Origin of the sequence: Stenotrophomonas riyadhensis, assembly GCF_040256885.1 — a bacterium.
In the GTDB taxonomy this organism is placed as follows: Bacteria; Pseudomonadota; Gammaproteobacteria; order Xanthomonadales; family Xanthomonadaceae; genus Stenotrophomonas; species Stenotrophomonas riyadhensis.
Map to the genome: position 1 here is coordinate 618394 of NZ_CP155568.1, position 55269 is coordinate 673662.

The following is a 55269-nucleotide window of genomic DNA, read 5'->3' on the forward strand; positions in this document are numbered from 1 at the left end:
CGGCACCATGGCCCATGAGTACCTGCAGGCGTTCCAGGCACTGGGCCCGCGCCTGCGTGATTCGCAGGTGGCGGCACTGGAGTCGTGGGCGCGCGAGTATCGCGGCGATCTGGGCATCGCGCTGTCCGACGTGGTCGGCCTGGATGCGTTCCTGCGCGACTTCGACATGTACTTCTGCAAGCTGTTCGACGGCGTGCGCCATGATTCCGGCGATCCGTTCGACTGGGGTGACCGCATGCTTGCGCACTTCCAGCAGCGCCGCGTCGATCCGCGCAGCAAGGTGCTGGTGTTCAGCGACGGGCTCGACATCGCCAAGGTGATGCGCCTGTACGACTACTTCAGGGGGCGCTGCCAGGTCGCGTTCGGCGTCGGCACCCACCTGACCAATGATCTGGGCCCGACGCCGCTCAACATCGTCATCAAGATGGTCCGCTGCAACGGCCAGCCGGTGGCCAAGCTCAGCGATTCGCCGGGCAAGAGCATGTGCGACGATCCCGGCTATCTGGCCTATCTGCGCCAGGTGTTCGAGTTGCCGCAGCCGGAGTAATACCGGCCGGCAGGGCTTACAGGTAGTCGACCACGACCAGGTAAGCACCCTGCAGCGGCTGCTGCTTCGAAGCCTGCACGCTGTAGCGCTCGGAGAAGGCGATATCGCCGGCGCGCATCGCGCTGGCCGACACCGACAGCTTCTGGCCCTGACGCTTGCCATCGCGCAGCGTCGCGGCCTGGCCATCGGCCAGTGCCGTCACGGCCACCGTCGAGCCCTTGGCCGACGGCGGGCAGGCCGCCAGGCTCAGCTCACCCTGGGACAGGTTCGTCGTGCAGCCCGGCTCGGCGATACGGCCGCTGAAACGGATGCTGCCGCTGCTGGCCTGGGCCAGTGCACTGACGGACATCAGGGCCACACACAGCAGAATGGAATTCCTCATGACACGTTCTCTGGTTCGGTGTGTCCTAGTTAGCGACAGGTTCGATCCGTCTTTAATAGGACAAATCCGAATCTGCTAGGGCCATCACCAAGAAAGAGTGATGCGCATCAAATAAGGCGATTTCCACCTGAAAAAGGCCTGTTTTCGCGCATGCCGAACGCGCCGCTCAACCCGTCATCCAGGGCCGTTCGCGACCTGATCGCGTCGCCGTCAAATCCTCCATGCCCGTCGGGATCCCATTCTGCCTACCACGTCACATTTAATGCGTCAATGAATTGGCGTTCAGAAAAATAATGAGACTTTCATCACAGTTGCGCCTATACTTGCGTCACGGATTCAGGGGAAGGTATGTCCGAGTCCGGCCACAGGTGAGACGCAAGGATGGGTCTTGATAGCCCGGCAGTGCTCCTTGCTTCCTCCTCTACTTCTCATCTCTTCAGTAGGGTTAGGTAAAAGCGAATGCACAAGATCAATCTCATTGCCGCTCTGATGCTGGCCGCCGCTCCGCTGGCCGCCAACGCCGCCGACGGCACCATCACCTTCAATGGCAAGGTCACCGACAAGACCTGCACCATCTCGACCCCGGGCGGCAAGGACTTCGCCGTCAACCTGCCGACCGTGTCCAAGAACACTCTGGCCACCGCCGGTGCCGTTGCGGGCCGTACCCCGTTCGCCATCAACCTGACCAAGTGCAGCGCCGGCAACGTCGCGACCTACTTCGAGCCGGGTTCGACCGTCGACTTCAACAGCGGCCGCCTGGTCAACCAGTCCTCGGCCAACGCTGCCACCAACGTGCAGCTGCAGCTGCTGGGTTCGAACAACCAGTTCCTGCCGATCAAGGCTGCCGGCGCTGGCCTGGCCCAGACCAACTCGCAGTGGGTCACCGTCGGCACCGACGGCTCGGCCGATCTGAACTACTACGCTGAGTACTACGCCACTGCCGCCGCCACCCCGGGCGACGTCACCAGCAGCGTCAAGTACACGATCATCTACAACTGATCGTAGCCGTACCCGCACTGGCCGGCGTACGCGCCGGCCAGTGCTCCGCGGCCTCTGGCCACACCCCTCGAGCGTAGTACTTCCGATGAAAGCAATCTTTCCCCGGGCGCTGCTGCTGGCAGCGTTCACGCTGCCCTTCTGCCAGAACGCTCTGGCCGGCGTGGTGGTCAACGGCACGCGAGTGATCTATCCGGCGCAGGCGCGCGAAGTCACCGTGCAGGTCGACAACGTGGGCGAATCGCCGGCGCTGGTGCAGGCCTGGATCGACAGCGGCGACGCCAACCAGACCGCTGATACCAGCGATGCCCCGTTCGTACTGACGCCGCCCATCGCGCGCGTCGAGCCGGGCCGCAGCCAGGCGTTGCGCCTGATCTTCTCCGGCGCGCAGCTGCCGACCGACCGCGAGTCGGTGTTCTGGCTGAACGTGCTGGACGTGCCGCCGTCGCCCGACAACGCCGACAGCGGTGACCAGAATTACCTGCAGGTCGCGTTCCGTTCGCGGCTGAAGCTTTTCTACCGGCCGCAGGGCCTGAAGGGCGTCGCCAACGACGCGCCGGCAGCGCTGCGCTGGACCCGCACTGGCGACCGCCTGCGGGTGGAAAACCCGAGCCCCTTCCACGTCACGCTGGCTGAAGTGCATGCCGTGACCGGCAGCAGCGAGAAGACCGTCGAAGACAAGGGCGCGATGGTCGCGCCGAAGCAGAGCCTGGAGTTCACCGCACCGGCGGGCTCCGACCAGGTGCGCTTCATCACCATCAACGATTACGGCGGTCGGGTGGAACACAAGGTCCGCCTCGGCAGCACCGGGGGCTGAACGCGCCGCGCGGGACTTGGGCCTGCGCATCCCGCCACCGCCGCCGTGCGGCGAATTGAAGGAATGTCAGTGTGATCGGAAACAGATTGACATTGTCGATCCATCAGGCGATCTGCCTGCTGGTTGCTGGCGTGGCCTGCCCAGGATGGGCGCTGGCTGCCCCGGCCAATCTCGGCGAACAGGCGCTGATGGCGCAGAGCGGTGCGGCCAATGCGCGTGCACCCGAGTCGGCCCAGTTCAACTCCAGCTTCCTGTCCGGCCAGGCCAAGCAGGTCGATCTGGCGTCCTTCACCAATGGCAACCCGATGGTGGCCGGCACCTACCGCGTCGACGTCTACGTCAACGGTGGCTGGCAGGGCCGCCGCGACCTGCAGTTCAAGGCCGATGAGCAGGGCCGTGTCGACGCCTGCCTGCCGTTGCCGATGCTGGAAGAAATGGGCGTGGACAGCGAGGCCGTGCTGCTGCAGCAGGATCCGTCCGTGCCGACCGACAAGACCAGCTGCGTGCCGGTGCAGCGGCGCATGGCCAATGCCTACGGCATCTATGACAGCGGCAACCTGCGTTACGACCTCAGCATCCCGCAGGTGTTCCTGCGTCGTGAAGCGCGTGGCTACGTCAATCCTTCGCTGTGGGACCGCGGCATCAATGCCGGCTTCGTCGGCTACAGCTTCAACGCCATCGACAGCGACAGCCGCGTCGAGGGTGGCCAGCGCAACCGCAGTGCCTACCTCGGCCTCAACGCCGGCCTGAACCTGGGGGGCTGGCAGTTCCGCCACGATTCCAACCTGACCTGGTCCGAAGGCAACGGCCGCCACTGGCAGAGCATCGCCACTTACGCACAGCGCGGCATCCCGCAGGTGCGCGGCATGCTCACCATCGGTGAGGCCTACACCACCGGCGAACTGTTCGATTCGATCGGTTACCGCGGCGCCAGCCTGGCCAGCGATGACCGCATGCTGCCCGATTCGCTGCGCGGCTACGCGCCGGTCGTGCGCGGCATTGCCGAAACCAACGCACGCGTTGAAGTGCGCCAGAACCAGCAGCTGATCTATTCCTCCACCGTGTCGCCGGGCAGCTTCGTCATCGACGACCTGTACCCGACCGGCTACGGCGGCGACCTGGAAGTGAGCGTGATCGAGGCCGATGGCCGCCGCCGCGAATTCAAGGTGCCGTTCGGTTCGGTGCCGCAGATGCTGCGCGAAGGCGTGTCGCGCTACGCGCTGACCGCCGGCCAGGTGCGCAACAAGCTGCTGGCCGATGAGCCGTGGCTGGTGCAGGGCACCTACCAGCGCGGTATCGGCAACCAGCTGACCCTGTACGGCGGCACGGCGCTGAGCGATGGCTACCTGTCGCTGCTGTACGGTGTCGGCCTGTCCACGCCGGTCGGCGCCTTCGCCGCCGACGTCACTCATGCACGCACCTCGTTCGACCACTATGGCGACCACACCGGTGCCAGCGTGCGCTTGAGCTACAGCAACATGATCGGCGAGACCGGGACCAACCTGACGCTGGCCGCCTACCGTTATTCGACCGAGGGCTTCTACAGCCTGCAGGACGCGCTGTATGGCCGTGATTCGGACAAGCGCGGCATCGATCCGACCACCCGTGGCCGTCAGCGCAGCCAGTTCCAGGTAACGCTGAACCAGCCGCTGGGCCGTCGCGGCGGCGCGCTGTACGTGACCGGCTCGGTGCGTGACTTCTACGACCGTTCCGGCACCTCCAAGCAGTACCAGGTCGGCTACAACAATGCCTGGCGTTCGGTGAACTACGGCTTCTCGGCGCTGCGCACCGAAGAGGGCGTGCTTGGCCGCTCCGACACCCAGTACCTGCTGTCGATGAGCGTGCCGCTGGGCCGTGGCACCCACCCGGTGTCGTTCAGCGCCGATCTCGGCGTGCGCGACCGCGGTGGCTACGACAACAGCCGCGTCGGCATCACCGGTTCGACCGGCGTCGACAACAACTTCAGCTACGGCGTGGCCCTGTCCGATTCCCGCGAAGGTGGCACCACCGCGGTCGGCAATGCCGAGTACCGCAGCCGCTACTCCGCGTTGAACGCCACCTACAGCCACTCGCGTGATTTCCGCCAGGCCTCGGTCGGCGCCAACGGCAGCGTGGTCGTGCATCCGGGCGGCTTTACCTTCACCCCGCAGCGTGGCGACACCATGGTGCTGGTCGAAGCACCGGGTGCGCGCGATGCGATCGTCAGCAACGCCCCGGGCCTGCGCGTCGATGGCCGTGGCTACGCCGTGGTGCCGTACGTGTCGCCGTACCGCCTCAACACCGTCACCCTCGACCCGCAGGGCATGGCCCACGACGTCGAACTGGAAAGCACCAGCCAGTCGGTCGCGCCGTTCGCCGGTGCGATCAGCTACCTGCGCTTCGATACCCGCAAGGGCAACGCGCTGCTGATCCAGGTCCGCAACCCCGATGGCCGCACCATGCCGTTCGGTGCACAGGTCAAGGACGAGCAGGGCCAGCCGGTGGGCATGGTCAGCCAGGGTGGCCGCCTGTACGTGCGCAGTGACAAGAACCAGGGCAGCCTGCTGGTGGAGTGGGGCGCCGGCGCCGACCAGCGCTGCACCGTCGATTACCAGGTACCGGCAGGCGCCGATGCGTCCAAGACCGGCTTCATCCCGCTGGAGGCAGCATGCCGATGATTTCTTCCCGTGGCCGCAAGGCACTCGCCGGCCTCGCATTGTTGGGCGGTGTGTTGCTGGCACAGCAGGCCAGTGCGGCCTGCCGCATCCAGATCAACGGTTTCGTTGCGCAGGACGTCACCATGGACATGGGACAGATCGTGATCCTGCCCAGCACGCCGGTCGGTGGCGTGATCAAGGAAATCAGCGAATCGATCAACCAGCGTGACCGGGTTGCCAGCTGTGACTACTGGTCCGGAGGCCGTTCGATCGGTGAGTACGTCAACGCTGCGCAGAAGCGCCCGGTGCCGGGCTTCTCGGATACGTATGAAACCGATGTTCCTGGCGTGGGCATCAAACTGTTCCGTGATTCGGGTTCGATCCAGGTCTATTACCCGCATCAGCTCACTTTCGGCGGCAATTCGACGGTTACGTTGATCGGCGGTCGCTTCCGCATCCAGCTGATCAAGACTGCCGCTCAGACCGGTTCCGGCGTGATCGCGCCGAATGGCCGCTTCACCACGTATTACTTCGACGGCGATGGCCCCGGACGTCCCGTGTTGACCTCGACCTTCAAGGGCTCGGGCACCACCGTGGTCAGCCCGACCTGCGAAGTGCAGGCTGGCAGCCGCAACATTGCCGTCGATTTCGGCAGCGTGGCCAACACCACCTTCACCGGTGTCGGCTCCAAGGCCGTTGATCGTGACTTCGAGATCCGCCTGAACTGCCAGGGCAGCAATGTCGCGGCCTACCAGAGCAAGATCGGCATCCGCCTCGATGCCGACCAGGACAGCTCGAACATGCCGGGCGTGCTGAAGCTGAGCGCGGCCAGCAACAGCGCCACCCGCATCGGCATCCAGATGGTCCAGCGCGATGGCAGCACCGAGCGCGAAGTGCGCTTCGGCCAGACCATCAACGTCGGCACCACCGCGCCGGGTACCAGCGTGATGGCACTGCCGCTGCGTGCACGCTATGTGCAGACCCAGGCCGGCACCGTCGGCGCCGGTGTCGCGAACGGCCAGGCCACGTTCACCATCCAGTACGAGTAAGGCGGCCGCAGGCCGCGCCACTGCTGCGTTCCACCGCAACGTCGTCCGTTCCACGGGCGGCGTTGACTGCGTCTTGATCCTGCAACGATGAAGATCGATGCCACGACGCGCATACAGTCGACTTAATGTGATGTATGTCGCGAATTTGGAGTTTCCTCATGAGATGACCGTCTCCTGCCTGCGGGTATTGGACGAGATCATCGAAAGGATCCAGACGTGGCTACAGCTGCCTGCCCCTCGTCGCACCGGCCTTCCGGAGCGCTGCCATGAAGGTCCTGTCGGTGTTCGGCACGCGGCCGGAAGCGATCAAGATGGGGCCGCTGGTACGGGCCCTGGCGGGGGCTGCGGACATCGAATCGGTGGTCTGCATCACCGGCCAGCACCGGGCGATGCTGGACCAGGTGATGTCGCTGTTCGAGATCACTGCCGACCATGACCTGGATGTCATGGTGCCCAACCAGACCCTCAATGGGCTGTGCGCGAAGCTGTTCGAGCGGCTTGACGCGCTCTACACGCAGGTGCGCCCGGACCGGGTGCTGGTGCATGGCGATACCACCACGGCGATGACTGCGGCGCTGGCCGCGTTCCATCACCGCATCCCGATCGGCCACGTCGAGGCCGGCCTGCGCACCGGCGACATCAACCGGCCCTGGCCGGAGGAAATGAACCGGCGGGTGATCGATGTGGTCGGCCACCAGCTGTATGCGCCCACCCCCAGCTCGCGCGCCAACCTGGCCCGGGAGCATCTGGGCGGGCAGATCCTGGTCACCGGCAACACCGTCATCGATGCCCTGCAGCAGACCGTAGAGCGCCTGGATGCCGATCCGGCACTGCGAGCCCATGCCGATCAGCCCTTCCACATGCTTGACCCCGGCCGTCGGCTGCTGCTGGTCACCGGCCATCGCCGCGAGAGTTTCGGCCAGGGCTTCGAGGACATCTGCCGCGCGCTGGCCGAACTGGCGCGGCGGCCGGACCTGCAGGTGCTGTACCCGGTGCACCTCAACCCGAACGTGCAGGGCCCGGTCAACGCCCACCTCGGCCACCTCGACAACGTGCACCTGGTGCCACCGCAGGATTACCTGCGCTTCGTGCGCCTGATGCAGCGTGCGGACGTCATCCTCACCGACTCCGGGGGCGTGCAGGAAGAAGCGCCCGCGCTGGCCAGACCCGTTCTGGTGATGCGCGACGTCACCGAGCGCCCGGAGGCGGTCGAGGCCGGTGTGGTGACGCTGGTCGGTACCACGCCCTCGCGCATCGTCGAGGGGGTCAATGCGGCACTGGCCCAGCCACCGCAGCCGACCCGCTTCGAGCCTGATGCCAGTCCCTACGGGGACGGCCGCGCCAGCGCCCGCATCGTCGCTGCCCTGCGCGGCACGCCGCTTCCCGAATTCTCGCCCGGTCTCCGCAGCGGCGGTGCCGCCCACCCCCATCCGCATGAAGTGACGCCATGACCCAGACCGGCCGCTCTCCCCTGTTTGTTTCCGCCGCCGCGTTCGTCCTGTCGGGCGTGGTCGGCACTGCCCATGCCGCCGACAACGTCGCCGGCCAGTTCGCCGAATGGAGCGGCGACAGCACGGTGAACCGGCAGATGACCCTGCGCGAACTTGGTTTCCGCCAACCGCTGGTGCTGAGCGGGCAGGAGAGCCAGCGCGAGGTCTACCTGCCGGTGCCGGCCGGCGTCGCCACCCGCGATGCGCAACTGCAGCTGGACGGGCGTTATGTGCGCGGTCACGCCGGGCGCACCTCGGGCCTGTGGTCGGTCGATGGCGATCCGATCGCCGCGCGCTCGATCACCGACGCGCAGGGCGACGCCAGCCAGCTGCTGGCCATCGATGGCGAACCCCGCCAGAACGGTTTCGTGCGGGTCGGCGTCGGCTGGTGGTCGATCGTCTCCGACTACCAATGTGCCGACCAGAGCGCGCCGGCCAACGTGCTGCGGCTGTCGCCGGACTCGCGCTTCAGCTACCGCTTCGATGGGCGTGCCGTGGATACCGTGGCCAAGGCCTGGGGCGCGCTGCCACCGCAGGTGCGGCTGCTGGTGGATGGCAAGGCGCTGCAGGCGCCGGCCTACGACGCCGCCTGGCGCATCGGTACCGCGTTGCAGGCCGGCGGCAAGCAGGTGCAGGTGGTGGCGCTGCCCAAGGTCGGTGACAGCGTCGACCTGACCGGCATCAGCATCCCGGCCAGCCTGCAGGGCATGCCGGCCTATGCCACGCTGGCTGCCGGCGAGCGTACGCATGCGATCAAGGACCTGGCCGAAGTGGGGGCGCTGCTGTCGTTGCGTGACAGTGGGCCCTTGGCCGCTGACGTGATGATCGGCAGCGAAGCGTTGCGGACCGGCGTACGCGCGGCACTGGACGCGCTTGCCGCGCAGGTTGCTGCTATGGGTGCCGATGCGGGCACTGCTTTCGCCGCATGGCGCGGTACCGATATGGGGGGCCTGGAAAAGCCCGCGGCCAACGCCTCGGTCAGCGTGGTCGCTGTTGCCGGCCGCCCGACGCTGGTGGTCGACCCGGCGGCGGCGGGCAAGGTCGCCGGACTGTTCGCCGAACAGTGGCGCAGTTACGCGCTGGGCCGCAGCCTGCAGGTCAGCCAAGCGGGAACGCCGAAGCTCGACGGTGACCAGGTGCTGTTGAGCCGGCTCGGCAACATCGCCGGTACGATGGATGTCGTCACCCGTGCCGACCGCAGCGCGAGTTTCGACCTCGGCGCGCTGTCGGCCGATGGGCGCCTGCCCGAGGAAGTGGTGATCGATGTCTCGGCGGCACCCAACGCGGCCGGACAGGGTGCGGTGGCGACGATCTACTTCAACGATTACCTGCTGGGTGGCAAGGTGTTGGCGGCCAACGGCCAGCCGCAACGGCTGGTGGCCAAGGTGCCGGCCTACGCCCTGTCGGCGCGCAACGAGATCCGCGTCAGCTTCCTGCGCCAGCCGGCACGCCCCTATTGCCACGATCCGGCCACCGGCTACCCGGTCTCGATCCTGCCCAGCAGCCACCTGACCCTGGCCAAGCGTTCGCTGGGCAGTGACTTCGTCGGTGCCAGCAGCCAGCTGTCGCGCGGCAACCAGGTGTTCGTGCCCGGCACCTGGCTGCAGGACGCGCCGACCTCACTGGGCAAGGTCATCGCCGTGGCCAGTGCAGTGAGCGCGTCGCCGGAGGCATCGGAACTGAAGGTGGTCGATGCCGGTGCCGCGGTCAGCCCGGGCGCGCCGTGGCTGGCGTTCGGTGTGGCGCCATCGGGTGTCGATGCGGCCGGTCTGAAGGATGGGCACTTGCTGATCGGCGGGAAGCCGCAGCCGCTGCTGGATGTCAGCGGGCTGGATCGTGCTGCCGTGGTGCAGGTGGGGTCGTCCGGCGGCCAGCTGGGCGTGCTCTACAGCGACCTCGGTGCGCAGGCACCGTCGTTCGGCGCGCCGTTCCGGCTGCTGCGCGGCGATCTCGCCGTGCTCGACGGCAGTGATGCCGTGCGCGAATTCGATCGCCAGGATCCCTATGGCACGCGTATCGCGCAGGACGGCAATCCGCAATCGAAGTGGGAACGGCACATGGTCTGGTTGCTGCTGCTGGTCGGCGTGATCGTGTTCGCGCTGCTGGCCGCCCGCGTCACCCAGGTGCGCCGTCGCAAGTCCGCCAACGCAGGGCACTGATCCGCCGTGGACGGTCTGTTCTGGAACATCCAGCTGGCCAACTACTACGCCGTCCTGGAAACCACGGCGGCGGCGGTGGCCGTGCTGATCCTGATCTCCAGCCTCGATGACCTGTTCATCGATGTCTGGTACTGGGTGCGCGAGAGCTGGCGCGCACTCACGATCAAGCGCCGCGATGCCTACCGGCCGCTGACCCAGGACGACCTGCTGCAGCGGCCGGAACAGCCGCTGGCGATCATGGTGCCGGCGTGGATGGAGTACGACGTCATCGCGCAGATGGTGGAGAACATGATCAACGTGCTCGACTACCGTGAGTACGTGGTGTTCGTCGGCACCTATCCCAACGACCAGCAGACCATCGACGAAGTGGAGCGCATGCGCCGCCGCTACAAGCGCCTGCGCCGCGTGGAAGTGCCGCATGATGGGCCTACCAGCAAGGCCGACTGCCTGAACTGGCTGATCCTGGCCATCTTCGATTACGAGAAGCGCCACGACATCGAGTTCGCCGGGGTGATCCTGCACGACAGCGAAGACGTGCTGCACCCGATGGAACTGCGCTTCTACAACTACCTGCTGCCGCGCAAGGACATGATCCAGCTGCCGGTCACCTCGCTGGACCGCGAGTGGTACGAGCTGGTGGCCGGCGTCTACATGGACGAGTTCGCCGAATGGCACGCCAAGGATCTGGTGGTGCGTGAAAGTGTTTCCGGCATGGTGCCGTCGGCGGGCGTCGGTACCTGCTTCTCGCGGCGCGCGCTGCTGGCGCTGAGCGCGCAGACCGACAACCAGCCCTTCAACACCGACAGCCTCACCGAGGATTACGACGTTGGTGCGCGGCTTGCGGCGATGGGCATGCAGTCGATCTTCGCGCGCTTCCCGGTGCAGTTCCGCGTGCGTCGCCCGTCATGGTTCGGCTGGGGCCCGGTACGCGAGCGCACCCAGCAGATGGCGCTGTGCGTGCGCGAGTACTTCCCCGACAACTTCCGCGCGTCGTACCGGCAGAAGGCGCGCTGGGTGCTGGGCATCGGCCTGCAGAGCTGGGAGTCGCTGGGCTGGCGTGGCTCGCTGGCCACCAAGTACCTGCTGGCGCGTGACCGCAAGGGCATCATCACCTCGTTCGTCAGCATCATCGCCTACCTCATCTTCCTGCAGCTGCTGCTGTTCTGGCTGCTGAAGATGACCGGGCTGTGGACGATGCAGTTCCCCAGCGTGTTCCAGGCCGGTACCTGGCAGATGAACGTGGCGCTGCTGACCACGGCGGCGCTGGCGACCCGGGTCGTGCAGCGCTTCTACTTCGTCAACCGGCTGTATGGCTGGGAGCATGCGCTGATGTCGATCCCGCGCATGGTGGTTGGCAACATGATCAATTTCATGGCCACCGCACGCGCATGGAAGGTGTTCCTGGCCTACCTGCTGTTCGGCAAGCGCATGGTCTGGGACAAGACCATGCACGACTTCCCGGATGCCGCGCAGCTGGTGCAGACCCGCAAGCAGCTCGGTGAGCTGTTGACCACCTGGCAGGCAGTGGAACCCGAACGCCTGCAGCAGGCGTTGGACCAGCAGCATGCCGGCCGGCAGCAGCCACTGGGCCGCATCCTGCTCACCCAGGGCTGGCTGGATGATGAAACCCTGGCCGAGGCCATCGCATTCCAGGGCGACCTGCCACGCGCGGTGATCGATGTCGATTACCTGCGCGCCTGCCAGTTCCCGGTCAGTGCCGATGCCTGCGTGCAATGGCGCATGCTGCCGTTGCCGCCGCGCGAGCAAGGCACCCTGCGGCTGGCGGTGGCCAGCCCATTGCCCGAAGAGGCGTTGGCACTGCTGAAGCAGGAAACCCGCAGCGAGCACATCGAACAGAACATTGCCCGCGAAAGCGAGATCAACGCGGGTCTGCGTCTGATCGGTGGCGACCGGCAGTGGCACCTGGACAACGTGCCCTTGCTGGGTGACCTGCTGGTGGAGATGCGCCTGATCGACCACGCGCGGTTCGAGATCGCACTGGACGACTACATGCCGCAGCGCGACGGCCGCATCGGCGATTACCTGGTGAAGCAGGGCATCACCACCGAAGAGGCTGTGGCCCAGGCCATGCAGGAGCAGCGCCGGCGTGCGGCCGCGCTGCAGTCACCGCCTCCCGGAGCCTTGCCGGCATGAAGACCACGCTGCTGTCCACCGTCATTGCCGTCGCGTTGGCCACGGCCAGCGTATCGGTACAGGCCCAGGCCGATGCGCAGCTGCCATTGTCTGGAGCTGCCTACCGTATCGCCGAACAAGCGTTTGCCGCGTATGAGCGTGGTGACTACCGCGCAGCCTACCAGCAGTCCAGCGAAGCGATCCGGCTGCGCCCGGACGTGGTGCGGCTGCGCCTGCTGCAGATCTATGCGCTGCAGAAGCTCGGTCGTGGCGCAGAAGCGCAGCAGCAGGCGCGTCGTGCACTGGATGCGGGGTTGACGGATCCGGCGTTGCCGGCGCTGGCGGCTGCCACCGCTGCACGTGGCGCGGCGACTGGCGGCAAAGGTGCGCGCACGACATCCCCGTCGCGTCCGGTCGGCAGTGCCGCAGACCGCAGCAGGCAGCAGGCCTACGCGCTGGCCACCGAGGCATACGCGGCCTATGACGCCGGGCGGATGGGAGAGGCGGCCGGCAAGGCCGAACAGGCCTTCCGGCAGCAGCCGACGCAGGGTGCCTGGGCGTTGCTGTGGGTGGCGGCGCTGGAGGCACAACAGCAGCCCGAACAGGCCGACGCCGCCATCAGCACAGCGCTGCGGTTGGGCGCACCGAATGTCGAGGCGCTACGCGCGCGGCGCGTGGCACTGGACCGCCAACGCGCCCTGCGGCAGGCCCAGCAGGCCTATCAATCGCTGTCCGCAGGTGAGGATGCCGCCGCCATTGAGCAGGCGCACGCCGCTGTGGACCTGGCCCCCGACGTGGCTTCATACCGGCTGCTATTGATCACCGCACAGCTGCAGGGCGATCAGCTGGCCGACGCTGAGCACAGTGCTGATCAGGCATTGCAGGTGGATGCCAACGACCTCAATGCACGGGTCATGCGCGGTTACCTGCACCAGCGCCAGGGCAATACCGCGCTCGCCAATGAGGACTTCGACACCGCACTCGCCGCGCCGGGGTCAACAACGCAGCAACGCAACGTGCGCCTGCTGGCGGTGGATGCGGCGCTGGCCAGTGCCGACCGCACGCGCGCCGCGGCGCTGCTGGCACCCTTGCAGTCGGCATTGCCGACGGATGCGGGCGATGCACGCGCGCAGCAGCTGCTGCAGCAGGGCATCGAGCAACGCGCCTGGGCGATCCGCTCCAGTCGCGCGCTTCCCCGCATCAGCGCCCAGACCTACCCGGCACCGTTCCAGCACTGCCAGTCTGGCGACACAGGCAATGTCTGCGAGCTGATGCCGGCCGACCTGCAGGGGGATGGCGGTGCCGCACAGCGCGCCTACGCTGCCTATGCGCGGCGGGACTACGCTGACGCCATCGATGAGGCACGGCAGGCGGTGCAGCACGCACCGGACGACGCGAACCTGCAAGGCCTGCTGACCACCACGCTGGCAGCGGGCAACCGTGCCCAGCAGGACGAAGCGCGGCGGCGGCTGGATACGGCGCTGGCACAGCACCCTGATGACGCAGGAGCACTGATGCAGCGCGGCTACCTCAACCAGAAGGCCAGGGATCCGGCACAGGCACTGGCCGACTTCCGTGCCGCCGAGGCCACCGGCAAGGCGCCGAAGAGCGTGGTGCTGGACCAGGCGTACGCGAGTGCGGCCAACGGCGATCATCCACAGGCGGTGACGCTGCTGCGTAGCGCCATTGATCGCGCCGATGCCGGTGAGCTGGCACTGGACGAGCACCAGCGCTACAACGTGCGCAATGCCATCGCCAATTACTCGCGCGAGTGGGGCGTGATCGCTTCGGCGGGTTTCCGTGGCGCGCGCCAGGCCGCAACCAATGTCGGCGGTGCGGCGATCAGCACGCCGGGCGATTCGGTGTTCAGCACGCTGGAGGCGTTCTGGCGGCCACCAGCGTTCAATGACCAGCATGGCACGCTGGAGCTCTACGCACGCCTGCTCAATACGCTGTACGACGAAGGCGGCACCTATGAATCGATCCGTGCGGTGGATCCGTGCACCGGCGAATCAACGCCGGATGCGCGTGCACGCGCCGAGCGCCTCAGTCATTCGCGCTCCACCACCGGCTGGCCGTCCACCATCGCCTCGTTCGGCCTGCGCTACGCATTTGGCCAGACCGGTCTGAGCGCCGGCATCGAGCGCCGCCAGTTCCTGGGCAGCGCAACCCGCCAGGGTGAGGTCTACCCCGCATCGGCGGCCGTGCAGTGCCGCCTGCAGCTGGGACTGAACCGGCCACTGGAAGCCAGCACGCTGGCGCGCTACCGCTTGGCCAGCGGTTCCGGCGGCTGGATGTCCTACCTGACCTACGGCTATTACCACGGCACCGATCTGCGCACCGATGTGAACCAGTGGTGGATGGTCAGTGGCTACGCGCAGGGGGGATATACCTGGGACGACAACGGTGCCACCTTCACCCTCGACGCGCTCGATGCCAACGGTACGCCGGTGCGGCGGATCGGCGATGCCAACGGGCGCCTGCATCGCGAACAGTGGTTCGCTGCCGGTGAACTGCGTGCCGGGCGAAGCTTCCGCTTCGGTGCAGGGCAGACCCACTGGGTGGTCACGCCGTATGTGGTGGTGGGAGCGGACTGGCTCGACCAGCGCTCGCGCGTGCGCGACATCCGCTATCCGCTGTTCCCGGCGCAGTCGTTCGCGCTCAACGATACGCAGCGCAGCTGGTCACTTGGCGCAGGACCGGGCGTGGGCGTGCGCTACTGGTTCCGCGAGGACCACTACAACACGCCGCGCTCCTACCTGGACCTGACCGTGCAGTACCGCTTCGCGATCGGCGGCGGTGATACGCAGCGCGCCAAGGGCCTGTTCGCCACCGCCATCCTCTACTACTGAGGCAGGCCCCAACGTCGTCGCAGCGCTGCGGCCTGCGGTGTGTCCTGGGTCAGCCATGGCTCCAATGCATAGACCAGCACGTGCTGTGCGCCGCTGTCGCGTGCCCATGCCAACTGCCGCTGGATGCGTGCGGCATCGGCCGTTTCGCCCTTGAATCCGCTGCCGTCGGCGGGGCCGCCGGGCAGTTCGCGGAACAACTCAACGATCGCATCGAAGCCGATGCTGTGCGCGTGGAAATGATCGAGCAGCGGTTGCAGCTGCTGCACGTTGCCAGCGCCGGCCACCCCCACGCCGTCCTGCACCATCGGTCGCACGGCCGCGTGCGCGAGTAGCGCCTGCCACAGCGTGACCAGGTTGCCATCGGTCTGCAGGCGGCTGAAGTAGCAGGACATCGCGCAGTCGCCGCCGCGTGCGCTGGCGGCCTGCACCAGCCCCTGCAGCCACTGCGCCAGCCATTGCTGGCGGGCCGGATCGGCCCAGTGGTACTGCTCCAGTTCGTAAGGCAGGTACCAGCCCCCGAAGGCCGGCTGCTGCGCCCAGGGCGCCTGTGCCAACCAGCGGCGTGCATGCGCCAGGCTGTCGGCCAGGAACGCCTGCAGCGTGGCGTCGTCTGCGCCGATGGCCTGCCACCAGCGTTGCTGGAAGGGCAGGCCGACACGGATGCGGATATCGTTCTCGCTGGCCGCGGTGAACAGCTGCTGCAGGCTGCCGTCGGGCAGTGACCAGTCGCCGTCGCTGCCACCGACGATGCCGGTCCACTGCAGCACCAGCTGCCGGCAGCCCAGCGTACGTGCAAGCTTCAAGGATCGCTGCCAGTCGGCCAGGCCCCATTGCAGGTGGCTGCGCCACGGCTGCAGGAAGGTGCCATCGACCTGCACCGGCAGCGAGCAGCCGGGCAGGGTAGCGAGCGTACCGGCCAACGGCGCCAGAACCGCCGCGCGCAGCAATCGACGGCGCAACGGCGAAGACGGATCCGTGGGAAGGACAGGCCGAACCATGCCCGCATCATCCCAGAGCACCGTGCGCAGCAGGTGAACCCCGCGTCCGGTAGTGCCGGCCGCTGGCCGGCATCACCTACCGCTTATTCCAACGCGTAGCGCAGGGTGAACAGCACCGCCACCAGCCACACCGCCGGATGCACTTCGCGCCAGCGGCCGGTACCAGCCTTCAGCGCCGCATACGCGATGAAGCCAAACGCCAGGCCGTTGGCAATCGAGTAGGTGAACGGCATCGCCAGCGCACACAGTGCCGCCGGCACCGATTCGGTCAGGTCGCTCCAGTCCACTTCCACCAGTTCGCGCAGCATCAGGCCGGCCACGAACAGCAGCGCCGGTGCGGTGGCATAGCTGGGCACCATCGCCGCCAATGGCGAGAACAGCAGCGCGGCCAGGAACAGCGCCGACACCACCAGCGCGGTCAGGCCGGTACGGCCGCCCACCTGCACGCCCGAGGCGCTTTCAGCGAAGGCGGTGGTGCTGCTGGTGCCCAGCATCGAACCCGCCACGATCGCGGTGCTGTCGGCCAGCAGGGCGCGGCCGAAACGCTTCTGCGCACCCGGCAGCTTCAGCAGGCCGGCGCGACCGACCACGCCGTACAGGGTGCCGGTGGCATCGAACACTTCCACCAGCACGAACACCAGCACCACCTGCAGCAGCACCGCGATCGGCGCGCCGCCGTCGTGGTGCAGCAGGCCCGGCAGGTCCAGCTGCAGGAAGGTCGGTGCCAGGCTCGGCGGCAGCGAGACCAGGCCCTGGTACTGCACGTCGCCCAGTGCCCAGCCGGCGCCGGTTACCGCCAGGATGCCGATCAGGATCGCACCGCGGATGCGGCGCGCTTCCAGCACCGCGATCAGCAGGAAACCCGCCAGCGCCAGCAGCGGCGGCGCGGTGTTCAACGGGCCCAGCGCCACCAGCGTGTCTTCATTGCCGACGATCACGCCGGACTTCTGCAGCGCGATGATCGCCAGGAACAGGCCGATGCCGGCCACGATGGCCGAGCGCAGCGACGAAGGAATGCCCGACACCAGCCATGCACGCACGCCAGTCAGCGACAGCACCAGGAACACCAGGCCGGAGATGAACACCGCGCCCAGTGCCTGCTGCCACGGCAGGCCGGCAGCGCCGACCACGGTGAAGGCGAAGAACGCGTTCAGGCCCATGCCGGGCGCCATGCCGACCGGGAAGTTGGCGGCCAGCGCCATCACCGCCGAACCCAGTGCAGCAGCCAGGCAGGTGGCCACGAACACCGCGCCCGCATCCATGCCGGTGGTGCCTAGAATCTCGGGATTGACGAAGACGATGTAGGACATCGTCAGGAAGGTGGTGACACCGGCCAGCAGCTCGGTGCGCACGGTGGTGCCGTGCTGCTGCAGCTGGAACAGGCGCTCGAACAGGGACATGGGGTCGCTCATGGGTAGATGCCGGCCGCTGGCCGGCATGCATGGTCGGTACACATTGCAAAAGGAGAAAGGCCGCGCGAGCGCGGCCTTTCCTGTTGCCTTACTTCAGCGCCTTGAAGCGCAGGCGCTTCGGCGCGGCGTCGTCGCCCATGCGGCGGCGCTTGTCTTCTTCGTACTCGCGGTAGTTGCCCTGGAAGAACTCCACGTGCGAGTCGCCTTCGAACGCCAGGATGTGGGTCGCGATGCGATCCAGGAACCAGCGGTCATGCGAAATGACGAAGGTGTTGCCCGGGAACTCCAGCAGCGCATCTTCCAGCGCACGCAGGGTTTCGATGTCCAGGTCGTTGGACGGTTCGTCGAGCAGCAGCACGTTGCCGCCCTGCAGCAGGGTCTTGGCCATGTGCAGGCGGCCACGCTCACCACCGGACAGCGAACCGACCATCTTCTGCTGGTCCTGGCCCTTGAAGTTGAAGCGGCCGATGTAGGCGCGCGACTGGATCTCGATGCCGTTGATGTTGAGGATGTCCAGGCCGCCAGCGATTTCCTGGAAGACGTTGTGGTTGCCTTCCAGCGCGTCGCGGCTCTGGTCCACGTAGGACAGCTTCACGGTCGGGCCGACCACGATCTCGCCGGTGTCCGGCTTTTCCTGGCCGGTGATCATCTTGAACAGGGTCGACTTACCGGCACCGTTCGGGCCGATGATGCCGACGATGGCGCCGGCCGGCACCAGGAAGTTCAGGTTGTCGAACAGCAGGCGGTCGCCGAACTTCTTGGAGACGTTCTTGAACTCCATCACCGCATTGCCCAGGCGCTCGCCCGGCGGGATGAAGATTTCATTGGTCTCGTTGCGCTTCTGGTAATCGACCGACTGCAGCTCTTCCAGGCGGGCCAGACGGGCCTTGCCCTTGGTGCGGCCGCCCTTGGCGTTCTGGCGCGACCACTCCAGTTCCTTCTGGATCGCCTTCTGGCGAGCCTTTTCCTGGTTGTCTTCCTGCTTCAGGCGCTCATCCTTCTGGGTCAGCCAGTCGGTGTAGTTGCCCTTCCACGGAATGCCGCGGCCGCGGTCCAGTTCCAGGATCCACTCGGCGGCGTTGTCCAGGAAGTAGCGATCATGGGTGACCGCCACCACGGTGCCGGTGTAGCGCGCCAGGAACTGTTCCAGCCATTCCACTGACTCGGCGTCGAGGTGGTTGGTCGGTTCGTCGAGCAGCAGCATGTCCGGCTTCTGCAGCAGCAGGCGGCACAGCGCCACGCGGCGCTTCTCACCACCAGACAGCTTGCCGACGATGGCATCCCACGGCGGCAGGCGCAGCGCATCGGCGGCCACGTCCAGCTGGTTTTCCAGGGTGTGCGCGTCGCCAGCGGCCAGGATCGCCTCCAGGCGTTCCTGCTCCTTGGCCAGCGCGTCGAAGTCGGCGCCTTCCTCGGCGTAGGCCAGGTACACCGCGTCCAGCGCGGCCTGGGCCTGCAGCACTTCGCCCACGCCTTCCTCGACCGCTTCACGCACGGTCTTGGTCGGGTCCAGCTCCGGTTCCTGCGCCAGGTAGCCGACCTTGATGCCCGGCTGCGGGCGGGCTTCGCCCTCGAAATCGGTGTCCACGCCGGCCATGATCTTCAGCACGGTGGACTTGCCGGCGCCGTTCAGGCCCAGCAGGCCGATCTTCGCGCCCGGGAAGAAGGACAGCGAGATGTCCTTGATGATCTGCCGCTTGGGCGGGACCACCTTGGACACGCGGTTCATGGTGTAGATGTATTGCGAGGACATGCGGTCTCCGTAGGCGCGGCCCTGCACCCGACCCGTCACGGGAACATCCCGTTGCGGCAGCGGGCACAGACTGAAATGGAATACCGCCAATTATAGCCGGAACCGGTTCCGGGCCGCGCCTGGAAGGGGCTGCCGGGCTGGCCGCGGCCTGAATACCTCGTCACAGTCCTGCAGCGGGAAGCGTTTCCAGCCGGAAACGGTTCAGATCGGGTGCGCAATATGGGTTCACCACCCACCCATGCAGAGGTCTGACATGCGCATCAATCGAGTAATGGCCGGCGCCGTGGCCTCTGTGCTGGCGCTCGGCGCCGTGGCCCCGGCCTTCGCCGACAACGACCATCGCCGCGACCATGATCGCCGCGAGTGGCGCGAGGACCGCCGCGAGTGGCGCCAGGATCGCCGTGACTGGGAGCGCGACCGCCGCGAGGCCCGGCGCGACTACCGCCAGGATCGCCGCGAGTGGCACCGCGACCATGACCGCTATTACCGCCCGGCACCGCCGCGTGTGGTGTACCGCCCGGCCTATGGCCCGGGCTACGGCTGGAAGGTCGGCCATCGCTACCGCGACTACTACCGTGGCCCGGTCTACGTGGTGAACGACTACCCGCGCTACCACCTGCGCCGCCCGCCCTATGGCCACCAGTGGATCCGCGATGACCGCGGCAACATGCTGCTGGTTGCCATCGCCACCGGTGTGATCGCCCAGTACGTGCTCAGCAGCCGCTGAGGATCGCAGTCGGGGTCGGATCCCTTTGCAGCGCAAAGGGCTCTGCCCCCGCAACGCCACTCGAAACCATACGGGGCCGGATTCCTTCGGGGATGCCGGCCCCGTCCGTTTCGGCCCCGGCAGACCCGGTGCGGGGCTACAATCGGGGGCTGAGCCGTACCCCTTTTCCCTGCCTGCTGGAGTACCCGATGTTCCCGCGTGACGTCCGCATCGAATCCTACGATCCCGAACTGGCCAAGGCCATCGCCGCTGAAACCCAGCGCCAGGAAGACCACGTCGAGCTGATCGCCAGCGAGAACTACACCAGCCCGGCGGTGATGGAAGCCCAGGGCAGCCAGCTGACCAACAAGTACGCCGAAGGCTACCCGGGCAAGCGCTACTACGGTGGCTGCGAATACGTGGACATCGCCGAGCAGCTGGCGATCGACCGCCTCAAGCAGCTGTTCGGCGCCGACTACGCCAACGTGCAGCCGCACAGCGGCTCGCAGGCCAACCAGGCCGTGTACTTCGCCCTGCTGCAGCCGGGTGACACCATCCTCGGCATGAGCCTGGCCCACGGCGGCCACCTCACCCACGGTGCCAAGGTCAATGCCTCGGGCAAGCTGTTCAACGCCGTGCAGTACGGTGTGAACGACCAGGGCCTGATCGATTACGACGAAGTCGAGCGCCTGGCCCTGGAGCACAAGCCGAAGATGGTCGTGGCCGGCTTCTCGGCCTACTCGCAGGTGATCGACTGGGCGCGCTTCCGCGCCATCGCCGACAAGGTCGGTGCCTACCTGTTCGTCGACATGGCCCACGTCGCCGGCCTGGTCGCCGCAGGCGTCTACCCGAGCCCGCTGGAACACGCGCACGTGGTCACTTCCACCACCCATAAGACCCTGCGCGGCCCGCGCGGCGGCATCATCGTCGCCAAGGGCGCCGACGAAGACCTGGTCAAGAAGCTGCAGTCGATCGTGTTCCCGGGCATCCAGGGCGGTCCGCTGATGCACGTCATCGCCGGCAAGGCCGTGGCCTTCAAGGAAGCGCTGGAACCGGGCTTCAAGGCCTACCAGCAGCAGGTGGTGAAGAACGCCCAGGCGATGGCCAACACGCTGATCGCGCGCGGCTACAAGATCGTCTCCGGCGGCACCCAGAACCACCTGATGCTGGTCGACATGATCGGCAAGGACGTGTCCGGCAAGGACGCGGAAGCCGCGCTGGGCAAGGCTCACATCACCGTCAACAAGAACTCGGTGCCGAACGACCCGCGTTCGCCGTTCGTGACCTCGGGCCTGCGCCTGGGCACCCCGGCGGTGACTACCCGTGGTTACGTCGAACAGGACTGCGTGGATCTGGCCAACTGGATCGCCGACGTGCTCGACGCACCGAACGATGACGCCGTCATCGCCCGCGTGCGTGATGCCGTCAGCGCGCAGTGCCGCAAGTACCCGGTCTACGGCTGATCGCAGCAGGGGGCAGAGCCCTTTCCTGACGGAAAGGGATCCGACCCCGAAGCCCGGATCGAAGCAGGGGTCGGATCCCTTCCCGCAGGGAAGGGCTCTGACCCCGGTATCGGAGCAACCGCGCATGGATGAGCGCCACCTCAAGTACCTGTACACCGCGCTGGCGGTGCTGTTCGGCCTGCCCAGCCTGGCGATGGGCGGCGCGGCGGCGACGATGCTGCTGCTGATGGGGCTGGGCCAGTTCGGCCATGGCACCCTGGCCTCGGTGACGGTGATGCCGCTGTGGGGCCTGGCCGGCATTGCCGGCTGCCTGGCCTGGTTGTGGCTCAGCGCGGGTTTTCTGCTGCAGGGGCGTGCCGGGCTGCACGTGCACCGCCTCTGGTGGTGGATGCTGCTGGCGGGCGGTCTCGCCGCCCTGCCGCCGCTGGGGCTGGCGCTGTGGTGGGGCATCGCCGTGCACGGTGAAGGCATCGGCTTGTTGCTGTTGGGCCCGTCGATGCTGGTGCCGGCTGCGATGCTGGTGTGGATCAAACGCCGCGCATGATGCGGCCCAGGGAAGGAAACCGAACGCATGGATGAGCGTCTGCACAAACGCTGGATGGCCATTGCCGGCCTGTTGGTGGGCCTGCCCACGGTGGCCGCCGGAGGCACGGGTGCCGTGCTGGGTCTGATGGTCGTATGGGATGGCAAGTACCTGACGGGCGACGAGCACAGGATCCTGCTGTTGTGGTCGTCGGCCGGGATCATCGGCCTGCTGTCGTGGTTGTGGCTGAGCGGCCTGTTCCTGTGGCGCGGTGTTGCCGGCCTGCGCCAATCGCCGGTTGTCGCCTGGGTCGGCCTGGCGCTGGGAGGCCTGGCCGCGCTGGGCGTGGTCGCCGCCACGCTGTACTTCACCTTCAAGCGCGGGGAGATCTCGACCCTGGCCTTCCTCGGGTTCGGCCCGCCGCTGCTGGTGATGGCAGGGCATCTGGCGTGGCTGCGTTGGGCGCGCGCGGCCTCGGCGCCGCCGGCACCCGGTTGAACGCGCAGCGCTGACCGCGCTGGAGGCTCTGTTCGGCCGAAATGCAGGCACTTCCGCGCAGACAGCATTTGCTGCGGGGCCCTTTCTCAGGTACCTTTGCGACGCTGCCATGACCGTGGCAATAGGTACTTTCCTGAGCCAGGCGTTCCATGCACTGCCCCTTCTGCCAACATGCCGATACCCGGGTCATCGACTCGCGCGTCTCCGAAGACGGCGCGACGATCCGTCGTCGGCGTGAATGCGAAGCCTGTGGCGAGCGCTTCAGCACCATGGAAACGGTGGAGTTGAAACTGCCTGCCATCGTCAAGAGCGATGGCACTCGTGAAGCATTCGACCAGCGCAAGGTCCGCGCCGGCTTTGACCGCGCGCTGCAGAAGCGTGCAGTGGCTGAAGACAAGATCGAAGCGGCGGTACGCGCCGTGGTCCACCAGCTGCGCATCAGCGGCGAGCGCGAAGTGCCCTCGATCAAGGTCGGCGAGTTCGTCATGAACGAACTGCGCAAGCTTGACCATGTCGGCTACGTGCGCTTCGCGTCGGTCTACCGCAGCTTCGAGGACGTCGCCGATTTCCGCGAGGAGATCGAGAAGCTGGAGCGTGACCTGCCGTCCAGTACCGAACAGCTGCAGCTGCTGGGCGACGTGATCGCCCTGACCAAGAAGAAGAAGGGCTGAAGCTCTGGTAGGTGCCAACCTTGGTTGGCACAGATATCTGCTCCGGTGGGTGCCAACCTTGGTTGGCACAGTGGCGCCCATCCACGCATGGCGTGGATCTACACCGCCACCAACGGCGCTACCATGGCCGCATGACCGCCCCGTTCTCCGTTCTCGACCACCTGCACATCGCCAACGCACTGCGTCTGGCCGAGCGTGCCGCCTACACCACCCGCCCCAACCCGATGGTCGGCTGCGTGATCGCCCACGGCGAACGCGTGGTCGGGCAGGGCTGGCACCAGCGTGCCGGTGGACCGCACGCCGAAGTGTTCGCGCTGCGCGAGGCCGGAAGCGAGGCGCGCGGTGCCACCGCCTACGTCACCCTGGAACCGTGCGCGCACTACGGGCGCACACCGCCGTGTGCGCTGGCCTTGATCGAAGCGGGTGTGTCGCGCGTCGTTGCCGCGATGCGCGATCCGTTCCCGAAGGTCGATGGTGGTGGCTTCGATCTGCTGCGCAATGCCGGCATCGAAGTCGCTGAAGGGCTGATGGCGGTGCAGGCGCGTGAGCTCAACAAGGGCTTCCTGTCGCGTGTGGAGCGCAACCGACCGTGGTTGCGGGTGAAGCTGGCAGCCAGCCTCGACGGTCGCACCGCGATGGCCGATGGCAGTTCCAAGTGGATCACCGGGCCGGCTGCGCGCGAGGACGTGCAGCACTGGCGCGCCCGCGCAGGCGCGATCCTGACCGGCGCAGATACGGTGCTTGCCGACGACCCGATGCTGACCGTGCGCCTGGCGGACACCGAAGTGATGCCGCCGTTGCGCGTGGTACTCGATGCGCGCCTGCGCTCGCTCGAATGCAGGCGCGTGCGCGAGGGCGGGGCACCGACGCTGTACCTGCACGATGCAGCGGTGAGTGCACCGGATGCGGCCGATGCCGAATTCGCCAGCGTGCCCAGTGTTGACGGCCGTCTCGATCTTGGCGCGGTGCTGGCACTGCTGGCCGAGCGCGGCATCAACGAAGTGCATACCGAAGCCGGCGCGACGCTGGCCGGTGCCTTGCTGCACGGCGGCTGGGTGGACGAACTGCTGCTGTATCAGGCGCCCACGCTGCTGGGCGATACCGGTCGCCCGCTGCTGGCCGGCCTCGGCATCGATGCCATGGACCAGCAGCGCCGCCTGCGTGTGGTGGACCAGCGTCAGGTCGGTGAGGACATCAGGCTGCTGCTGCGCCCTTGAGGGAATGACGCGAAGCAGGGGCGACGCCCTTGCCGTCAGGCATCCTCGTCGTCTTCTTCGCCGATGGGGCACTGGCCCTTCCACTGCTGCTTCCACAGCGCATGCAGCTTGCGGCAGTACGCGCCCAGTGCCTCGCCCGGCAGGTTCTTCGCCTTCAATCGCAACTGGTGACGGGTAAACCCGTCGTCGTACTCATGCGGCAATACCAGCACGGCACACTGATCGTGGTACATCAGGAACGCGTGACAGTCGTCGTCTTCGCTCATCCACGCATCCAGCTGCCTGTCGCTCAGCAGGGTTGACTCGAAGGCAACCGCTGGGATGACCGAGAAGGTCGTAATCCTGGACTTGGGAGCTTTGGCTTGCCCGCACGCCACAAGCGCCAGCAGCGTCAGCAACATGACCATGGTCGACGTCGTGCGGTGTTTCATGCGGTTGCCCCGATGGAAGAGGGCAACAGCATTGACCATGCGGGCCGCACAGGGCCATGCAACGGTTCTGAAAGTGCGTGCAGGTGGCCACAGCCTACCGGCACTCAGGGGTCCAAAGTGCCTGCATTCTTGGGCGGAAGGCCACGCATTGCTGCAGCAGCTCCGCCTCGGGAATCTGCTGTCGTTGCTTGCTCAGGGTACTGGCCAGTTCACTCACTCCCTTGAGTTCCTGCGGCGCAATGCGCGCCATGCAGCGACGATGCCGCTGCACAAGATCGTCGCACTCCATGATGCCGGTCATCTGCGCAAGGGCGTCATAGGTACCGGTGCGATACAGGCCCCGCGGATGCGCGATGAGCGCTTCGATCAGGGCTTCATAGACGTCAGTTTCGACGCGGGCGTGTGAGAAATCATCGTTCGGATGTTTCGATTCTTCGCTGTGCCAATCGGGCTCCTGAGTGGTCGATACCACGCGCGTGGTGCCACCGATCTCGTGGAAGGGGCCGTCGCGCAACGTCGCGATGTAGGCTCCCCAGAAGCGCTGCTCGCTTTGCTCACCGCCATCGAAGACCGTGGCCTCGGACAGATACCGAAGACGCTCGACATCGCCCACGCGGCAGGTAAAGTGCACGTCGGCAACCTGCATGCCTCCGGTCAGGCTGTACCATTCCTCGCTTCGGTGCGGCTGGCACCGGGTGTTGGCCAGAACCTGCAGCGCCCAGGCAAGATGCGGTAAATCCACGCCATCGATCGGATCGGCATGACGCTCGATGTTTCTCGTCCAGGTCGCCAGCAACACCGCCATTGGCGGAGCATCGACGGGCACATCGGTTGCACCCGTTTGGCCGGCCATGCGCTGCTGGACAAGCATCCGCAGTGCGAGGTCGTTGCGTTCCTGTATTGCCTGAAGATGGTGGGAAACGACGTCTTCCGGTGTCCTGGCGCGGGCAGTTACCGAAGGCAGGTGCATACCCAAGGCCAGCAGGTAGAAAAGAAGACGGTGCATGGTGATTCCATCCAGACGGGGCGGAGAGAATGCTCCCCGCCCCGTGGCCTGTCCATGCAACTAGTCCGAACGTGCGGTCTGGGTTCCGCCGGACATCGCTGATTCCGTAGCGTTCAGTTCCTACGTTCTCACGCGCACTCGTCGGTCCACATCATCTCCGCGATCGGGCGCAGTGCCTTGCACTCCTGCGTCATCTCATCGGCCGACTGCACCTGGGCCTTGGCCTTCAGTTCCTCGGCCATGGCGTCCACGCCGCTGATCTGGTCCGGTGCGATCTTCGCCACGCAGGCGCGATGCTGCTGCAGCAGCAGGTCGCAGCCCGGTACGCCGGTCACCTTCGGCGCGTTGGCCGCCTGCGCGTCCTGCATCCAGTCTTCGAACGGTGCCAGCGCGCCGGCCACGGTGCCCACCAGGTCATCGAAGTTGCCGCTGTACCAGTAGCCGTTGTCCTTGGCCGGGTACAGGGTGAAGGTGCCGCTGACCGGCGCGCGCGCGCCACTCTGCAGCGCCTGGGTATAGGCATCGGTGAACTGCTTGCGCGAGGCCGGGCTGGCATCGGCGGCCAGGCTGGCGGCGAACAGCGGGCGAACCTTGCCGAGGTCGGGCACCTGGCAGCTGAAGCTGATGCGCGCCAGCTTCTGGTCTTCAACGTATTCGTTGTCTTCGATCACGCTCTTGGTCGCGCGGCACTTCGAATCACGCAGCGCCTTGGCATACAGCGCTTCGGTGGTCGCAGCGTCGACCTTGGCGCCGGTGCTGGCCAGCACGGTCTGCCAGGGTTCGGCCAATGCCTTGGCCAGCGCACCCGGGTTCGGGCTCACAGCGTCCTGGCCTTCGAATGCCGGCTTCAGTGCGTCGTTGAGCGTGCGCGTGGCGGCCGCGTCGTCTTCCAGCAGCACGCGTGCGTACAGATCGAAAGCCTGCTCGGGCGTCAGTTGGGCTGGTGCAGCGCTGGCGAACAGCGGTGCGCACAGCAGGGCACTGCCCAGAAGGGTACGGAGGGGGGTCTTCATGACGTGGGTTCCTGTTCCAGAGGCGGGCAAGCCTAGCGCACTTTGCGTGCAGTCAGTACGCATCCATCCGGGCTTGGCAGAAGCGAATGGAGTCCGCTCATTCTTAAGGGGATCGCCGGAAATGCCAGGCACCCCTACTGCCGCCGTCTCACTCAAGCAGCGACGTGTCGGTGACATCCAGCAGCCCCGCATTGGCCATGCGCAGTTCCACCTGATGCGCGCGCTTGATGTGGTCGGGATTGTGCAGGTCGAACGGTTCGTCCACGGCCACGATGATCGTACCTCTGCCTTTCACCACTTCCATCTTGGCCGCCTCCGGAATGAACCTGTGCGGCACCAGCACAGGGACGAAGCCCATCCAGCCCAGCCAACGGCGGTGAGGGAACAGCCTGTGGTTGAGGTAGTAGGTCTGGTAGCCCTTGCCTTCAGGCTTCGGTCCAACGGCATCCGTTGAGACGAATTCGACGTCGACTGTTTGAGCTATCGCGGCAATGCACCTGCGGACGATGACGGACGCCTCGGATTCACCGAATGCTTCGATCGGTGCATCGATTTCCATCGTCAACTGGCCAAACCAAGGCCAGTAATTGATCGAGGTGCATCCTGTCGCCTTCCATTCCCTATGCGTCCTCGCTGTGGTCAGGTTTGCGCCTGCGCCCGCAGCAGAGGGAGCTGTGGGGTACTCATCACCGTCCTGCCGTGCGTTGAACGCAAGCATCTCGATGAACCTTGTTCTGTCGGTGAATGGGATCGGGCCCTTCCCGCGCGAGTGCTCCACCCAGCCATTGAACAGCGCACTCACCTCCAGTAGCGCTTGAAGTAGCGGCTCCAGATCGCGATAGACGGTAGAGGCATCAACGATTCTCTCAGGGATAGTGCAGTGGATCTTGCATCTGTACATGATCGTCATGGCGTATGCCTGAGATGAATGGAGTGGCTGGCAAGAATTTGCTGGGCTGCCATGAAGCACTCGACTTCAAGGAAGTGCCATTCGAGCTTTGCGGGTCTGCCCAGCGCTGCAACGTGGCACAGGTGTGCTTTGAACTGCTTCGCCCAGCTGTCTAGGATCGACGGACGCCTGCCGCCAAGTGCAGCCCAAGGGTGGAGATTTCCAATTGCGGAGAAAAACTGCTTGTAGTGCCCCTTCGCTTCCACCACCGTGCATCGGCTCCGCCAGAAGCCATCAAAGCGGATGCCGCCGTGGTTCCACTCGGTAACGGTGATCTCGTTTTTGCCCTTGCCGGCCGTCAGTCTCAGGCGAGCGCGGTCCAGTCCGGTGCCGCCATAGGTGTAGGCGAACACTTCCGGGCCCGCCAGGTGATTGGCAATGCGCAGCTGGTAGTCGAAGTTGCGGTACTGTTTGAACGGAATCGTGTAGTTGGCGGGCACCAGGAAGCCCCGCGCCAGCTTGCAGGCATTGCAGTCGTTCTGGTTACTGGTCTGCGCGCAGTCTGTTTCGCTGGCTTCCACGCGCGGTTCAACCTTGGAATCGGCGCCGACGCCTGCGGCTTCCTTGATGCCGCGCCAGATCTGGCCAAGCGTAGGGCCACCGGCCGTGTCTCCCGGGATTCCGCCAGGCGCGTGCCCGGGAACATCCTGTGTAGGGTCCCAGCCACCCGGAATCGTCACCGGTGGCAGCGGTAGAGGTAGTGGAATGGCACCCATGGTCAGCTCCTTTCAGTCGGACAGAAAGCGCGAGGCGAGCAGTGCCAGCAGATCGGCGGCCGTTGCGTTGGCGTGGGTGGTCCGCCGGAACCACGCCACGGTCAGCGCGTGATCGCGCAGTCCAGGTGCCCAGGCCACGTCGGCCTTCACCCAGCGCACTATCGTGGGCAGATGGGTGATGTGCAGTGAGGTCACTGCATGGCGGTAGCTTGTACGCACTGCCTGCAGGAGCGCTGCATCGTTCAGATGCGCGGTTTCGCCGGGAAATCCGCTACGTGTCTCGTCAGCGAGCGGGCTGCAGAATGTAGCCGCGTCGGGCAGACGGAGCATCGCGTACTGCTCAGTGCTCAATGTCAGCATCGTCTACCTCCTGCTGCTCCAGTTCGCTGCGGGTCAGCCCCCATGTCTGACCGCCCACGGTGATCTGCCACAAGTTGATCGGCCCGAAGAGCTGCCGCAGTTGTTGCATCGTCAGTACGTCGCGGTAGCGCAGCCATGCGCGTGGATCGTAGTAGCGCATCAGCGCGAGTGATCCATCGGGAAGGGCGATGTCGAGCTGTGCATGCAGATGGAGGAACACCTCCTCGAACGGTACGTCCGAGAGCAGACAGGTGGTTCCCGCAGGCTGGTGGCCGAGCTGCCGCAACCAATGATGCATGGGCTGTTCAATGGCACCCCGCGGCAGTTCGAGCAGATACGGTGACGCGTGCAGGAGGTTTCCTTCGGGTTGTCCTGCGAACAGTGAGCGATGCATCAGTGCGCTGTGCGTCGCATGGTGATGCAGCGCTGCTTCGCGATCTTCATCCGGCGCACAGTCCAGCAGCGCATAGGCGTAGTGGCCGATCATGCGCGCGCCAGCAGTGGGGCAGCACTGGCGGCCGCAGCCCGCAAGCATTCCAGGCAGACCGGGGGTCTGGAAGCAGATGCCTGGGCAGGCTCCCTCTGGGGATGTTCATCATCGGCAGTGGCATCGGTGACAAACACCAATCGCTGCTGGGTCGAGATCAGCTGGCAGCCACAGGCGAGGTGGTGCCCGTGCAGTGCAACGGGATGTCCGTCGATGAGCAGGGTAGGTTCACCCTGCACGATCAGAAAGATGCCCTGGTGCAGTGGGCAGCTCGCCCGGTCGCCTTCGCGTGCGACCGCTTTGCCCTCGATATCGGTATACGGCGATCCTGTGATGACGCGCCCGTTGCTGTGGGTTGTGTCGCCTACGACGATCCAATGTCTTTTCATGACGCGATGCGGGTTACCTTGCCTGGGCCGAACATGCCGGGCCATGCGGGCATCAGACAAGGTCATCGATTCGCCGTGATGTCGCATACGGTTTGCGTGGGTGGCCTCAACGGTGCTGCCAACGTCGCTAACCCGCCGGGATCATTGACGTCTTTCGCAAATGCCCGTCGTGGCGGACCGGATTGCCTTTCGTACTCGTCCTAAAGCCACCCGGCGCAGTGAGCGTGCCGGGTTGCAGAAAACGACACGTACTCCGCCACAGTGCAGCGCGCTGCTGTAGGGACAAAAAAACGGGCCCCTTGCGGGGCCCGTTCGATCGCACGACGAGGAGCGATCGTTGGATCAGAAGCTGGCGCGGACGCCGGCCGAGTACTGGGTGACGTCGCGGTAGCCGGAGATCTCGCCCACCAGGCCCCAGGTCCGGGTGAAGTTGATCTGGCCGCCGACGGTGCCCACCCAGGTGCCCTTGAAGTGGTTGCCGCCATCCATGTAGCCGGCCTTGGCCCAGGCTTCGGTCATGGCCGACGGCTTGCCGCGGATGCCCATGGTGACGCGGCCCAGATTGGTGTGATCCTTCTGGCTGAAACGCAGGCCGTCGAAACGGACGGTGGCTTCGGCGTTCTGGCGCACCCACGCGGCATCGGCGGTGAAGTCCAGGCGGTCGGTCCACGGCATGTGGTAGCCGATGCCGAGCTCCGGCTGGTTCAGTTCCAGCTTCAGCGAATCATTGCCGTAGTGATTGGTCTTGCTGGTGCGCGACCAGCCACCGAACACATAGACCTGTTCGGCGATGGCCACCGAGCCACGCAGGTAGCCGCCGTCGACCTTGGGGTCGTCCAGTGCGTTGTCGTCAACCTTGACCTGCGTCCAGCCGCCTTCAACGTAGGTGTAGCTCAGGGCTTCAGCCGAAGCCGTGAACGGGGCGGCGGCCAGCAGGGCGGCCACGATCAGGATCTTGCGCATGGGAATTCCTGTGAATTTCAGTCCTTTGGCGGGCCTGCCCAGTGGGCTGCCCGTGGCGACCTCATGTCGTCCGGGGCAGAATTTTAATGAAAGTTTTACAAATTGCGAGCGACGACCGTCACAGGTTGGGGCAGGCCGGGGTAGGGGGTCGGATCCGTTTCCCATCGGGAAACGGCTCTGACCCCTGCGCTGCTGTGCCACCGGTCCATGGGGTCAGAGCCCTTTCCTGCGGAAAGGGATCCGACCCCGGTCATCCACCCCGTTCAGCCCGGGCTGGTACACTAGCCACGCCGGTTCGCCGGTACACAAACGTCTTCAGGGCGGGGTGCAATTCCCCACCGGCGGTAGGTGCGCAAGCACGAGCCCGCGAGCGCCCCGGCCCATGGCCGGGGGTCAGCAGATCCGGTCCAATGCCGGAGCCGACGGTCATAGTCCGGATGAAAGAAGACGGTGCCACAGGGCTCATGCCCTGCGTGCGCCTGTTTGCCTTGCGGCGTTTTTCGCTCACTTTTCGCGGAGAACGTTTCTTGTTTACTGGAATCATCGAAGGCGTCGGCCGTCTGGCCGCACGCGAATCCATCGGCGGCGATGTCCGCTTCACCTTCAATGTCGGGAATCTGCCGTTCGACAACGTGCAGATGGGCGAGAGCATTGCCATCAACGGCGTCTGCCTCACCGTCATCGCATTCGACGCCAGCAGCTTCCAGGCCGATGCCTCCACCGAGACCCTGGGCCTGACCACGCTGGGCCAGCTGGACGAGGGCGCGGTCATCAACCTGGAGCGCGCCATGCGCCCGACCGACCGCCTCGGCGGCCATCTGGTCAGCGGCCACGTCGACGGCCTCGGCCAGGTGCTGTCCATCCACGAAGACGCGCGTGCCCAGCGCTGGCGTTTCGCCGCGCCGGCCTCGCTGCGCCGCTACATCGCCAAGAAGGGCTCGATCTGCGTGGACGGCGTCAGCCTCACCGTCAACGAAGTGGACGACGAAGGCTTCGAAGTCGCCCTGATCCCGCACACGGTGGCCAACACCGCCTTCTCCGCCTCGGGCGTGGGCAGTGCGGTCAATCTTGAAATCGACCTGGTCGCCCGTTACGTCGAACGCCTGCTGGGCGAAGGAGCACGCGCATGAATTTCGCCCCCATTCCGGAAATCCTGGAAGACATCCGCCTGGGTCGCATGGTCGTTATCGTCGATGACGAGGACCGCGAGAACGAAGGCGACCTGATCATGGCCGCCGAGCTGGTCAAGGCCAGCGACATCAACTTCATGGTCACCCATGGCCGTGGCCTGGTGTGCCTGCCGCTGACCCGCACCCGCGCCGCCGATCTCGGCCTGGCGCCGATGGTGCAGGCCAATACCGCGCAGTTCCAGACCAATTTCACGGTCAGCATCGAGGCCGCCGAGGGCGTCACCACCGGCATCTCGGCGCATGACCGCGCCCATACCATCCGCACCGCGGTGAAGCCCAACGCCAAGCCGTCGGACCTGCACCAGCCGGGCCACATCTTCCCGCTGATCGCCCAGCCGGGCGGCGTGCTGACCCGCGCCGGCCACACCGAGGCGGCCGTGGACATGGCCATGCTGGCCGGGCTGGAACCGGCCGGCGTGCTGGTGGAGATCCTGAACCCGGATGGCAGCATGGCGCGCCGCCCGGAGCTGGAAGTGTTCGCCCGCGAGCACGGCCTGAAGATGGGCTCCATCGCCGACCTGATCGCCTACCGCCTGGCCACCGAAAAGACCGTCGAGCGCGTGGACGAGCGCGAGATCGACACCGAATTCGGCCCGTTCAAGCTGGTCACTTACCGCGATCGCATCGCCCACGACCTGCACTTCGCGCTGGTCCGTGGCACCCCGGACGCGGAAACGCCGACCCTGGTCCGCGTGCAGGTGGAAAACCCGCTGGCCGACCTGCTGCACTGGCGCCGTGACGACTTCGGCGTGGCCGCCACCGATGCCCTGCGTGCCATCGATGCCGAAGGCGCGGGCGTAATGGTGGTGCTGTCGGCCCCGCGCGATGGCGAAGCCCTGCTGGCCCGCCTGCGCCAGCAGCCGGCGCCGGTGGTGCCGGGCAAGGACAAGGACGTGGGCCAGTGGCGCCGCAACGGTGCCGGTGCGCAGATCCTGTCCGACCTGGGCCTGGGCAAGCTGCGCGTGCTGGGCACCCCGCGCCGCCAGATCGGCCTGGCCGGGTACGGCCTGGAAGTGGTGGAGACGGTGACCCTGTAATGGGTAGTGCCGGCCGCTGGCCGGCAACCGCATCCCCGGGATTGCCGGCCAGCGGCCGGCACTACCACACCTCCGCCAACGGTGGGTGCCGACCATGGGTCGGCACGCCCCCGGCCGCCGCCGATCACGGCCGGGGCCCATCCACGCTAGAATTACCCCCTTATCGAGTCCCCCAAGCCGCATATGAGCCACTTCGAAGGCGATCTTCGCACTCCCGAATCGGCGCGCTTCGCCATCCTGGCCAGCCGCTGGAACGCCCGCATCACCGACACGCTGGTCGCTGGTGCCCGCCAGAGCCTGGCTGGCAACGGCATCACCGAAGCCAACATCGACGTGATCCGCGTGCCGGGTGCCTGGGAACTGCCGCTGGTGGCCGCGCGCCTGGCCGCCGCCCATGAACACGCCGCCATCCTCACCCTGGGCTGTGTGATCCGTGGCGATACCCGCCACTATGAACACGTGGCCGACCGCTGTGCCGAGGGCCTGATGCGCGTGCAGCTGGACTTCGGCGTGCCGGTGCTGAACGGCGTGCTGGCGGTGGAACGCGTTGAAGACGCCGAGGCCCGCGCAGGCGGCAGCCACGGCAACAAGGGCGAGGAAGTCGCACTCGCCGCATTGGAAATGGTCAATCTTCTGGAGCAGCTGCCATGAACAAGAACACCCAGGGCAAGCCCTCCGGTAAACCCGTCCGCCGCGATGGCGTCGATCCGGTGCTGCGCTCGCGCGCCCGCCGTCGTGCCGTGCAGGCCATCTACGCCTGGCAGATCTCCGGCGGCAACGCCCAGTCGCTGATCGCCCAGTTCGCCCACGAGCAGGCCCGCGAAATCGCCGACCTGGCGTACTTCGAAGCACTGCTGCACGGCGTGCTCGACAACCGCCGCGACATCGACGAAGCGCTCGGCCCGTACCTGGACCGTGGCATCGAGGAAGTGGACGCGATCGAACGCGCGGTGCTGCGCCTGGCCGCCTACGAGCTGCGCTACCGCCTGGACGTGCCGTACCGTGTGGTGATCAACGAAGCCATCGAATCGGCCAAGCGCTTCGGTTCCGAGCACGGCCATACCTACGTCAACGGCGTGCTGGATCGTGCCGCCGTGGAATGGCGCAAGGTCGAATCGGGTCACTGACCCACCTGTGGTAGTGCCGGCCGCTGGCCGGCAGCTGCAGGGATCCTGAGGTTGCCGGCCAGCGGCCGGCACTACCGCCCACCGCGCCCTGCGCGGCACGTACAACAGCGGGAGCGCCCCATGTCCCTGGCCGAATTCGCCCTCATTGACCGCATCCGCGCCCGCACCCTCGAGCGCGACGACATCCTGCTCGGCATCGGCGACGACGCTGCGCTGCTGCAGCCGCGTGCCAATGAGCAACTGGTGGTCACCGCCGACACGCTCAACAGCGGCGTGCACTTCCCGGTGGAAACCCCGGCCTTCGACATCGGCTGGAAGACCCTGGCGGTCAACCTGTCGGACCTGGCTGCGATGGGCGCGCGCCCGGCGTGGTGCACGTTGGCGTTGTCGCTGCCGGAAGCCACTGAAGACTGGATCGATGCCTTCGCCGATGGCTTCTTCGCCCTGGCCGACCAGCACGACATCGCGCTGATCGGTGGCGACACCACGCGTGGCCCGCTGTCGCTGTCGGTCACAGCGATGGGCCAGGTTGGGCGTGGGCAGGCCCTGCGTCGCGACCGCGCGCAGGTGGGCGATGATATCTGGGTGAGCGGCACGCTCGGCGATGCCGCCGGTGCGCTGCGCCTGTGGCAACAAGCTGCGCTGAGCATCGCCACCGCCACGCTGCTGGCCGACTACGAAAGCCTGCGCCTGCGCCTGCTGCGGCCGACGCCGCGTGTGACCCTGGGCCTGCGCCTGCGTGCGTTCGCGCACGCGGCAGTGGATGTATCCGATGGCCTGCTGGCCGATCTGGGTCACATCGCCACGCGCAGCAACGTGGCCGCGCATGTGGATGCCGATTCGCTTCCGATCTCGCACGCGCTGCGTGAACTGCTCGGCCGCGATGGCGCGCGCGACTGCGCACTGCGCGGTGGTGACGACTACGAGCTGTGCTTCACCGCCGCCGCCGACCAGCGCGATGCGCTGCACTACCTGGCCGAATCGCTGGACGTGCCGCTCACCCGAATCGGCCGCATCGCCGAAGGGCAGGGCGTGCACGTGGATGGCGAAGCCGCCGACGGCGGTTACCAGCACTTCGCGTAGCCGCAGCGGTACTGCCCTGGTGGGTGCCAACCTTGGTTGGCACGAGTGTGTCGACCAAGGTCGACACCTACCGAAGCAGGCGCGGATCGGTACTGCTCTGGTGGGTGCCGACCTTGGTTGGCACGAACGCGTCGACCAAGGTCGACACCTACCAAAGCGAGGGCGCATCGGCATTGCTCTGGTAGCTGCCAACCTTGGTTGGTACGAATGTGTCGACCAAGGTCGACACCTACCGAAGCAGGGGCGCAGCGGTACTGCCCTGGTGGGTGCCAACCTTGGTTGGCACGAGTGTGTCGACCAAGGTCGACACCTACCGAAGCAGGAGCGCAGCGGTACTGCCCTGGTGGGTGCCAACCTTGGTTGGTACGAATGTGTCGACCAAGGTCGACACCTACCAAAGCGAGGGCGCATCGGCATTGCTCTGGTAGCTGCCAACCTTGGTTGGCACGAACGCGTCGACCAAGGTCGACACCTACCGAAGCAGGGGCGCATCGGCATTGCCCTGGTGGGTGCCAACCTTGGTTGGCACGAATGTGTCGACCAAGGTCGACACCTACCGAAGCAGGGGTGCATCGGTATTGCTCTGGTGGGTGCCAACCTTGGTTGGCGCGAATGTGTCGACCAAGGTCGACACCTACCCAGGTGGAGGTGCACCGGCATCGCCCGGCGCTACGCCGCGTGCAACTGCACATCCACATACTCGGCCAGGCCACGACAGGCCAGCAGCAATCCCTCGCGCACGTCGTCACCCACCTGCTGGTCATCAGCGCCATCCACGCGCACGCGTTCGGTCGCGTGCAGCAGTTCCAGCAGCACGGTCAGCCCGGCATTGGCGCGGTTGGCACGCGCCATGGCCATGCGGTGTCCCGATGTACGGTCCTTCTCTGGCCAGGGCTGGCCGTCGGCGGCCTCGACCTGGCGGATGCGCTGCAGGCATGCCAACAGTGCGGTGCTGGAGGGCGCGCCGCTGCCGTGCGCAGCGCTGAGTGTGGTTTCCAGTGCGCGGGCGATGGCTTCGGGCAGATCGTTGGCAGCCTCGCCGAGGGTGGCGAACAGGTACGGGTAGTGTGTGGCAGTCATGGCGGCTTCCTTGTGCTGGCGACGAAGAAGCCACCCCGCTTAACAGCGAGGGTGGCGGACGGTGCGTGGTTGCAATACCGGTGGAATATCTGCAAGACGCCGGCGGGCACGAGGCCCCCACGTACCGCCCGCCATAGGTGCGCGGGCAGAATGCCTGCCGGCGCCACCCACAGGGGATGAGCGACGCCGGCAGACAAGCGTAACCAACAGATACTCCAAACGGGATTGCAAGCCCGTGCCACCCGTTGTCGGTGGCGCTACATGATTTGCATGAAGCGCCAATGCTGCCAATGAGAATTGTTGGAAAGCTGGAAAGTGTTGCAGACGCGTGGCGCGCGCCTCAGCGTGGCAATCGCGACATTCCTGTAGAGCCGAGCCCACGCTCGGCGCATCGCGATCTGCACGAAGAGCCGCCGAGCATGGCTCTACTCTGGCTCACAGGCTGGATCGAACCTAAACACATACCTGCTCTGTCGCGATCGTCCATTGAATGACTGCGGGGTGGCTGGTGATGCTGCCGGATCGCTCACTTCCGCATCCCACATGTCCGCGCCCGAACGTTCCCACAACGCCGCCATTGATGGCCTGCGTGCATTGGCGGTGCTGGCCGTCGTCGTCTTCCACACCAACGCAACGTGGCTGCCCGGTGGCTTCACCGGCGTTGACCTGTTCTTCGTGGTATCCGGCTTCGTGATCAGCCAGTCGCTGGCCTCGCGCACCCATGCGTCGCTGGGCGCGATGCTGCTCGACTTCTACCGCCGCCGCGTGCTGCGCCTGTTGCCGGCATTGCTGGTGATGCTGATGGCTACCTTCGTGCTGTCGGCGTTGTTCATTCCCCGCGCGTGGCGCAACGAGCAGTTCGACCAGACCGGCTGGGCCGCGCTGGTCGGCTTCAGCAACATCGTGCTGGCCGGCCAGCAGGACGACTACTTCTCGCCCGGCGCGGAACTCAACCCGTTCCTGCACACGTGGACGCTGGGCGTGGAGGAGCAGTTCTATCTGCTCTTCCCGCTGCTGTTCTTCGTGTGGCTGCGTGGGCGTGAGCGCTGGCCGTGGTCGCGTTGGCTGTTGCCGGTGCTCACCGTGCTGTCGCTGGTGTGGGCCGGCTGGCAGGCGCAGGCAGCACCGGCGGCAGCGTTCTATCTGCTGCCGGCGCGGTTCTGGGAGCTGGCCGCGGGCGCGCTGCTGTACCAGTGGATGCGTACGCGTACGCCGCGCCAGAAAGGGGATGCGGTTGCCGTGGCCGGTCTGGCGCTGCTGGCCACGGGTGTGGTGATTGCCCCCCAGCTGGCGATGCCAGTTCCAGGCGTACTGGCCACCGTGGCCGGCACGTTGATGCTGCTGGCGAGTGTGTCGGTGCCGGGGACATCGCGCATCGGCCACGCATTGGGGTGCGCGCCGCTGGCGTATCTGGGCCGGCTGTCCTATTCGCTGTACCTGTGGCACTGGCCGTTGCTGGTGCTGCTGCGCTGGACCTACGGCCTGCACGGCGCCGCGCTGTGGCTGTATCCGGTGCTGCTGCTGGCGATATCCGCCGGGTCTTATCACTTCATCGAGCGTCCGCTGCGCAGCGCCGTACCGCTGCTGCGCCTGGCGCCGGCCAAGGTGCTGGCGATGGCGCTGCCAGTGGTGGCGCTATGCGGCGCAGGAGCGTGGGCTACGGTGGAATACCACGAGCAGATCTCGCTCAGCGTTACCCGCGATGGCTATGCATGGCAGGCGCGCCGCTATCCCGCTTGGCGGCCGCTGGAACCGGTGAGTGCGCCGGCGCTTGAAGGGCGGCGCCTGTTCGTAGTGGGCGATTCGCACGCGGCGGCCTACCGCACGATGACCAGCATGGTCGCGCGGCAGACCGGCATGGAGGTGCGCCAGCAGGATCGCGGCGGCTGCAGCTTCGTCAATCTGTTGCGGGCCAGCCCGGCCGATTGCCGGGGCTTCATTGAAGACGCGTTGTCGAACATCGAACACGAGGCGCGTCCGGGCGACATCGTGTTGCTGGCAGCCCTGCGTATGCCGGAACTGCGTGGGTTCGATTGGCAGCGCCAGGATGCGCAGCAGATCTATCAACAGCTGCTGGACGAGCGCACGCCGGCACACGCACAGGCTGCGCGTGATGAGGCTGATCGGGTACTGGGGCGTTTGCAGCGGTTGGGAGTACAGGTGGTCATTGATGCACCGCTGCCGTTGTTCAAGGCCGGTGCGTATCGGTGCTCGGATTGGTTCAACCGCCGCAATCCTGCCTGTGCCGGTGGCCTGAGCATGCCGCGTGCCGATCTGGAAAGGCTGCGTGCGCCGCAGATGGCGTTGCTGGCCGAGCTGGCAGCGCGCTATCCGGCTTTGACTGTGTGGGACCCGTTGCCGCTGCTGTGCGGACCGCAGACCTGTTCGGCGGTGGAAGAGGGTGAACCGCTGTTCTTCGACAACGATCACCTGAGCGGGCATGGCAACCGCGTGCTGCTGCCCAGCTTCCGGCAGACCTTGGTCGATATCGCGAGCGACAAGCCGGTGTAGAGCCGAGCCCACGCTCGGCTGCTCTGCGTTCCGCAGGCAGGAAGCCCGCGCTTCGCGCGGTGAGCCGAGCATGGCTCGGCTCTACAGGTAGGTGCGCGGTCTATGCCGGCGGCAGCACCTTGCCGGGGTTGAGGATGCCGTCCGGGTCCAGTGCGGCCTTGATTGCGCGCATCGTCGCCAGCGTTTCCGCAGTGAACGCCTGCGCCATGAAATCGCGCTTGGCCAGGCCAATCCCGTGTTCGCCGGACAGCGTGCCACCCAGCGCCAGCGTCAGCTCGAAGATCTTCGGCAGCGCGGCATGCGCGCGTGCGTTCTCGTCGGCATCGTCCGGGTGATAGAGGATGTTGACGTGCAGGTTGCCGTTGCCGGCATGGCCGAAGGTGACGATGGTCAGCGTGTAGTCACGCGCCAATGCCTGCACGCCGGCCACCAGTTCCGGAATGCGCGACACCGGTACCACCACATCCTCATTGATCTTGCCCGGTGCAACGCTGCGCAGCGCGGGCGACAGCGCCTTGCGTGCGGCCCACAGCTGGTCGCGTGCACGGCCTTCCATCGCCACGTCCAGTTCGATCATGCCGTCACCCTCGGCAGCGCTGGCCAGTGCCTGCAGCAGGTAGGGCAGGGTATCGTGGTCACCATCGGCTTCAACCAGCAGCATCGCGCCAGCCTCCGGTACGTCGGCACCATTCAGCCGCAGCAACTCCAGGCTGCGCGCATCCATGAACTCCAGGCGGGTCGGTACCACCGGTTGCGACATCAATCGCGATACGGCGGCCGCGGCGGCATCGGCATCGCGGTACAGCACGCGCAGCCCGGCCTGGCTGACCGGCAACGGGGTCAGTTTGAGCGTGGCTTCCACGATCAATGCCAGCGTACCTTCGCTGCCCACCAGCAGGTGGGTGAGGTCGTAGCCGGTGGCGTCCTTGGTGTAGGCGCCACCGCAGCGGATCACGTCACCGGTGCCGGTCACCGCCACCAGCCCCAGCACGTTATCGCGGCTGGTGCCGTACTTCACTGCGCGCGGGCCACCGGCATTGCAGGCAAGATTGCCACCGATGCTGCAGATCTCGGCGCTGGAAGGGTCCGGTGCCCAGAACAGGCCATGCGGGGCCAGCGCCTGCTGCAGGGTGCCGTTGAGCACGCCGGGTTGCACGACCGCGCAACGGTCACCGGCGCGGATCTCGACGATGCGGTCCATGCGGGTGAACGACAGCACGATACTGCCGGGCAGCGGCACCGCCGCGCCGGTGGTGCCGGTACCAGCGCCACGTGCGACCAGTGCCACGCCATGCGCGCGGCAGGCACGCACCAGCGCCTGTACCTGTTCGATGTCGGCTGGCAGCGCCACCGCCGCCGGGCGCTGGTGGCGCCATGAGTTGTCCTGGGCGTTCGCCTCCAGCGTGTTGTCATCCATGCGCCAGCCCTCCGCGCCCAGCAGGGCGGACAGTTCGGCAACCAGGGGGGCGGGCAGGGCAGGACTCATGACGGATCTCGTGGGGCAGCAGGAGCGGGTTGGATCAGTTTCCAGGCAACAACGACGGTAGCCAGCGGCAGCCACACCCAGCGCAGTTCAGAGAGCAGGGTGGACACGCCGCGCGCGCTGAAGAACTGTGGCGCGAAGGGTGAAACGCGGATGGGTCGCCACGGCGCGAAGAAGCGCTGCTCACTCCATGGCCAGGCCAGGGCGACACCGAGGCCGCCGGAGGTCATCGCATCCAGCAACGGATGGCTGGCGGCGCAGACGAAGACGAACACCGCCGTTTGTAGGGTCGATGCCACCGTTGACCCTGCCTTGGTAGGTGCCAACCTTGGTTGGCACAGAACCGCCGACCAAGGTCGGCGACTACCGGAACTGCGGTGTGCCGACCAAGGTCGGCCGCTACCAAAGAACGCCAACACCGCGGCCAATGCCGCCAGCACGCCGGCAAACAGCAACGAATGACTGGCGCCGCGATGGCCGAAGGCATCGGCGTAGGGAATGTGCAGGGCAAAGGCCAGCACGTCGGCATCGGGCAGCATCGCAGCGATCACACCGGCAGCAAGCAGGCGTGGTGGGATGCGGCCACGATCAGCGGCGCACCAGAGCGCCAACGGCACAGCGGCATGGGTGATGATCGACGGCATCAGTCACGCACCGTGGTCGTGCCGGCCAGGCTGCGCTCTGGTAGGTGCCAACCTTGGTTGGCACAGAAGCGCCGACCAAGGTCGGCCTCTACCAGAGCGGACGGAAACCATCAGCAGTCATCCAGCCGGAACGCATCACGCAGCCACCGCAGCTGCGGCGGCTCGCCCGTGGCCTCCACCACATCAAAACGGCAGGGTGCATTGGCCAGCGCCGGGTTGTCCTGCAGGAACAGCTGCGCGGCATGCGCCAGACGCCGGCACTTGCGCGCATCCACCGAGGCGGCGCCACCACCGAAATCGGAGCGCGCGCGATAGCGCACTTCCACGAACACCACGGTGCCGGCATCGTCCATCACCAGGTCCAGTTCACCGCCGCGGTAACGCACGTTGCGCGCATGCGGCTGCAGTCCGGCCTGTTGCAGGTGCTGCTCGGCGGCGGCTTCCACCGCCGAGCCACGTTGGCTGCGCTCAGCGACCACCGACGATCGGCATCGGCCGGCCGCCATTGAAGGTGGACCACGCCGGCTGGCGCAGGATGTTGCCGTTGCTGTCCAGGAACAGGGTGCCGGTGGCACCGTCCAGGCCGCCTTCGTTGGACAGCTTGTCCAGGTAGGCGGTGATCTTCCAGGCATCGGCGCCGAAGGCGAACAGGCGGCCGGCCGCACCGCGAGCGCTGGGCAGGGTGCTGGCCACCTGGCTGGCCGACGGCAGGCCGGACACGCTGCGCACGTTCCAGGCTTCGTTCGGGTAGACGATGCCGTCCAGGGCCACGTCTTCTTCCACCTTGCCGCTGCCGACGGTCAGCTGCGAGGTACCGACGCGGGTGGCACCACCGGCACCAGCCAGCGCCAGCTGCGGCGCCAGCAGTCGCGCCTGCGGGGCGCGCACGGCGAGGAACACGGCATCGACCTGGCCGGCATTGCGCACCTGCGCGCCGACATCGCCCACGGCATCGCTGACGTTGAAGGTGGCCGCGACCTGGCCGCCGCGCTGCGCGAAGCGCTGGGCGAAGGCGGCAGCGGAACGGCGGCCGGTGTCGTCATTGCTGCTGATCACCAGTGCGCGGTTGCGTTCGCGTCCACGCAGGTACTCGGCGGCGACGATGCCGTCGTCTTCCGGTGCCAGCGAGAAACCGGCGCTGCCGGCCGGCGGTGCATCCTTGCCGCGGTTCAGCGCCAGCACCGGTACCTGCAGCTGCTGGCGGCCGTACACGGCGTCCACTTCGTCGCGGCCCAGCGGGCCGACCACGAAGTCGGCACCGGAGGCGACGGCCTTGTCGTAGGCGGCGAGGGCACCGGCCGGGGTGCCGGCTGTGTCGATGAAGTTGATCTCCGGGCGACGGCGGGTCTCGCCGTAGTACGCGGCCAGCAGGCCGTCACGGACCGGCTGCGCGGCGGTGGCCAGGCGGCCGCTGAGTGGCAGCAGCACGGCCAGCTTGGCCGGCGGTCGGTAGCCGTCGCTCATCGCCGGCGGTCGCTTGCTGGTGTCGAACTGGGCTGCGCCATCGCGGTCGAACGGGCGCGGCAGCGGCAGGCCACGGGCGATCAGCGCACGGCCGGCGAAGTTGTACAGCGGATCGTTGGCCGGCAATGCGGCGGCACGGCTGCGCAGGCTGGCATCGTCAAGGGTGCCGAGCAGGCCGGAGATTGCAGCCTGGTTTTCACTGCGCGCGCTGCCGGTCAGGCCGGCATGGGCGCGGGCCCGCTCGTTGGCGGCGCCGAAGGCATCGCCAGTGGCCTGCAGGGCCTGGGCGCGGGCCAGCAGCCAGCGTGTGCGCAGGCTGGCAGCAACACTGTCGGCATGGTCCTTCAGCAGTGCCAGTGCCTGCGCCGGCTGCTTGTCGGCCAGCGCCAGCTCGGCGCCGGTCAGCTGGTAGCGCTGCAGGCTGGCACCGGACAGCTGGCGGGCGGTGAGCTGGCCCAGCAGGCTGCGCGCGCGTGCACTGTCACCCGCCAGGTGCCAGGCCCAGGCGGCATCGGCCAGCGCATTGCTGCGGGCACCGCCGCGCAGGGTGGCGGCCAGGCCTTCCAGCTGCAGTGCGGCGTCGCGCGGCTTGCCCTGTTCGATCAGCGCCAGCGCCTGGCTCTGGGCCGGCGAATCGGGCGTGCTGGTCAGGCTGGTGGTGGCACAGCCGGCCAGCAGCATCAGCGACAACGACAGGGCGGAGATCCGTGCGGCGGGCTTGTTCATGATCGGGTCCATGCGATGAGGGCAGCGGCCTTGGCCGGGTACACGCTACGATTCTACCCTTGCCCCGTGAGTACCGCTGAAATGAGTGTGCCAACCCTGTACGTCGTCGCCACCCCGATCGGCAACCTGGCCGATCTGAGCCCGCGCGCGCAGGAGGTGCTGCGTTCGGTGGCGGCCATCTGTGCCGAAGACACCCGCCGCAGTGGCCAGCTGCTGTCCCATTTCGGCATCCAGCAGCCGCTGGTGGCCCTGCACGAACACAATGAGGAGGCGCTGTCACAGCGCCTGGTCTCGCGCCTGCAGGCTGGCGAATCGCTGGCGCTGGTCAGCGATGCCGGCACCCCGCTGGTCAGCGATCCTGGTTTCCGGCTGGTGCGTGCCGCGCGCGCGGCCGGCATCAAGGTCAGCCCGATTCCCGGTGCCTGTGCCGCCATCGCCGCGCTGAGCGTGGCCGGCCTGCCCAGCGACCGCTTCAGCTTCGAGGGCTTCCTGCCGGCCAAGGCCAGCGGCCGCCGCGACCGCTTGCAGGCGTTGGCCGGCGAAGTGCGCACGATGGTGTTCTATGAATCCTCGCACCGCATCGCCGAGTCGCTGGCCGACATGGCGGCAATCTTCGGCGGCGAACGACCGGCGGTGCTGGCCCGCGAGCTGACCAAGCTGTTCGAGACCGTGCTTGATGGTGACCTGGCCGGTCTGCTGGCGAAGGTGGAAGCCGACGAGAACCAGCGCAAGGGCGAGTTCGTGGTGATGGTGCAGGGCGCGGGTGATGACGAAGAAGCGCAACTGGCGCATGGCCGCCGCGTCTACGCCAAGCTGAGCGAGCATCTGCCGCCGTCGACTGCCGCCAAGCTGGCTGCCGAGCTGACTGGCGCACCGCGCAAGGCGTTGTACGGCAGTTGATGGATCGTGCGGACCGAGGTCCGCACCCACCAAAGCGGAATCCGCACCCACCAGGGCAGCGGAATTGGTAGATCCACGCCATGCGTGGATGGATGAACCCGACGCCGCGATCAGCACGGCAGGAAGGGCGTGCGTAGGCTAGAATATGCGCTGGCGGAGCCGGCCAGACAGTCGCGTCATCCCTTCGGGGGTGCCGAGGAAAGTCCGGGCTCCATAGGGCAAGGTGCCAGGTAACGCCTGGGCGGCGCAAGCCGACGGAAAGTGCAACAGAAAGATACCGCCTACGTCTTCTTCGGAAGGCCGGTAAGGGTGAAATGGTGCGGTAAGAGCGCACCGCGAGTCTGGCAACAGACCGGCACGGCAAACCCCACCTGGAGCAAGACCAAATAGGGATCCTTTGGCGCGGCCCGCGTTGGATCCGGGTAGGTTGCTTGAGCGTTGCGGTGACGTAACGCCTAGAGGAATGACTGTCCACGACAGAACCCGGCTTATCGGCCGGCTCCGCCTCCTTCTTCTATATGCGTGAACCGCGCATCGGTAGTGCCGGCCGCTGGCCGGCAGCTTCGTGATTGCGGGGTCGGATCCCTTTCCGGAGGAAAGGGATCCGACCCCATGCCTCGGTCAGCCCGGCGTACGGTACTGCCCTGCGGAAATGAACTGCGAGAAGCGCTCGCACCACACCACCACCGTGGTGTAGTCGTCCACGTCCACGGTGTCGGGCACATCCACCAGGAAACGGTTGAAGGTCTTCACTTCACCAATGCGCTGCGCCTGTGCCTTGATCTTCAGGAAATCGGCTTTGTTGTCGACGAAGTCGCGGACCAGATAGACCTTGTAGTCGGGGCCCGGGCCCATCTTGCCGTCGAAGGCGACCTGGCGCGGGCTGACGCTGACCTTGCCTTCGGCCCAGTGCACCGCATCGCTGCCCTTGAGGTCGCGACGGAAGGTGGTGCGGTAGGTGGCATCAGTCATGGCGGCCTGCACCTGCGCGACCGGCGGGTCATCGGGGGCGATCAGGATCGGCAGCAGATAGACGCCCAGGCCGAAGCCAAGGCCGAGGGTGAGCAGATGGGTGGCAAGCAGGATGAGGATGCGGCGCATGGGGCCTCCTTGTGGGTGTGGATCGCGCGGCATGGCGCCGGGCAAGACCACCCTGGAAGGTTGCGGGCGACATTTATAGACACAGTGCCGGATGCGAAAGGGGCACAGTGGGCGGACGGTGGTGCCGGAGCCCCTGTGGTACGGGCGGATCGCGGTTGCGGTTGGAAGCTGAATGACGTTTCCCGCCCGGTGCGATGACGACTACCGTCGCGTGGATCACGACAACGCGACGCCCGGCAGTGCCGGCCGCCGGCCGGCCGCTTCATGGCGCATCCGAAGATCCAGAGGTTGCCGGCCAGCGGCCGGCACTCCCCCGCTGGCAAGAGAATCCGGCCAACGGCCGGCACGACCGGGTCAGAAAATGACGTGGCTCTGTCCGCTGGGTACACCCTGCGGGCCGAAGCGGCGCTCGTGGATCTCGCCGTGGCCATCGGCGTCGATCAGCAGCACGGTGCTGGCACGGGTGCCGTAGTCGTCGCCGCGGATGAAGGCCGGGCTCAGCCAGCGTTCGCGCTCCAGGCCGATGCCGGTGTCGGGCAGGTCGCTGTCGGCGGGGCGGTGTTCGTCAGCCAGGGCGGCCCAGAGCGGGGTCAGGTCTGGGGTCAGATCCCTTTCGCCTTGCGAAAGGGATCTGACCCCGTCTTCCTGCAGCCAGTCTTCAAGGGCGGCCATCAACCTGCGGGTCTTTGGCCAGGGTGCGTCCAGTGCGCCGTTGGACATGCCATGTACCCCGGGTCCCAGGCTTTGGCACTCGGCGGGATGGTTGCCCAGGTACTCAAGGCTGTCGCTATCGGCCAGCAGGAGGTTGAACGGGGCGTAGGCGCCGGCCACGGTCGCCAACCGGTCGATATGCACGGCGGCGGGGTCGCGGCCGCGCAGGAAGTCGGCGACCAGCGCGCCCCGTGAAGGGCCGGTCTGCGCGGCCAGCGGATCACGCACATTGGTGACCACCGCCATCCGGCCCGTGGCACCGACGCCGGCCCAGCCACCGCCGGAGCGCAGGTCGCGCCCCCCGATGACGGAGGTCTCATCTTGCCAGGGGGCCAGCGCCGCCGTCGGGCGGGCGTGGAACTCATCACGGTTGCCGGTCATCACCAGCCGCCAGCGCGGGTGGTGCATCCAGCCAAGAGCGAGCAGGCACATGGCCTCATTGTGCACGGTTTGCGCAGTCCGGCGCCGTTTCCGGCGCGTTCCGGATGAATGCGCGGCCGATGTTTCACGCCCTCTCCACGCCCCTGAACTTCCGTTCAATCTCAAAAATTGAGACGGATCAGCAACTTGTGGATAAGCCTTGAACAATTCTCTAAAGGTTGTTGCAAGCCATTGATGCGGCTGGCGATTTCCCTGCGGAAAAGTTGTTGACAACCCTCGGGCCGCTGCTAAGGTGGGCATCAGAGGGAAATCCGGGTGTTTTGTGGGTTTTCGTGGTTCAATGTTTCACCGGGCGAAGGATAGGTGCACGCGTCGTGTTCCAGGGCGAGACGGCCATCACAGTTGACGATAAAGGGCGCATGGCGGTTCCCACCGCTTACCGCGACCTCGTCGCGCGCGCCAGCAACAACCGTCTCGTGCTGACCTACAACCCGTTCGAAGCCGGCTGCCTGTGGCTGTATGCAGAGTCGGAATGGGAGCGGGTCCGCGACGACGTGATGTCCAAGCCCAACACCCAGCGCGTCGTGCGCCTGTTGCAGCAGAAGCTGGTCGGCTCGGCCGCCCATCTGGAGCTGGACGGCAACGGTCGCATCAGCATCCCCGCCAGCCACCGCGGTGCGGTGGGCATTGAGAAGAAGGCGGTATTGCTCGGTATGGGCGACAAGTTCGAATTGTGGAGCGAGCAGGCGCATCGGGCCCTGATCCAGCAGACGTTGTCTGACGAGGATCTGGGTGATGGGTTGCTCGACCTGAAGTTGTGAGCCGGGGTGCCCGGATGCGCCCAGAAGCGCAGGCCGGTCACCTTCCGGTGTCGCAGTCGCCGGCGGTGCACCTGCCGGTCCTGTACACCCAGGTCCTTGAAGGCCTGAGGGTGATCGAAAACGGACGTTATCTGGATGGCACGTTCGGTCGTGGCGGTCATGCACGTGGCGTGCTCACCCAGCTCGGTCCCGAGGGGCGCCTGCTGGTCATGGACAAGGATCCGGAAGCCATCGCCGTAGCCGAGCGCGATTTCGCGCCGGACCCGCGCGTGTCCATCTTCCGTGGCAGCTTCGCCCAGCTGCTGCAGTGGGATGCGACGGCTGAAGGCCTCCTGGACGGCGTCCTGTTCGACCTGGGCGTGTCGTCGCCGCAGCTGGACGTGGCCGAACGAGGCTTCAGCTTCGGCAAGGACGGCCCGCTGGACATGCGCATGGATCCGGACAACGGTGAAAGCGCCGCACAGTGGATCAACCGCGTTGAAGAGCGCGAGATTGCCGATGTGCTGTGGACCTATGGCGAAGAGCGCCAGAGCCGCCGTATCGCGCGCGCCATCGTGGCCCGCCGCGAGAAGCAGCCGTTCTCCCGTACCGCCGAGCTGGCCGAGCTGATTAGCTCGGTGATGCCGCGCAGCAAGTCGGGATCCGATAAGAGCCGGATCCACCCGGCCACGCGCAGCTTCCAGGCCATCCGCATCCACATCAACCGCGAGCTGACCGATCTGGAAGCCGGCCTCGATGCGGCCGTGGAACGGCTCAAGCCCGGTGGCCGCCTGGCGATCATCAGCTTCCACTCGCTGGAAGACCGCATCGTCAAGCAGTACATGAACCGCCTGGCCAAGGCCCCGCCGGCCAACCGCCGCCTGCCCGAGGCGGAGGTGTTCGTGCCGACGCTGGACCTGATCGGCGGTGCCATCAAGGCCACCGACGAAGAGCTGGCTGCCAACCCGCGCGCCCGCAGCGCCGTGCTGCGCGTGGCCCAGAAGCGGGAGGCCGATGCATGAGCCGGCTGCTGCTGATCATCCTGTTGGCCTCGACCGTGGCCTCGGCGATCGGCGTCGTGTTCGTGCGTCACCGTCACCGGCAGACGTTCATCGAGCTGTCGCGCGCTGAGCGCAAGCGCGATGACATCAATCTGGAATTCGGCCGCCTGCAGCTGGAACAGGCCACCCTGGCCGAAGCCAACCGTGTCGATCGCATCGCCCGCGAGAAGCTCGGCATGAAGTTCCCCGAGGCCGCCGACATCGTGGTGGTGCGCCCATGAGCAAGGCCGGCCGCAACCGCCCGCGCAACGCCTTCAACCTGCGCCAGCGCCTGCGCTGGGTAGCGTTGGCGCTCGGCCTGTGCTCGGTGTCGCTGGTCGGCCGCGCGGCCTACGTGCAGATCATCAACAGCGACTTCTACCAGCGCCAGGGCGAGGCCCGCTACCTGCGCGAGCTGCCGATCAAGACCTCGCGGGGCATGATCACCGACCGCAACGGCGAGCCACTGGCGGTGTCCACCCCGGTCGCTTCGATCTGGGTCAACCCGCAGGACCTGCTTCGTTCGCCCGAGCGGATTCCCGAGCTGGCCCAGGCGGTCGGCATGTCGGTGGATGAGCTGAGCAGCCGCCTGTCGCAGAAGTCGGACAAGGAATTCATGTACCTGCGCCGCCGGATCAATCCGGACGAGGCAGAGAAGGTGGTCGCGCTGAAGATTCCGGGCGTGGCCGCGCAGCGCGAGTTCCGCCGCTTCTACCCGCAGGGTGAAGCGATGGCGCACGTGCTGGGCTTCACCAACATCGATGACCGCGGCCAGGAAGGCCTGGAGCTGGCGTTCGACGAATGGCTGCGCGGCAAGGCCGGTGCGAAGCGGGTGATCCGCAACCGCAAGGGCGAGACCGTCGAGAGCGATCTGCTGCGCGCCGCCGAGCCGGGCAAGGACCTGACCCTCAGCATCGACCGCCGCATCCAGTACCTGGCCTTCAAGGAACTGCGCAACGCGCTGGTGGCCAACAAGGCGGCCGGCGGTTCGATGGTGATCATGGACGTGACCACCGGCGAGATCCTGGCCATGGTCAACCTGCCGACCTACAACCCGAATTCGCTGACCGGCGCGTTGCCCGATGCGCGCCGCAACCGTGCAGTGACCGACCTGGTCGAGCCGGGTTCGACGATGAAGCCGTTGACCATTGCCACCGCGCTGCAGGCCGGTGCGGTGACCAAGGACACCGTCATCGATACCAATCCGGGTTACATGACCCTGGGCCGCTTCACCATCCGCGACGTGCCGCGCAACAATGGCGTGCTGAACGTGACCGGCGTGATCACCCGCAGTTCGAACGTGGGCGCGGCCAAGGTCGCGGCGAAGATGCCGGACCAGGTGTTCTACGACGGCGTGCGCCGCTTCGGCTACGGCTCGGTGCCGCACAGCGGCTTCCCGGGTGAATCCGGCGGCGTCGTGCTGCGCCCGGCACGCTGGTCAGGCACCACCAAGACCACCATGTCCTACGGCTACGGCCTGAACGTCACTCCTCTGCAGATCGCTACTGCCTATTCGGCGTTGGCCAATGGCGGCAAGTTGATCGCGCCGACCTTCGTCAAGGGCCAGCGCAACGAAGGCCAGCAGATCATCGATGAGAACGTCGCCAAACAGGTGGTGGCGATGATGGAAACCGTGGTCACCCAGGGCGGCGCCAAGCAGGCGGCGGTGCTGGGTTACCGCGTGGCCGGCAAGACCGGTACCGCGCGCAAGGCCGGCCCGGGTGGTTACGAGCGTGGCCATTACAACGCGCTGTTCGCCGGCGTGGTGCCGGCCACCAATCCGCGCTTCGCCACCGTCATCGTCATCAACGACCCGCAGGCCGGCAAGTTCTACGGCGGCCTGGTGTCGGCGCCGGTCTACCACAACGTGATGGAAGGCACCCTGCGCCTGATGGACGTGCCGCTGGACGACCTGCAGTCGTGGCTGGCCGCACAGCAGTCCGGCAAGGTCGGCCATTCGGCCTCGATCCTGCCCGCGCCGCCGGCCGAAGCCGCGCTGCCGGTGGATGCCGCCGCTGAATTCGATGCTGCGCTGCCCAGCGCGCAAGCCCAGACGCCGCCCGCTACGGGAGGCACGCAATGAGTCCTTCGATGTTGCTTTCGCAGTTGCTTCCGGATGTGGCCCTGGCGGGCCACGATCCCGTTCTGACCGGCCTGGTGCTGGACAGCCGCGCCGTGCGCCCCGGCAATGCCTTCGTCGCCATCGCCGGTTTCGGCGCGCATGGCCTGGGCTTTGTCGAGCAGGCCCGTGCGGCCGGCGCCGGCGCCATCCTGTTCGAACCGCCGGCACCGGCCGAACTGCCGGCACCGGACGATGCGATCGCCGTGCCGGACCTGCGCGCGCGCATGGGTGCGATGGCCGACCAGTTCCATGGCGCACCGTCGCGGGCGATGGCGATGGTGGGTGTGACCGGCACCAACGGCAAGACTTCCACCGTGCAGCTGCTGGCCCAGGCCTGGCACCTGCTCGGAACGCCCAGTGGCAGTATCGGCACGTTGGGCGCCGGACTTTACGGTGCAGTTGAGCCGACCGGCTTCACCACGCCGCTGGTGTTGCAGATGCATGCGCTGCTGGCGCAGCTGCGCGACGCCGGTGCGCACGCGGTGGCGATGGAAGTCAGCTCGCACGCGCTGGACCAGGGCCGCGTGGATGCCGTGCACTACGACGTGGCGGTGTTTACCAATCTCACCCGCGACCATCTGGACTACCACGGCGACATGGCCAGCTACGGCGCGGCCAAGGCGCGGCTGTTCCATCGTCCGGGCCTGAAGGCCGCGGTGATCAATCTTGACGACGCGTTCGGTCGCCAGCTGTTCGCCGGCCTGCCGGCGGGCGTGCAGCCGATCGGCCTGAGCTCGCGCGGTGCCACCGACGCCAGCGTGCGCGCCGAGGCGCTGCAGCTGGACGGCCGTGGCATTGCCTTCGAACTGGTCATCGACGGCCAGCGCGCGGCGGTGCAGTCGCCGCTGCTGGGCCGCTTCAACGTGGACAACCTGCTGGCCGTGGCCGGCACCCTGCACGCGCAGGGCCAGCCGCTGCCGCGCATTGCCGAGGTGCTGTCGGCGCTGCAGCCGATCCGTGGCCGCATGAACCGCCTGGGCGGCGAAGACGGCCTGCCGACCGTGGTGGTCGACTACGCGCATACCCCGGATGCGCTGGAACAGGCGCTGGACAGCCTGCATGGCCACCTGCACGGTGCGCTGTTCTGCGTGTTCGGCTGCGGTGGCGAGCGCGATACCGGCAAGCGCCCGCAGATGGCGGCGATTGCCGAGCGCCTGGCCAACCAGGTCATCGTCACCGACGACAATCCGCGTGGCGAAGATGGCGACGTGATCGTGGCCGACATCCTGGCCGGCTTCACCGATGCCTCCGCCGTGACCGTGCAGCGCAGCCGCGCGCGTGCGATCGGCCTGGCGGTGAAGCGTGCCGGTGCCGGCGACATCATCCTGATCGCCGGCAAGGGCCACGAGCCGTACCAGGAAGTGAATGGCGTGCGCCATGACTTCGACGACACCGAAGTGGCCGCCGCTGCGTTGGCCGCCAAGGCCGGTGTGCTCAGCGCGCAGGCCGGGGAGGGCACCGCATGAAGCGCACCCTGCTTTCGCTGATCGCACACTGGGCCGGCGGCGAGATCCACGGCGACGACGTGGCCATCGATGCGGTCAGCAATGACACCCGCAGCCTCGGCCCGGGCAGCCTGTATGTGGCGCTGCGCGGCGAGCGTTTCGATGGCCATGACTTTGCCGCCGACGCGCAGGCGCGCGGTGCCAGCGCGCTGCTGGTCGAGCGCCTGCTGCCGATCGAACTGCCGCAGGTGCTGGTGGCCGACAGCGAACTGGCGCTGGCGAAGATCGCCACCGGCATGCAGCGCGACCGCGATACCGAGGTGTTCGCGATCACCGGCAGCAATGGCAAGACCAGCGTGAAGAGCCTGCTGCTGTCGATCCTGCAGCAGGTGGCCCAGCACGCGCACAAGGTGGTCTACGCCAACCCGGGCAACCGCAACAACGAGATCGGCCTGCCGCTGGCAGTGATCGATGCTCCCGAAGATGCCGACTACGCCGTCTACGAGATGGGCGCGGGCAAGCCGGGCGACATCGCCTACCTGACCGACATCGCCCGTCCGCGCTATGCGCTGGTCAACAACATCGCCCCGGCGCACCTGGAACGCATGGGCAGCCTGCTCGGCGTGGCAGTGACCAAGGGCGCGATCTATGCCGCGCTGCCGGCCGATGGCGTGGCGGTGATCAACGTCGACGATGCCTACGGCCGCTGGTTTGAACAGCATTTCGTCGGCACGCCGGCGCGCAGCCGTGTGCTGCGCTATGGCCTGGAACACTCGGCGGACGTGACCGCACGCGACATCCGCGCCGGCGCGCAGGGCAGCCAGTTCACCCTGGTCGCACCGACCGGCGAAGCCCGCGTGGTGCTGGGCCTGCCGGGTCGCCACAACGTCAGCAATGCGCTGGCCGCTGCCAGCTTGGCGCTGGCGGCCGGTGTCGATCTGGCGCTGATTGCCGCCGGCCTGGCCGAAGCGCAGCCGGTGCCGGGTCGCCAGATCGCCCATCAGCTGCGCAATGGCGCGGTGCTGGTGGATGACAGCTACAACGCCAACCCGGGTTCGCTGGCTGCGGCCATCGATGCCCTGGCCGCCGCGCCGGAAGCGGGCTGGCTGGTGCTGGGCGACATGCGCGAGCTGGGCCCGGACGGCGAGGCGCTGCATGCGCAGGCTGGCATCCGTGCACGCGCCGCCGGCCTGAAGCGCCTGTATGCGCTGGGTCCGCTCAGCGCCGCCGCTGCCGCCGCCTTCGGCGACGGCGGTCGTCATTTCGCCACCCATGACGCGCTGTCGCAGGCGCTGAAGGACGAGCTGCACGCTGGCGTGCGCTGCCTGGTCAAGGGTTCCCGTGGCAGCGCCATGGACACGATTGTCAAAGCGCTGCTGGCGCAAGGAGAGGAATCCCCGCATGTTGTATGAACTGGCTCGATGGTTGCAGCAGTTGGAGAGCCTGTTCGGGCTGTTCAACTACCAGACGTTCCGCGCCATCCTTGCCGCGCTGACGGCCCTGTTCCTGTCGCTGTGGCTCGGCCCGGCGATGATCCGCAAGCTTGCCCAGTTCAAGGGCGGCCAGCCGATCCGCAAGGACGGTCCGCAGACCCATTTCTCCAAGGCCGGTACGCCGACCATGGGCGGTTCGCTGATCCTGCTCACAATCACCCTGTCGGTGCTGATGTGGGCCGACCTGCGCAACCGCTACGTGTGGCTGGTGCTGGCGGTGATGCTGTGCTTCGGCGCCATCGGCTGGTATGACGACTGGATCAAGATCGTCCGCCGTGATCCGAACGGCCTGAAGTCGCGCTGGAAGTACCTGCTGCAGTCGATCTTCGGCCTGGCCGCGGGCCTGTTCCTGTTCTACACGGCCGACGTGCCGGCGGCGCTGACCTTCTACATCCCGATGTTCAAGTCGATCGCGCTGCCGCTGGCCGGCATCGGTTTCGTGGCCATCGCCTACTTCTGGATCGTCGGCTTCTCCAATGCGGTGAACCTCACCGACGGCCTGGACGGCCTGGCGATCATGCCGACCGTGTTGGTGGCCTGCGCACTGGGCGTGTTCGCCTACGCCTCGGGCAACGTGGTGTTCGCCAACTACCTGCAGATACCGCAGATCCCGGGCGCCGGCGAGCTGGTCATCATCTGCGCGGCCATCGCCGGTGCGGGCCTCGGCTTCCTGTGGTTCAACACCTATCCGGCCATGGTGTTCATGGGCGACATCGGCGCGCTGGCGCTGGGCGCGGTGCTGGGCACGATCGCGGTGATCACCCGCCAGGAGCTGGTGCTGGTGATCATGGGCGGCGTATTCGTCATCGAAACGCTGTCGGTGATGATCCAGGTCGCCTCGTTCAAGCTGACCGGCAAGCGCGTGTTCCGCATGGCGCCGATCCACCACCATTTCGAACTGAAGGGCTGGCCCGAGCCGCGCGTGATCGTGCGCTTCTGGATCATCTCCGTCGTGCTCGTGCTGATCGGCCTGGCCACGTTGAAGGTGCGCTGAGATGAACGACCTGTCCCGCCAGGCAACACGCCTTGAAGCCATCGAAGGCAGCTACGACAAGTGGCTGCTGGGCGCGATCATCGCGCTCACCGGTGTCGGCGTGGTGATGGTGGCGTCCAGCTCGATCGCATTGATGAGCAGCCCGTTCTACTACCTCAACCGCCACCTGATCTTCCTGGCGGTCGGTATCGTGCTGGCGGTCATCGCCGCCCGCACCGAGCTGAAGTCCATCGAGCAGTACAACCAGATGCTGCTGCTGGGCTGCTTCGTGCTGCTGCTGGCGGTGTTCACGCCGGGCCTGGGCAGCACCGTCAACGGTGCGCGCCGCTGGATCAACCTGGGCATCTCCAAGTTCCAGACGGTCGAAGCGGTGAAGGTGCTCTACATCGTGTGGCTGTCCAGCTACCTGGTGCGCTTCCGCGACGAGGTCAATGCGACCTGGCCGGCGATGCTCAAGCCGCTGGGCGTGGCCGGTGCGCTGGTGGTGCTGCTGCTGCTGCAGCCGGACTTCGGTTCCTCGACCCTGCTGCTGGCGATCACCGCCGGCATGCTGGTGCTGGGCGGGGTGAACATGCCGCGCATGTCGATGCCGGTGATCATCGGCCTGGTCGGGATGAGCGCGCTGGCGATCATCGAGCCGTACCGCATGCGCCGCATCACCTCCTTCCTGGACCCGTGGGCCGACCAGCAGGGCGACGGCTACCAGCTGTCCAACGCGCTGATGGCGGTGGGCCGTGGCGAGTGGACCGGCGTCGGCCTGGGCAACTCGGTGCAGAAGCTGTACTACCTGCCGGAAGCGCATACCGACTTCATCTTCTCGGTCACCGCAGAGGAGTTCGGCTTCCTGGGCACCTGCGTGATCGTGGCGCTGTACGCGCTGCTGGTCGGTCGCACGTTCTGGCTGGGCATGCGCTGCGTGGAAATGAAGCGCCACTTCTCCGGCTACATCGCCTTCGGCATCGGCCTGTGGATCAGCATGCAGACCTTCGTCTCGATCGGCGTGAACCTGGGCATCCTGCCGACCAAGGGCCTGACCCTGCCGCTGATCTCCTCCGGCGGTTCGTCGGTGCTGATGACCTGCGTGGCGATGGGCCTGCTGCTGCGCGTGTCGTATGAACTCAAGCGCGCCGAGCGCCGCCAGGCCGTGCGCATCGGTGGCGCCGAAGACGCCGCTGCCGAGCCGATGGACGAGCCCGCCGCACCGGTGGCCGCCAGCGTGCCGATGAGTGCCGAGCCGACGGCTACCGCTGCGCCGAACGCTGCACGCGGCACCAGCCGCCTGCAGTCGCGCGTCGAACCGACCTTCGGGAGGCTGTCATGA

51 protein-coding genes, 1 other RNA gene and 1 riboswitch (2 of these 53 cut by a window edge) are annotated in these 55269 nt (G+C 66.8%); of the genes, 32 read left to right on the forward strand and 20 right to left on the reverse strand.

The window, feature by feature from the left end:
* A protein-coding gene (gene pncB / locus SriyCCGPB3_RS02810; RefSeq protein ID WP_110711016.1) for a nicotinate phosphoribosyltransferase crosses the window boundary here: on the forward strand, window positions 1-547 show its 3' end. The gene continues 635 nt to the left of window position 1, outside the view; only the last 547 of its 1182 coding nucleotides appear in the window; the start codon falls outside the window, past its left edge; its stop codon occupies window positions 545-547.
* A gap of 16 nt (window positions 548-563) precedes the next feature.
* Here the strand turns inward: pncB and SriyCCGPB3_RS02815 are convergent, their stop codons facing one another.
* Window positions 564-929 carry a hypothetical protein gene (locus SriyCCGPB3_RS02815; protein ID WP_014645902.1) on the reverse strand — a complete coding sequence of 122 codons (366 nt, stop codon included), beginning with the start codon at window positions 927-929 and terminating at the stop codon, window positions 564-566.
* 459 nt (window positions 930-1388) lie between these two features.
* On the opposite strand from SriyCCGPB3_RS02815, the gene SriyCCGPB3_RS02820 reads away from it, so the two are divergent.
* The 8 genes from SriyCCGPB3_RS02820 to SriyCCGPB3_RS02855 all read left to right on the forward strand — a co-directional run bounded on the left by SriyCCGPB3_RS02820 (window position 1389) and on the right by SriyCCGPB3_RS02855 (window position 15061).
* Complete coding sequence (locus SriyCCGPB3_RS02820) at window positions 1389-1928, forward strand: fimbrial protein (protein ID WP_094000459.1); 540 nt, start codon at window positions 1389-1391, stop codon at window positions 1926-1928.
* A gap of 85 nt (window positions 1929-2013) precedes the next feature.
* Complete coding sequence (locus tag SriyCCGPB3_RS02825) at window positions 2014-2742, forward strand: fimbrial biogenesis chaperone (protein WP_153856271.1); 729 nt, start codon at window positions 2014-2016, stop codon at window positions 2740-2742.
* Window positions 2743-2834: 92 nt separating this feature from the next.
* Window positions 2835-5399 (forward strand): fimbria/pilus outer membrane usher protein, encoded by a 2565-nt coding sequence (locus SriyCCGPB3_RS02830; RefSeq protein WP_164162128.1) that lies wholly within the window; start codon window positions 2835-2837, stop codon window positions 5397-5399.
* Window positions 5390-6427 (forward strand): fimbrial protein, encoded by a 1038-nt coding sequence (locus tag SriyCCGPB3_RS02835; RefSeq protein ID WP_110711019.1) that lies wholly within the window; start codon window positions 5390-5392, stop codon window positions 6425-6427. The genes SriyCCGPB3_RS02830 and SriyCCGPB3_RS02835 overlap by 10 nt, the downstream gene beginning before the upstream one ends.
* 266 nt (window positions 6428-6693) lie before the next feature.
* Window positions 6694-7878, forward strand: coding sequence for a non-hydrolyzing UDP-N-acetylglucosamine 2-epimerase (wecB, locus tag SriyCCGPB3_RS02840; RefSeq protein ID WP_350259853.1), 1185 nt, complete (start codon window positions 6694-6696; stop codon window positions 7876-7878).
* On the forward strand, window positions 7875-10076 hold the full coding sequence (locus SriyCCGPB3_RS02845) for a hypothetical protein (protein WP_350259854.1): 2202 nt from the start codon (window positions 7875-7877) through the stop codon (window positions 10074-10076). Before wecB ends, SriyCCGPB3_RS02845 begins: the two co-directional genes overlap by 4 nt.
* 6 nt (window positions 10077-10082) lie before the next feature.
* The gene (locus SriyCCGPB3_RS02850) at window positions 10083-12230 is read left to right on the forward strand and encodes a glycosyl transferase family protein (RefSeq protein WP_350259855.1); all 2148 of its coding nucleotides are present in this window, start codon (window positions 10083-10085) and stop codon (window positions 12228-12230) included.
* Window positions 12227-15061: an NfrA family protein gene (locus tag SriyCCGPB3_RS02855; protein ID WP_110711023.1), complete on the forward strand. Its 2835-nt coding sequence runs from the start codon at window positions 12227-12229 to the stop codon at window positions 15059-15061. The genes SriyCCGPB3_RS02850 and SriyCCGPB3_RS02855 overlap by 4 nt, the downstream gene beginning before the upstream one ends.
* Here SriyCCGPB3_RS02855 and SriyCCGPB3_RS02860 read toward each other — a convergent pair.
* The 3 genes from SriyCCGPB3_RS02860 to ettA all read right to left on the reverse strand — a co-directional run bounded on the left by SriyCCGPB3_RS02860 (window position 15055) and on the right by ettA (window position 19224).
* Window positions 15055-16020 carry a DUF4434 domain-containing protein gene (locus tag SriyCCGPB3_RS02860; RefSeq protein ID WP_110711024.1) on the reverse strand — a complete coding sequence of 322 codons (966 nt, stop codon included), beginning with the start codon at window positions 16018-16020 and terminating at the stop codon, window positions 15055-15057. The two genes, SriyCCGPB3_RS02855 and SriyCCGPB3_RS02860, sit on opposite strands and share 7 nt — an antisense overlap.
* Before the next feature lie 122 nt (window positions 16021-16142).
* Complete coding sequence (locus tag SriyCCGPB3_RS02865; RefSeq protein WP_005408048.1) at window positions 16143-17459, reverse strand: NCS2 family permease; 1317 nt, start codon at window positions 17457-17459, stop codon at window positions 16143-16145.
* A 100-nt stretch (window positions 17460-17559) separates the two neighbouring features.
* Complete coding sequence (gene ettA, locus SriyCCGPB3_RS02870) at window positions 17560-19224, reverse strand: energy-dependent translational throttle protein EttA (protein ID WP_014035954.1); 1665 nt, start codon at window positions 19222-19224, stop codon at window positions 17560-17562.
* A 253-nt stretch (window positions 19225-19477) separates the two neighbouring features.
* Here ettA and SriyCCGPB3_RS02875 point away from each other — a divergent pair, with 253 nt between their 5' ends.
* From SriyCCGPB3_RS02875 to ribD, 6 genes are all read left to right on the forward strand, one after another.
* On the forward strand, window positions 19478-19951 hold the full coding sequence (locus SriyCCGPB3_RS02875) for an RcnB family protein (protein WP_110711025.1): 474 nt from the start codon (window positions 19478-19480) through the stop codon (window positions 19949-19951).
* A 188-nt stretch (window positions 19952-20139) separates the two neighbouring features.
* The gene (gene glyA, locus SriyCCGPB3_RS02880) at window positions 20140-21393 is read left to right on the forward strand and encodes a serine hydroxymethyltransferase (protein ID WP_010481990.1); all 1254 of its coding nucleotides are present in this window, start codon (window positions 20140-20142) and stop codon (window positions 21391-21393) included.
* 124 nt (window positions 21394-21517) lie between these two features.
* On the forward strand, window positions 21518-21937 hold the full coding sequence (locus tag SriyCCGPB3_RS02885) for a hypothetical protein (protein ID WP_153856276.1): 420 nt from the start codon (window positions 21518-21520) through the stop codon (window positions 21935-21937).
* A 27-nt stretch (window positions 21938-21964) separates the two neighbouring features.
* Window positions 21965-22414, forward strand: a complete 450-nt coding sequence (locus SriyCCGPB3_RS02890) for a hypothetical protein (protein WP_350259856.1) — start codon at window positions 21965-21967, stop codon at window positions 22412-22414.
* A 149-nt stretch (window positions 22415-22563) separates the two neighbouring features.
* Window positions 22564-23085, forward strand: a complete 522-nt coding sequence (gene nrdR / locus SriyCCGPB3_RS02895) for a transcriptional regulator NrdR (RefSeq protein ID WP_004143350.1) — start codon at window positions 22564-22566, stop codon at window positions 23083-23085.
* A 131-nt stretch (window positions 23086-23216) separates the two neighbouring features.
* A complete protein-coding gene (gene ribD, locus SriyCCGPB3_RS02900; protein WP_350259857.1) occupies window positions 23217-24302 on the forward strand; it encodes a bifunctional diaminohydroxyphosphoribosylaminopyrimidine deaminase/5-amino-6-(5-phosphoribosylamino)uracil reductase RibD in 1086 nt (361 codons plus the stop codon).
* 35 nt (window positions 24303-24337) lie between these two features.
* Here the strand turns inward: ribD and SriyCCGPB3_RS02905 are convergent, their stop codons facing one another.
* From SriyCCGPB3_RS02905 to SriyCCGPB3_RS02945, 9 genes are all read right to left on the reverse strand, one after another.
* Window positions 24338-24772, reverse strand: coding sequence for a hypothetical protein (locus SriyCCGPB3_RS02905; RefSeq protein WP_350259858.1), 435 nt, complete (start codon window positions 24770-24772; stop codon window positions 24338-24340).
* A 55-nt stretch (window positions 24773-24827) separates the two neighbouring features.
* Window positions 24828-25739 (reverse strand): hypothetical protein, encoded by a 912-nt coding sequence (locus SriyCCGPB3_RS02910; protein WP_110711028.1) that lies wholly within the window; start codon window positions 25737-25739, stop codon window positions 24828-24830.
* Between the two features lie 128 nt (window positions 25740-25867).
* Window positions 25868-26752 (reverse strand): hypothetical protein, encoded by an 885-nt coding sequence (locus SriyCCGPB3_RS02915; protein ID WP_350259859.1) that lies wholly within the window; start codon window positions 26750-26752, stop codon window positions 25868-25870.
* 148 nt (window positions 26753-26900) lie between these two features.
* Window positions 26901-27662 carry an Imm52 family immunity protein gene (locus tag SriyCCGPB3_RS02920; RefSeq protein ID WP_180855245.1) on the reverse strand — a complete coding sequence of 254 codons (762 nt, stop codon included), beginning with the start codon at window positions 27660-27662 and terminating at the stop codon, window positions 26901-26903.
* Window positions 27659-28417, reverse strand: coding sequence for a Tox-REase-5 domain-containing protein (locus SriyCCGPB3_RS02925; RefSeq protein ID WP_248859193.1), 759 nt, complete (start codon window positions 28415-28417; stop codon window positions 27659-27661). Before SriyCCGPB3_RS02925 ends, SriyCCGPB3_RS02920 begins: the two co-directional genes overlap by 4 nt.
* A gap of 12 nt (window positions 28418-28429) precedes the next feature.
* Entirely contained in the window at window positions 28430-28747 is a 318-nt protein-coding gene (locus tag SriyCCGPB3_RS02930; protein ID WP_239506176.1) for a hypothetical protein, read from the reverse strand.
* A gap of 10 nt (window positions 28748-28757) precedes the next feature.
* Entirely contained in the window at window positions 28758-29264 is a 507-nt protein-coding gene (locus tag SriyCCGPB3_RS02935) for a DUF4123 domain-containing protein (protein WP_248859202.1), read from the reverse strand.
* Complete coding sequence (locus tag SriyCCGPB3_RS02940) at window positions 29261-29740, reverse strand: PAAR domain-containing protein (protein ID WP_324187339.1); 480 nt, start codon at window positions 29738-29740, stop codon at window positions 29261-29263. Before SriyCCGPB3_RS02940 ends, SriyCCGPB3_RS02935 begins: the two co-directional genes overlap by 4 nt.
* A gap of 255 nt (window positions 29741-29995) precedes the next feature.
* Window positions 29996-30616, reverse strand: coding sequence for a hypothetical protein (locus SriyCCGPB3_RS02945; protein ID WP_110711034.1), 621 nt, complete (start codon window positions 30614-30616; stop codon window positions 29996-29998).
* Between the two features lie 307 nt (window positions 30617-30923).
* Window positions 30924-31069: riboswitch (FMN riboswitch) on the forward strand.
* A gap of 74 nt (window positions 31070-31143) precedes the next feature.
* Here SriyCCGPB3_RS02945 and SriyCCGPB3_RS02950 point away from each other — a divergent pair.
* From SriyCCGPB3_RS02950 to thiL, 5 genes are all read left to right on the forward strand, one after another.
* Complete coding sequence (locus SriyCCGPB3_RS02950; protein WP_040008930.1) at window positions 31144-31746, forward strand: riboflavin synthase; 603 nt, start codon at window positions 31144-31146, stop codon at window positions 31744-31746.
* Complete coding sequence (ribB, locus tag SriyCCGPB3_RS02955; RefSeq protein ID WP_110711035.1) at window positions 31743-32843, forward strand: 3,4-dihydroxy-2-butanone-4-phosphate synthase; 1101 nt, start codon at window positions 31743-31745, stop codon at window positions 32841-32843. Before SriyCCGPB3_RS02950 ends, ribB begins: the two co-directional genes overlap by 4 nt.
* 183 nt (window positions 32844-33026) lie before the next feature.
* Window positions 33027-33494 (forward strand): 6,7-dimethyl-8-ribityllumazine synthase, encoded by a 468-nt coding sequence (gene ribH / locus SriyCCGPB3_RS02960; RefSeq protein ID WP_005408061.1) that lies wholly within the window; start codon window positions 33027-33029, stop codon window positions 33492-33494.
* Window positions 33491-33970, forward strand: coding sequence for a transcription antitermination factor NusB (nusB, locus tag SriyCCGPB3_RS02965; RefSeq protein WP_005408062.1), 480 nt, complete (start codon window positions 33491-33493; stop codon window positions 33968-33970). Before ribH ends, nusB begins: the two co-directional genes overlap by 4 nt.
* A gap of 120 nt (window positions 33971-34090) precedes the next feature.
* A complete protein-coding gene (gene thiL / locus SriyCCGPB3_RS02970) occupies window positions 34091-35053 on the forward strand; it encodes a thiamine-phosphate kinase (RefSeq protein WP_110711036.1) in 963 nt (320 codons plus the stop codon).
* Window positions 35054-35722: 669 nt separating this feature from the next.
* Here thiL and SriyCCGPB3_RS02975 read toward each other — a convergent pair.
* Window positions 35723-36133 carry a hypothetical protein gene (locus SriyCCGPB3_RS02975; RefSeq protein ID WP_153856285.1) on the reverse strand — a complete coding sequence of 137 codons (411 nt, stop codon included), beginning with the start codon at window positions 36131-36133 and terminating at the stop codon, window positions 35723-35725.
* A gap of 543 nt (window positions 36134-36676) precedes the next feature.
* Here SriyCCGPB3_RS02975 and SriyCCGPB3_RS02980 point away from each other — a divergent pair.
* Window positions 36677-38644 carry an acyltransferase family protein gene (locus SriyCCGPB3_RS02980; protein WP_350259860.1) on the forward strand — a complete coding sequence of 656 codons (1968 nt, stop codon included), beginning with the start codon at window positions 36677-36679 and terminating at the stop codon, window positions 38642-38644.
* Between the two features lie 100 nt (window positions 38645-38744).
* On the opposite strand, the gene SriyCCGPB3_RS02985 is transcribed toward SriyCCGPB3_RS02980, so the two are convergent.
* The 4 genes from SriyCCGPB3_RS02985 to SriyCCGPB3_RS03000 form a co-directional block, all read right to left on the reverse strand.
* Window positions 38745-40130: an FAD-binding oxidoreductase gene (locus SriyCCGPB3_RS02985; RefSeq protein ID WP_350259861.1), complete on the reverse strand. Its 1386-nt coding sequence runs from the start codon at window positions 40128-40130 to the stop codon at window positions 38745-38747.
* Window positions 40127-40771 (reverse strand): metal-dependent hydrolase, encoded by a 645-nt coding sequence (locus SriyCCGPB3_RS02990; RefSeq protein WP_153856287.1) that lies wholly within the window; start codon window positions 40769-40771, stop codon window positions 40127-40129. Before SriyCCGPB3_RS02990 ends, SriyCCGPB3_RS02985 begins: the two co-directional genes overlap by 4 nt.
* Window positions 40772-40881: 110 nt before the next feature.
* Window positions 40882-41250 (reverse strand): YraN family protein, encoded by a 369-nt coding sequence (locus tag SriyCCGPB3_RS02995; RefSeq protein WP_324187340.1) that lies wholly within the window; start codon window positions 41248-41250, stop codon window positions 40882-40884.
* A complete protein-coding gene (locus tag SriyCCGPB3_RS03000; protein WP_180855605.1) occupies window positions 41240-42961 on the reverse strand; it encodes a penicillin-binding protein activator in 1722 nt (573 codons plus the stop codon). Before SriyCCGPB3_RS03000 ends, SriyCCGPB3_RS02995 begins: the two co-directional genes overlap by 11 nt.
* Before the next feature lie 81 nt (window positions 42962-43042).
* Between SriyCCGPB3_RS03000 and rsmI the strand changes: the two genes are divergently transcribed.
* Both rsmI and rnpB read left to right on the forward strand, forming a co-directional pair.
* Window positions 43043-43861, forward strand: coding sequence for a 16S rRNA (cytidine(1402)-2'-O)-methyltransferase (gene rsmI / locus SriyCCGPB3_RS03005; RefSeq protein ID WP_005408070.1), 819 nt, complete (start codon window positions 43043-43045; stop codon window positions 43859-43861).
* A 155-nt stretch (window positions 43862-44016) separates the two neighbouring features.
* Window positions 44017-44368: RNase P RNA component class A (rnpB, locus tag SriyCCGPB3_RS03010), an RNA gene on the forward strand.
* A gap of 114 nt (window positions 44369-44482) precedes the next feature.
* Here the strand turns inward: rnpB and SriyCCGPB3_RS03015 are convergent.
* Window positions 44483-44962 (reverse strand): DM13 domain-containing protein, encoded by a 480-nt coding sequence (locus tag SriyCCGPB3_RS03015; protein ID WP_110711043.1) that lies wholly within the window; start codon window positions 44960-44962, stop codon window positions 44483-44485.
* Between the two features lie 354 nt (window positions 44963-45316).
* A complete protein-coding gene (locus SriyCCGPB3_RS03020; protein ID WP_350259862.1) occupies window positions 45317-46105 on the reverse strand; it encodes an NRDE family protein in 789 nt (262 codons plus the stop codon).
* Window positions 46106-46473: 368 nt separating this feature from the next.
* On the opposite strand from SriyCCGPB3_RS03020, the gene SriyCCGPB3_RS03025 reads away from it, so the two are divergent.
* The gene (locus tag SriyCCGPB3_RS03025; protein WP_008266948.1) at window positions 46474-46875 is read left to right on the forward strand and encodes a division/cell wall cluster transcriptional repressor MraZ; all 402 of its coding nucleotides are present in this window, start codon (window positions 46474-46476) and stop codon (window positions 46873-46875) included.
* 14 nt (window positions 46876-46889) lie between these two features.
* On the forward strand, window positions 46890-47876 hold the full coding sequence (rsmH, locus tag SriyCCGPB3_RS03030) for a 16S rRNA (cytosine(1402)-N(4))-methyltransferase RsmH (RefSeq protein ID WP_350259863.1): 987 nt from the start codon (window positions 46890-46892) through the stop codon (window positions 47874-47876).
* On the forward strand, window positions 47873-48136 hold the full coding sequence (ftsL, locus tag SriyCCGPB3_RS03035; RefSeq protein WP_005412242.1) for a cell division protein FtsL: 264 nt from the start codon (window positions 47873-47875) through the stop codon (window positions 48134-48136). The genes rsmH and ftsL overlap by 4 nt, the downstream gene beginning before the upstream one ends.
* Window positions 48133-49977, forward strand: coding sequence for a peptidoglycan D,D-transpeptidase FtsI family protein (locus tag SriyCCGPB3_RS03040; protein WP_110711046.1), 1845 nt, complete (start codon window positions 48133-48135; stop codon window positions 49975-49977). The genes ftsL and SriyCCGPB3_RS03040 overlap by 4 nt, the downstream gene beginning before the upstream one ends.
* Window positions 49974-51482 carry a UDP-N-acetylmuramoyl-L-alanyl-D-glutamate--2,6-diaminopimelate ligase gene (locus SriyCCGPB3_RS03045; RefSeq protein ID WP_350259864.1) on the forward strand — a complete coding sequence of 503 codons (1509 nt, stop codon included), beginning with the start codon at window positions 49974-49976 and terminating at the stop codon, window positions 51480-51482. Before SriyCCGPB3_RS03040 ends, SriyCCGPB3_RS03045 begins: the two co-directional genes overlap by 4 nt.
* Window positions 51479-52873, forward strand: coding sequence for a UDP-N-acetylmuramoyl-tripeptide--D-alanyl-D-alanine ligase (locus tag SriyCCGPB3_RS03050; protein WP_164161596.1), 1395 nt, complete (start codon window positions 51479-51481; stop codon window positions 52871-52873). Before SriyCCGPB3_RS03045 ends, SriyCCGPB3_RS03050 begins: the two co-directional genes overlap by 4 nt.
* Window positions 52863-53948 carry a phospho-N-acetylmuramoyl-pentapeptide-transferase gene (gene mraY / locus SriyCCGPB3_RS03055; protein ID WP_010481929.1) on the forward strand — a complete coding sequence of 362 codons (1086 nt, stop codon included), beginning with the start codon at window positions 52863-52865 and terminating at the stop codon, window positions 53946-53948. The genes SriyCCGPB3_RS03050 and mraY overlap by 11 nt, the downstream gene beginning before the upstream one ends.
* 1 nt (window position 53949) lies before the next feature.
* Window positions 53950-55269, forward strand: coding sequence for a putative lipid II flippase FtsW (gene ftsW / locus SriyCCGPB3_RS03060; protein ID WP_110711049.1), 1320 nt, complete (start codon window positions 53950-53952; stop codon window positions 55267-55269).
* A protein-coding gene (gene murG, locus SriyCCGPB3_RS03065; protein WP_110711050.1) for an undecaprenyldiphospho-muramoylpentapeptide beta-N-acetylglucosaminyltransferase crosses the window boundary here: on the forward strand, window positions 55266-55269 show its 5' portion. The gene runs 1085 nt beyond the window's last position; the window shows 4 of its 1089 coding nt (coding positions 1-4); it begins with the start codon at window positions 55266-55268; its stop codon lies off the right edge, out of view. Before ftsW ends, murG begins: the two co-directional genes overlap by 4 nt.

What these genes read in the sequence shown, in the direction of transcription:
- SriyCCGPB3_RS02815 (WP_014645902.1), bottom strand. Translation starts at nt 929, where the DNA reads ATGAGGAATTCCATTCTGCTGTGTGTGGCCCTGATGTCCGTCAGTGCA.
- SriyCCGPB3_RS02820 (WP_094000459.1), top strand. Translation starts at nt 1,389, where the DNA reads ATGCACAAGATCAATCTCATTGCCGCTCTGATGCTGGCCGCCGCTCCG.
- SriyCCGPB3_RS02825 (WP_153856271.1), top strand. Translation starts at nt 2,014, where the DNA reads ATGAAAGCAATCTTTCCCCGGGCGCTGCTGCTGGCAGCGTTCACGCTG.
- SriyCCGPB3_RS02835 (WP_110711019.1), top strand. Translation starts at nt 5,390, where the DNA reads ATGCCGATGATTTCTTCCCGTGGCCGCAAGGCACTCGCCGGCCTCGCA.
- wecB (WP_350259853.1), top strand. Translation starts at nt 6,694, where the DNA reads ATGAAGGTCCTGTCGGTGTTCGGCACGCGGCCGGAAGCGATCAAGATG.
- SriyCCGPB3_RS02845 (WP_350259854.1), top strand. Translation starts at nt 7,875, where the DNA reads ATGACCCAGACCGGCCGCTCTCCCCTGTTTGTTTCCGCCGCCGCGTTC.
- SriyCCGPB3_RS02855 (WP_110711023.1), top strand. Translation starts at nt 12,227, where the DNA reads ATGAAGACCACGCTGCTGTCCACCGTCATTGCCGTCGCGTTGGCCACG.
- SriyCCGPB3_RS02865 (WP_005408048.1), bottom strand. Translation starts at nt 17,459, where the DNA reads ATGTCCCTGTTCGAGCGCCTGTTCCAGCTGCAGCAGCACGGCACCACC.
- ettA (WP_014035954.1), bottom strand. Translation starts at nt 19,224, where the DNA reads ATGTCCTCGCAATACATCTACACCATGAACCGCGTGTCCAAGGTGGTC.
- SriyCCGPB3_RS02875 (WP_110711025.1), top strand. Translation starts at nt 19,478, where the DNA reads ATGCGCATCAATCGAGTAATGGCCGGCGCCGTGGCCTCTGTGCTGGCG.
- glyA (WP_010481990.1), top strand. Translation starts at nt 20,140, where the DNA reads ATGTTCCCGCGTGACGTCCGCATCGAATCCTACGATCCCGAACTGGCC.
- SriyCCGPB3_RS02885 (WP_153856276.1), top strand. Translation starts at nt 21,518, where the DNA reads ATGGATGAGCGCCACCTCAAGTACCTGTACACCGCGCTGGCGGTGCTG.
- SriyCCGPB3_RS02890 (WP_350259856.1), top strand. Translation starts at nt 21,965, where the DNA reads ATGGATGAGCGTCTGCACAAACGCTGGATGGCCATTGCCGGCCTGTTG.
- nrdR (WP_004143350.1), top strand. Translation starts at nt 22,564, where the DNA reads ATGCACTGCCCCTTCTGCCAACATGCCGATACCCGGGTCATCGACTCG.
- ribD (WP_350259857.1), top strand. Translation starts at nt 23,217, where the DNA reads ATGACCGCCCCGTTCTCCGTTCTCGACCACCTGCACATCGCCAACGCA.
- SriyCCGPB3_RS02905 (WP_350259858.1), bottom strand. Translation starts at nt 24,772, where the DNA reads ATGGTCAATGCTGTTGCCCTCTTCCATCGGGGCAACCGCATGAAACAC.
- SriyCCGPB3_RS02910 (WP_110711028.1), bottom strand. Translation starts at nt 25,739, where the DNA reads ATGCACCGTCTTCTTTTCTACCTGCTGGCCTTGGGTATGCACCTGCCT.
- SriyCCGPB3_RS02915 (WP_350259859.1), bottom strand. Translation starts at nt 26,752, where the DNA reads ATGAAGACCCCCCTCCGTACCCTTCTGGGCAGTGCCCTGCTGTGCGCA.
- SriyCCGPB3_RS02920 (WP_180855245.1), bottom strand. Translation starts at nt 27,662, where the DNA reads ATGACGATCATGTACAGATGCAAGATCCACTGCACTATCCCTGAGAGA.
- SriyCCGPB3_RS02925 (WP_248859193.1), bottom strand. Translation starts at nt 28,417, where the DNA reads ATGGGTGCCATTCCACTACCTCTACCGCTGCCACCGGTGACGATTCCG.
- SriyCCGPB3_RS02930 (WP_239506176.1), bottom strand. Translation starts at nt 28,747, where the DNA reads ATGCTCCGTCTGCCCGACGCGGCTACATTCTGCAGCCCGCTCGCTGAC.
- SriyCCGPB3_RS02935 (WP_248859202.1), bottom strand. Translation starts at nt 29,264, where the DNA reads ATGATCGGCCACTACGCCTATGCGCTGCTGGACTGTGCGCCGGATGAA.
- SriyCCGPB3_RS02940 (WP_324187339.1), bottom strand. Translation starts at nt 29,740, where the DNA reads ATGCGACATCACGGCGAATCGATGACCTTGTCTGATGCCCGCATGGCC.
- SriyCCGPB3_RS02945 (WP_110711034.1), bottom strand. Translation starts at nt 30,616, where the DNA reads ATGCGCAAGATCCTGATCGTGGCCGCCCTGCTGGCCGCCGCCCCGTTC.
- ribB (WP_110711035.1), top strand. Translation starts at nt 31,743, where the DNA reads ATGAATTTCGCCCCCATTCCGGAAATCCTGGAAGACATCCGCCTGGGT.
- ribH (WP_005408061.1), top strand. Translation starts at nt 33,027, where the DNA reads ATGAGCCACTTCGAAGGCGATCTTCGCACTCCCGAATCGGCGCGCTTC.
- nusB (WP_005408062.1), top strand. Translation starts at nt 33,491, where the DNA reads ATGAACAAGAACACCCAGGGCAAGCCCTCCGGTAAACCCGTCCGCCGC.
- thiL (WP_110711036.1), top strand. Translation starts at nt 34,091, where the DNA reads ATGTCCCTGGCCGAATTCGCCCTCATTGACCGCATCCGCGCCCGCACC.
- SriyCCGPB3_RS02975 (WP_153856285.1), bottom strand. Translation starts at nt 36,133, where the DNA reads ATGACTGCCACACACTACCCGTACCTGTTCGCCACCCTCGGCGAGGCT.
- SriyCCGPB3_RS02980 (WP_350259860.1), top strand. Translation starts at nt 36,677, where the DNA reads ATGTCCGCGCCCGAACGTTCCCACAACGCCGCCATTGATGGCCTGCGT.
- SriyCCGPB3_RS02985 (WP_350259861.1), bottom strand. Translation starts at nt 40,130, where the DNA reads ATGAGTCCTGCCCTGCCCGCCCCCCTGGTTGCCGAACTGTCCGCCCTG.
- SriyCCGPB3_RS02990 (WP_153856287.1), bottom strand. Translation starts at nt 40,771, where the DNA reads ATGCCGTCGATCATCACCCATGCCGCTGTGCCGTTGGCGCTCTGGTGC.
- SriyCCGPB3_RS03000 (WP_180855605.1), bottom strand. Translation starts at nt 42,961, where the DNA reads ATGAACAAGCCCGCCGCACGGATCTCCGCCCTGTCGTTGTCGCTGATG.
- rsmI (WP_005408070.1), top strand. Translation starts at nt 43,043, where the DNA reads ATGAGTGTGCCAACCCTGTACGTCGTCGCCACCCCGATCGGCAACCTG.
- SriyCCGPB3_RS03015 (WP_110711043.1), bottom strand. Translation starts at nt 44,962, where the DNA reads ATGCGCCGCATCCTCATCCTGCTTGCCACCCATCTGCTCACCCTCGGC.
- SriyCCGPB3_RS03020 (WP_350259862.1), bottom strand. Translation starts at nt 46,105, where the DNA reads ATGTGCCTGCTCGCTCTTGGCTGGATGCACCACCCGCGCTGGCGGCTG.
- SriyCCGPB3_RS03025 (WP_008266948.1), top strand. Translation starts at nt 46,474, where the DNA reads ATGGCGGTTCCCACCGCTTACCGCGACCTCGTCGCGCGCGCCAGCAAC.
- rsmH (WP_350259863.1), top strand. Translation starts at nt 46,890, where the DNA reads ATGCGCCCAGAAGCGCAGGCCGGTCACCTTCCGGTGTCGCAGTCGCCG.
- ftsL (WP_005412242.1), top strand. Translation starts at nt 47,873, where the DNA reads ATGAGCCGGCTGCTGCTGATCATCCTGTTGGCCTCGACCGTGGCCTCG.
- SriyCCGPB3_RS03040 (WP_110711046.1), top strand. Translation starts at nt 48,133, where the DNA reads ATGAGCAAGGCCGGCCGCAACCGCCCGCGCAACGCCTTCAACCTGCGC.
- SriyCCGPB3_RS03045 (WP_350259864.1), top strand. Translation starts at nt 49,974, where the DNA reads ATGAGTCCTTCGATGTTGCTTTCGCAGTTGCTTCCGGATGTGGCCCTG.
- SriyCCGPB3_RS03050 (WP_164161596.1), top strand. Translation starts at nt 51,479, where the DNA reads ATGAAGCGCACCCTGCTTTCGCTGATCGCACACTGGGCCGGCGGCGAG.
- mraY (WP_010481929.1), top strand. Translation starts at nt 52,863, where the DNA reads ATGTTGTATGAACTGGCTCGATGGTTGCAGCAGTTGGAGAGCCTGTTC.
- ftsW (WP_110711049.1), top strand. Translation starts at nt 53,950, where the DNA reads ATGAACGACCTGTCCCGCCAGGCAACACGCCTTGAAGCCATCGAAGGC.